Source organism: Streptomyces sp. NPDC014733 (genome assembly GCF_043083385.1).
Classification (GTDB): domain Bacteria; phylum Actinomycetota; class Actinomycetes; order Streptomycetales; family Streptomycetaceae; genus Streptomyces.
Map to the genome: position 1 here is coordinate 115,344 of NZ_JBIBYO010000014.1, position 55,089 is coordinate 170,432.

The 55,089-nt window shown below is 71.2% G+C and carries 46 protein-coding genes (1 of these 46 cut by a window edge); 33 read left to right on the top strand and 13 right to left on the bottom strand.

Features of this window, described 5'->3' with window-relative positions:
• From dxr to ACF1BH_RS26320, 6 genes are all read left to right on the top strand, one after another.
• Nucleotides 1-455, top strand: the final stretch of a protein-coding gene (gene dxr, locus ACF1BH_RS26295) for a 1-deoxy-D-xylulose-5-phosphate reductoisomerase (protein ID WP_391646244.1). The gene continues 820 nt to the left of window position 1, outside the view; the window shows 455 of its 1,275 coding nt (coding positions 821-1,275); the start codon falls outside the window, past its left edge; the stop codon is at nucleotides 453-455.
• A complete protein-coding gene (locus ACF1BH_RS26300; protein ID WP_391646246.1) occupies nucleotides 452-1,756 on the top strand; it encodes a M50 family metallopeptidase in 1,305 nt (434 codons plus the stop codon). Before dxr ends, ACF1BH_RS26300 begins: the two co-directional genes overlap by 4 nt.
• A 187-nt stretch (nucleotides 1,757-1,943) precedes the next feature.
• Nucleotides 1,944-3,101, top strand: coding sequence for a flavodoxin-dependent (E)-4-hydroxy-3-methylbut-2-enyl-diphosphate synthase (gene ispG / locus ACF1BH_RS26305; RefSeq protein WP_391646248.1), 1,158 nt, complete (start codon nucleotides 1,944-1,946; stop codon nucleotides 3,099-3,101).
• A gap of 173 nt (nucleotides 3,102-3,274) precedes the next feature.
• Nucleotides 3,275-4,120 carry a GNAT family N-acetyltransferase gene (locus ACF1BH_RS26310; protein WP_391646250.1) on the top strand — a complete coding sequence of 282 codons (846 nt, stop codon included), beginning with the start codon at nucleotides 3,275-3,277 and terminating at the stop codon, nucleotides 4,118-4,120.
• A gap of 390 nt (nucleotides 4,121-4,510) precedes the next feature.
• Complete coding sequence (locus ACF1BH_RS26315) at nucleotides 4,511-5,047, top strand: GNAT family N-acetyltransferase (RefSeq protein WP_391646252.1); 537 nt, start codon at nucleotides 4,511-4,513, stop codon at nucleotides 5,045-5,047.
• 388 nt (nucleotides 5,048-5,435) lie between these two features.
• A complete protein-coding gene (locus ACF1BH_RS26320; RefSeq protein WP_391646254.1) occupies nucleotides 5,436-7,145 on the top strand; it encodes a proline--tRNA ligase in 1,710 nt (569 codons plus the stop codon).
• Nucleotides 7,146-7,573: 428 nt separating this feature from the next.
• Here the strand turns inward: ACF1BH_RS26320 and ACF1BH_RS26325 are convergent, their stop codons facing one another.
• The 3 genes from ACF1BH_RS26325 to ACF1BH_RS26335 all read right to left on the bottom strand — a co-directional run bounded on the left by ACF1BH_RS26325 (nucleotide 7,574) and on the right by ACF1BH_RS26335 (nucleotide 9,836).
• Complete coding sequence (locus ACF1BH_RS26325) at nucleotides 7,574-8,488, bottom strand: aminoglycoside phosphotransferase family protein (protein WP_391646256.1); 915 nt, start codon at nucleotides 8,486-8,488, stop codon at nucleotides 7,574-7,576.
• A 61-nt stretch (nucleotides 8,489-8,549) separates the two neighbouring features.
• Nucleotides 8,550-9,047 carry a ferritin-like domain-containing protein gene (locus ACF1BH_RS26330; protein WP_391646258.1) on the bottom strand — a complete coding sequence of 166 codons (498 nt, stop codon included), beginning with the start codon at nucleotides 9,045-9,047 and terminating at the stop codon, nucleotides 8,550-8,552.
• 153 nt (nucleotides 9,048-9,200) lie between these two features.
• Nucleotides 9,201-9,836 carry a hypothetical protein gene (locus tag ACF1BH_RS26335; RefSeq protein WP_391646260.1) on the bottom strand — a complete coding sequence of 212 codons (636 nt, stop codon included), beginning with the start codon at nucleotides 9,834-9,836 and terminating at the stop codon, nucleotides 9,201-9,203.
• Nucleotides 9,837-9,977: 141 nt separating this feature from the next.
• Between ACF1BH_RS26335 and rimP the strand changes: the two genes are divergently transcribed.
• The 8 genes from rimP to ACF1BH_RS26375 all read left to right on the top strand — a co-directional run bounded on the left by rimP (nucleotide 9,978) and on the right by ACF1BH_RS26375 (nucleotide 18,617).
• Entirely contained in the window at nucleotides 9,978-10,520 is a 543-nt protein-coding gene (gene rimP / locus ACF1BH_RS26340) for a ribosome maturation factor RimP (protein WP_391646262.1), read from the top strand.
• 2 nt (nucleotides 10,521-10,522) lie between these two features.
• Nucleotides 10,523-11,515, top strand: coding sequence for a transcription termination factor NusA (gene nusA / locus ACF1BH_RS26345; protein ID WP_030288048.1), 993 nt, complete (start codon nucleotides 10,523-10,525; stop codon nucleotides 11,513-11,515).
• A gap of 131 nt (nucleotides 11,516-11,646) precedes the next feature.
• Nucleotides 11,647-11,937 carry a YlxR family protein gene (locus tag ACF1BH_RS26350; RefSeq protein WP_345080054.1) on the top strand — a complete coding sequence of 97 codons (291 nt, stop codon included), beginning with the start codon at nucleotides 11,647-11,649 and terminating at the stop codon, nucleotides 11,935-11,937.
• 156 nt (nucleotides 11,938-12,093) lie between these two features.
• Nucleotides 12,094-15,141, top strand: coding sequence for a translation initiation factor IF-2 (gene infB / locus ACF1BH_RS26355; RefSeq protein ID WP_391646264.1), 3,048 nt, complete (start codon nucleotides 12,094-12,096; stop codon nucleotides 15,139-15,141).
• Between the two features lie 173 nt (nucleotides 15,142-15,314).
• The gene (locus ACF1BH_RS26360) at nucleotides 15,315-15,614 is read left to right on the top strand and encodes a DUF503 domain-containing protein (protein WP_143944399.1); all 300 of its coding nucleotides are present in this window, start codon (nucleotides 15,315-15,317) and stop codon (nucleotides 15,612-15,614) included.
• Nucleotides 15,615-15,675: 61 nt separating this feature from the next.
• Nucleotides 15,676-16,131, top strand: coding sequence for a 30S ribosome-binding factor RbfA (gene rbfA, locus ACF1BH_RS26365; protein ID WP_030288054.1), 456 nt, complete (start codon nucleotides 15,676-15,678; stop codon nucleotides 16,129-16,131).
• Nucleotides 16,128-17,054: a tRNA pseudouridine(55) synthase TruB gene (truB, locus tag ACF1BH_RS26370; protein WP_391646267.1), complete on the top strand. Its 927-nt coding sequence runs from the start codon at nucleotides 16,128-16,130 to the stop codon at nucleotides 17,052-17,054. Before rbfA ends, truB begins: the two co-directional genes overlap by 4 nt.
• A gap of 615 nt (nucleotides 17,055-17,669) precedes the next feature.
• Nucleotides 17,670-18,617, top strand: coding sequence for a bifunctional riboflavin kinase/FAD synthetase (locus ACF1BH_RS26375; protein WP_391646269.1), 948 nt, complete (start codon nucleotides 17,670-17,672; stop codon nucleotides 18,615-18,617).
• A gap of 266 nt (nucleotides 18,618-18,883) precedes the next feature.
• Here ACF1BH_RS26375 and ACF1BH_RS26380 read toward each other — a convergent pair whose 3' ends face one another.
• The 3 genes from ACF1BH_RS26380 to eccE all read right to left on the bottom strand — a co-directional run bounded on the left by ACF1BH_RS26380 (nucleotide 18,884) and on the right by eccE (nucleotide 24,066).
• On the bottom strand, nucleotides 18,884-21,553 hold the full coding sequence (locus ACF1BH_RS26380; protein ID WP_391646271.1) for an SCO5717 family growth-regulating ATPase: 2,670 nt from the start codon (nucleotides 21,551-21,553) through the stop codon (nucleotides 18,884-18,886).
• A 297-nt stretch (nucleotides 21,554-21,850) separates the two neighbouring features.
• Nucleotides 21,851-22,699 carry a hypothetical protein gene (locus ACF1BH_RS26385; protein WP_391646273.1) on the bottom strand — a complete coding sequence of 283 codons (849 nt, stop codon included), beginning with the start codon at nucleotides 22,697-22,699 and terminating at the stop codon, nucleotides 21,851-21,853.
• Nucleotides 22,699-24,066 (bottom strand): type VII secretion protein EccE, encoded by a 1,368-nt coding sequence (eccE, locus tag ACF1BH_RS26390; protein WP_391646275.1) that lies wholly within the window; start codon nucleotides 24,064-24,066, stop codon nucleotides 22,699-22,701. Before eccE ends, ACF1BH_RS26385 begins: the two co-directional genes overlap by 1 nt.
• A gap of 185 nt (nucleotides 24,067-24,251) precedes the next feature.
• Here eccE and eccB point away from each other — a divergent pair, with 185 nt between their 5' ends.
• The 7 genes from eccB to mycP (ACF1BH_RS26425) all read left to right on the top strand — a co-directional run bounded on the left by eccB (nucleotide 24,252) and on the right by mycP (ACF1BH_RS26425) (nucleotide 31,731).
• Nucleotides 24,252-25,937, top strand: coding sequence for a type VII secretion protein EccB (eccB, locus tag ACF1BH_RS26395; RefSeq protein ID WP_391646277.1), 1,686 nt, complete (start codon nucleotides 24,252-24,254; stop codon nucleotides 25,935-25,937).
• A 381-nt stretch (nucleotides 25,938-26,318) separates the two neighbouring features.
• Nucleotides 26,319-26,645 carry a WXG100 family type VII secretion target gene (locus ACF1BH_RS26400; protein ID WP_391646279.1) on the top strand — a complete coding sequence of 109 codons (327 nt, stop codon included), beginning with the start codon at nucleotides 26,319-26,321 and terminating at the stop codon, nucleotides 26,643-26,645.
• Nucleotides 26,646-26,762: 117 nt separating this feature from the next.
• The gene (locus ACF1BH_RS26405; RefSeq protein ID WP_391646281.1) at nucleotides 26,763-27,056 is read left to right on the top strand and encodes a WXG100 family type VII secretion target; all 294 of its coding nucleotides are present in this window, start codon (nucleotides 26,763-26,765) and stop codon (nucleotides 27,054-27,056) included.
• Between the two features lie 276 nt (nucleotides 27,057-27,332).
• Entirely contained in the window at nucleotides 27,333-28,526 is a 1,194-nt protein-coding gene (mycP, locus tag ACF1BH_RS26410) for a type VII secretion-associated serine protease mycosin (RefSeq protein ID WP_391646283.1), read from the top strand.
• Nucleotides 28,526-28,855 carry a hypothetical protein gene (locus tag ACF1BH_RS26415; RefSeq protein ID WP_391646285.1) on the top strand — a complete coding sequence of 110 codons (330 nt, stop codon included), beginning with the start codon at nucleotides 28,526-28,528 and terminating at the stop codon, nucleotides 28,853-28,855. The genes mycP (ACF1BH_RS26410) and ACF1BH_RS26415 overlap by 1 nt, the downstream gene beginning before the upstream one ends.
• A gap of 2 nt (nucleotides 28,856-28,857) precedes the next feature.
• Entirely contained in the window at nucleotides 28,858-30,345 is a 1,488-nt protein-coding gene (locus ACF1BH_RS26420; protein WP_391646287.1) for a hypothetical protein, read from the top strand.
• Nucleotides 30,346-30,432: 87 nt separating this feature from the next.
• Entirely contained in the window at nucleotides 30,433-31,731 is a 1,299-nt protein-coding gene (mycP, locus tag ACF1BH_RS26425; protein WP_391646289.1) for a type VII secretion-associated serine protease mycosin, read from the top strand.
• A gap of 166 nt (nucleotides 31,732-31,897) precedes the next feature.
• On the opposite strand, the gene ACF1BH_RS26430 is transcribed toward mycP (ACF1BH_RS26425), so the two are convergent.
• Together ACF1BH_RS26430 and ACF1BH_RS26435 are read right to left on the bottom strand one after the other, a co-directional pair.
• Complete coding sequence (locus ACF1BH_RS26430) at nucleotides 31,898-32,962, bottom strand: PE-PGRS family protein (protein ID WP_391646291.1); 1,065 nt, start codon at nucleotides 32,960-32,962, stop codon at nucleotides 31,898-31,900.
• A 139-nt stretch (nucleotides 32,963-33,101) separates the two neighbouring features.
• Nucleotides 33,102-33,431, bottom strand: coding sequence for a hypothetical protein (locus tag ACF1BH_RS26435; protein ID WP_391646293.1), 330 nt, complete (start codon nucleotides 33,429-33,431; stop codon nucleotides 33,102-33,104).
• 369 nt (nucleotides 33,432-33,800) lie between these two features.
• On the opposite strand from ACF1BH_RS26435, the gene ACF1BH_RS26440 reads away from it, so the two are divergent.
• Entirely contained in the window at nucleotides 33,801-34,103 is a 303-nt protein-coding gene (locus ACF1BH_RS26440) for a hypothetical protein (protein WP_391646295.1), read from the top strand.
• A gap of 189 nt (nucleotides 34,104-34,292) precedes the next feature.
• On the opposite strand, the gene ACF1BH_RS26445 is transcribed toward ACF1BH_RS26440, so the two are convergent.
• Both ACF1BH_RS26445 and ACF1BH_RS26450 read right to left on the bottom strand, forming a co-directional pair.
• On the bottom strand, nucleotides 34,293-36,299 hold the full coding sequence (locus ACF1BH_RS26445) for an ATP-binding protein (RefSeq protein ID WP_391646297.1): 2,007 nt from the start codon (nucleotides 36,297-36,299) through the stop codon (nucleotides 34,293-34,295).
• Between the two features lie 439 nt (nucleotides 36,300-36,738).
• A complete protein-coding gene (locus ACF1BH_RS26450) occupies nucleotides 36,739-37,146 on the bottom strand; it encodes a hypothetical protein (RefSeq protein ID WP_391646299.1) in 408 nt (135 codons plus the stop codon).
• A gap of 235 nt (nucleotides 37,147-37,381) precedes the next feature.
• Between ACF1BH_RS26450 and ACF1BH_RS26455 the strand changes: the two genes are divergently transcribed.
• Both ACF1BH_RS26455 and ACF1BH_RS26460 read left to right on the top strand, forming a co-directional pair.
• Nucleotides 37,382-37,690: a hypothetical protein gene (locus ACF1BH_RS26455; RefSeq protein ID WP_391646301.1), complete on the top strand. Its 309-nt coding sequence runs from the start codon at nucleotides 37,382-37,384 to the stop codon at nucleotides 37,688-37,690.
• Nucleotides 37,687-38,469, top strand: coding sequence for a WXG100 family type VII secretion target (locus ACF1BH_RS26460; protein ID WP_391646303.1), 783 nt, complete (start codon nucleotides 37,687-37,689; stop codon nucleotides 38,467-38,469). Before ACF1BH_RS26455 ends, ACF1BH_RS26460 begins: the two co-directional genes overlap by 4 nt.
• Nucleotides 38,470-38,605: 136 nt before the next feature.
• Here ACF1BH_RS26460 and eccCa read toward each other — a convergent pair whose 3' ends face one another.
• A complete protein-coding gene (gene eccCa, locus ACF1BH_RS26465; RefSeq protein ID WP_391646305.1) occupies nucleotides 38,606-42,562 on the bottom strand; it encodes a type VII secretion protein EccCa in 3,957 nt (1,318 codons plus the stop codon).
• Nucleotides 42,563-42,839: 277 nt separating this feature from the next.
• On the opposite strand from eccCa, the gene eccD reads away from it, so the two are divergent.
• The 6 genes from eccD to ACF1BH_RS26495 all read left to right on the top strand — a co-directional run bounded on the left by eccD (nucleotide 42,840) and on the right by ACF1BH_RS26495 (nucleotide 49,906).
• A complete protein-coding gene (gene eccD / locus ACF1BH_RS26470; RefSeq protein WP_391646307.1) occupies nucleotides 42,840-44,300 on the top strand; it encodes a type VII secretion integral membrane protein EccD in 1,461 nt (486 codons plus the stop codon).
• Nucleotides 44,301-44,454: 154 nt separating this feature from the next.
• Nucleotides 44,455-44,742, top strand: a complete 288-nt coding sequence (gene rpsO, locus ACF1BH_RS26475) for a 30S ribosomal protein S15 (RefSeq protein ID WP_030288085.1) — start codon at nucleotides 44,455-44,457, stop codon at nucleotides 44,740-44,742.
• A gap of 292 nt (nucleotides 44,743-45,034) precedes the next feature.
• Nucleotides 45,035-47,251 carry a polyribonucleotide nucleotidyltransferase gene (locus ACF1BH_RS26480; protein WP_391646327.1) on the top strand — a complete coding sequence of 739 codons (2,217 nt, stop codon included), beginning with the start codon at nucleotides 45,035-45,037 and terminating at the stop codon, nucleotides 47,249-47,251.
• Nucleotides 47,251-48,642 carry a M16 family metallopeptidase gene (locus tag ACF1BH_RS26485; protein WP_391646329.1) on the top strand — a complete coding sequence of 464 codons (1,392 nt, stop codon included), beginning with the start codon at nucleotides 47,251-47,253 and terminating at the stop codon, nucleotides 48,640-48,642. The genes ACF1BH_RS26480 and ACF1BH_RS26485 overlap by 1 nt, the downstream gene beginning before the upstream one ends.
• Nucleotides 48,643-48,677: 35 nt before the next feature.
• Nucleotides 48,678-49,430 (top strand): 4-hydroxy-tetrahydrodipicolinate reductase, encoded by a 753-nt coding sequence (gene dapB / locus ACF1BH_RS26490; RefSeq protein WP_391646309.1) that lies wholly within the window; start codon nucleotides 48,678-48,680, stop codon nucleotides 49,428-49,430.
• Nucleotides 49,431-49,435: 5 nt separating this feature from the next.
• Nucleotides 49,436-49,906 (top strand): hypothetical protein, encoded by a 471-nt coding sequence (locus ACF1BH_RS26495; protein ID WP_391646311.1) that lies wholly within the window; start codon nucleotides 49,436-49,438, stop codon nucleotides 49,904-49,906.
• Between the two features lie 107 nt (nucleotides 49,907-50,013).
• On the opposite strand, the gene ACF1BH_RS26500 is transcribed toward ACF1BH_RS26495, so the two are convergent.
• Together ACF1BH_RS26500 and ACF1BH_RS26505 are read right to left on the bottom strand one after the other, a co-directional pair.
• Nucleotides 50,014-50,565 carry a hypothetical protein gene (locus ACF1BH_RS26500; protein WP_391646313.1) on the bottom strand — a complete coding sequence of 184 codons (552 nt, stop codon included), beginning with the start codon at nucleotides 50,563-50,565 and terminating at the stop codon, nucleotides 50,014-50,016.
• Between the two features lie 110 nt (nucleotides 50,566-50,675).
• Nucleotides 50,676-50,915, bottom strand: coding sequence for a hypothetical protein (locus ACF1BH_RS26505; RefSeq protein ID WP_391646315.1), 240 nt, complete (start codon nucleotides 50,913-50,915; stop codon nucleotides 50,676-50,678).
• A gap of 314 nt (nucleotides 50,916-51,229) precedes the next feature.
• On the opposite strand from ACF1BH_RS26505, the gene thyX reads away from it, so the two are divergent.
• From thyX to ACF1BH_RS26520, 3 genes are all read left to right on the top strand, one after another.
• The gene (thyX, locus tag ACF1BH_RS26510; RefSeq protein WP_391646331.1) at nucleotides 51,230-51,922 is read left to right on the top strand and encodes an FAD-dependent thymidylate synthase; all 693 of its coding nucleotides are present in this window, start codon (nucleotides 51,230-51,232) and stop codon (nucleotides 51,920-51,922) included.
• A gap of 194 nt (nucleotides 51,923-52,116) precedes the next feature.
• On the top strand, nucleotides 52,117-53,016 hold the full coding sequence (gene dapA / locus ACF1BH_RS26515; RefSeq protein WP_391646317.1) for a 4-hydroxy-tetrahydrodipicolinate synthase: 900 nt from the start codon (nucleotides 52,117-52,119) through the stop codon (nucleotides 53,014-53,016).
• Nucleotides 53,017-53,128: 112 nt separating this feature from the next.
• Nucleotides 53,129-54,814: a ribonuclease J gene (locus ACF1BH_RS26520; protein ID WP_391646319.1), complete on the top strand. Its 1,686-nt coding sequence runs from the start codon at nucleotides 53,129-53,131 to the stop codon at nucleotides 54,812-54,814.
• Nucleotides 54,815-55,089 lie beyond the last annotated feature (275 nt).

Sequence of the window (55,089 nt, forward strand, 5' to 3'; positions counted from 1 at the left end):
CGATGGTGGAATTCACCGACGGCTCCACGCTCGCCCAGGCCAGCCCGCCCGACATGCGGATGCCCATCGCGCTCGGCATGGGCTGGCCCGCCCGCGTCCCCGACGCCGCGCCCGGCATCGACTGGACGACGGCCCGGACCTGGGAGTTCTTCCCCCTCGACGAGAAGGCGTTCCCCTCCGTCCCGCTCGCCTGCCACGTCGGCGACCTCGGCGGCACCGCACCCGCCGTCTTCAACGCCGCCAACGAGGAGTGCGTCGACGCCTTCCTCCACAGCGGGCTGCCTTTCACAGGGATTGTGGATACGGTCGCCGAAGTGGTCTCCGCACACGAGATGCCCGGACGGGGAACTTCCCTCACCGTCGCGGACGTACTGGAGGCGGAGACCTGGGCGCGCGCCCGCGCCCGCGAACTGGCCGCCCGGGCGGCTCGTACACCTTCGGAGGCTCGCGCATGACGACCTGGATGACCATCCTCGGCATAGTCGTCTTCGTCGTCGGCCTGCTGTTCTCCATCGCCTGGCACGAGCTCGGCCATCTCTCGACGGCCAAGATGTTCGGCATCCGCGTGCCGCAGTACATGGTGGGCTTCGGGCCGACGCTCTTCTCCCGTAAGAAGGGCGACACCGAGTACGGCATCAAGGCCGTCCCGCTCGGCGGCTACATCCGCATGATCGGGATGTTCCCGCCCGGCGACGACGGGAAGCTCCAGGCCCGTTCCACCTCACCGTGGCGCGGCATGATCGAGGATGCCCGTTCGGCCGCCTTCGAGGAGCTCCAGGAGGGCGACGAGAAGCGGCTCTTCTACACGCGCAAGCCGTGGAAGCGCGTCATCGTGATGTTCGCCGGGCCGTTCATGAACCTGATCCTCGCGGTCGTGATCTTCATGAGCGTGCTGATGGGCTTCGGCATCAACACCCAGACCACCCAGGTCGGCTCGGTCTCCGACTGCGTCATCTCGGCGTCCGCCAAGACGGACAAGTGCCCGGCCGGCGCCAAGGACTCCCCGGCCAAGGCCGCGGGCCTGCGCGCCGGTGACAAGATCGTCAGCTTCAACGGCCGGGCCATCCCCGACTGGGACACCCTCCAGGGCCGGATCCGTGACACCACCGGGCCCGCCACGCTCGTCGTCGAACGCGACGGCGCCCGCCGCACCCTGCACGCCGACCTCATCGAGAACAAGGTCGCCAAGACCGACGGCCACGGCGGCTACGTCGACGGCCAGTTCGTCACCGCCGGATTCCTGGGCTTCACCCCGGCCAGCGGCGTCGTCCAGCAGTCCTTCGGCCAGTCCGTCGACCGCATGGGCAACATGGTCCAGCAGGGCGTCACCTCCCTGATCAACCTCCCCGGCAAGGTCCCCGACCTGTGGAACGCCGCCTTCAACGGCGCGGAACGCAAGCCGGACTCCCCGATGGGCGTGGTCGGCGCCGCGCGCGTCGGCGGCGAGGTCTTCTCCCTCCACATCCCCCCGGAGCAGCGCGTCGCGACGATGCTCCTCCTGGTGGCGGGCTTCAACCTCTCCCTCTTCCTGTTCAACATGCTGCCGCTGCTCCCCCTGGACGGCGGGCACATCGCCGGCGCCCTGTGGGAGTCGCTCCGCCGCGCCTTCGCGAAGGTCGTCCGCCGCCCGGACCCGGGCCCGTTCGACGTCGCCAAGCTGATGCCGGTCGCGTATGTCGTCGCAGGCGTGTTCATCTGCTTCACCCTGCTCGTCCTCGTCGCCGACGTCGTCAACCCGGTCACCCTCACCGGATAGCCCGGAAGCAGCAGGTCACACACGTGGACGGCCGGACGTCCCGCGGAGCGCCGCGGGCTTCCGGCCGTCGTCGTACGGCGCCGACGCGCGGCCACGATGTGCTTCGGGGAACCCCGGTGCCGTAATCTCGGAGGCCGGAGCCCGCCGACTTCGGGACCTAGATCCACACCTTGGGGTTGCTCGCCAGATGACTGCCATTTCGCTGGGAATGCCGGACGTACCGACCAAGCTTGCCGACCGCAGGGTCAGCCGCAAGATCCACGTCGGACCGGTCGCCGTGGGCGGAGACGCACCGGTTTCGGTGCAGTCGATGACGACCACCCGCACCTCCGACATCGGCGCCACCCTCCAGCAGATCGCCGAGCTGACCGCCTCCGGCTGCCAGATCGTCCGCGTCGCCTGCCCGACCCAGGACGACGCCGACGCGCTGCCCGTCATCGCGAAGAAGTCCCAGATCCCGGTGATCGCGGACATCCACTTCCAGCCCAAGTACGTCTTCGCCGCGATCGACGCCGGCTGCGCCGCGGTCCGCGTCAACCCCGGCAACATCAAGAAGTTCGACGACCAGGTCAAGGAGATCGCGAAGGCGGCCGGCGACGCGGGCACCCCCATCCGCATCGGCGTCAACGCCGGTTCGCTCGACGCCCGCCTGCTCGCCAAGTACGGCAAGGCCACCCCCGAGGCGCTCGTCGAGTCCGCGCTGTGGGAGGCGTCCCTCTTCGAGGAGCACGGCTTCCGCGACATCAAGATCTCGGTCAAGCACAACGACCCGGTCGTGATGGTCAACGCCTACCGTCAGCTCGCCGCGCAGTGCGACTACCCGCTCCACCTCGGCGTCACCGAGGCGGGCCCCGCCTTCCAGGGCACCATCAAGTCCGCGGTCGCGTTCGGCGCGCTGCTCTCCGAGGGCATCGGCGACACCATCCGCGTCTCGCTCTCCGCGCCGCCCGCCGAGGAGGTCAAGGTCGGCATCTCCATCCTGGAGTCCCTGAACCTCCGCCAGCGCCGCCTGGAGATCGTCTCCTGCCCGTCCTGCGGCCGCGCCCAGGTCGACGTGTACAAGCTCGCCGACCAGGTCACCGCCGGCCTGGAGGGCATGGAGGTGCCGCTGCGCGTCGCCGTCATGGGCTGCGTCGTCAACGGCCCGGGTGAGGCTCGCGAGGCCGACCTCGGCGTCGCCTCCGGCAACGGCAAGGGCCAGATCTTCGTCAAGGGCGAGGTCATCAAGACCGTCCCCGAGTCGAAGATCGTCGAGACCCTCATCGAAGAGGCGATGAAGATCGCCGAGCAGATGGAGAAGGACGGCGTCACCTCCGGCGAGCCGGTCGTCACCGCCGCCGGCTGACCGCCCCGTCAGCCGCCGCACGGCGCCCCTCGCGACGAGCCCCGCCGCCCCGTTCCCCGGGGCGGCGGGGCTCACACGTAGCGCCATAGGTGGTGTCACACGGCGGGAGGTACAGTGCGAGAACCTGCTCCTGCCTGGCCTCCCAGGCCCGCACCGGTGAGGCTTTCCGACACGTGCTGACGACCACCACCCTCAAGGTCCTGGAGCCAGGGGAGCTCGACGCCGCCCTGGAGGTCCTGGACCGCGACCCGGTCGCCAACGCCTTCGTCGCCGCCCGGGTCCAGGTGGCAGGGCTCGACCCCTGGCGGCTCGGCGGTGAGATGTGGGGCTGGTACTCCGGCGGCCGCCTGGAGTCCCTCTGCTACGCCGGGGCCAACCTCGTCCCCATCTGTGCCACCCCCGAGGCCATCCGCGGCTTCGCCGAACGCGCCCGCCGGCAGGGCCGCCGCTGCTCCTCCCTCGTCGGCCCGGCCGAGGCCACCGCGGCCCTGTGGTCGCTGCTGGAGCCCGCATGGGGCCCCGCCCGCGAGGTCCGCGCCCACCAGCCCCTCATGGTCACCACCGCCCCGTCCGCGGAGATCGCCCCCGACCCGTACGTCCGGCGCATCCGCAAGAACGAGATGGAACTGATCATGCCCGCCTGCGTGGCCATGTTCACCGAGGAGGTCGGCATCTCCCCGATGGCCGGCGACGGCGGACTCCTCTACCAGGCACGCGTCGCCGAACTCGTCGGCGCCGGCCGCTCCTTCGCCCGCGTCGAGAACGGCAAGGTCCTCTTCAAGGCCGAGATCGGCGCCGCCACGCCCCGCGCCTGCCAGATCCAGGGCGTCTGGGTCGACCCCGAACACCGCGGCAAGGGCCTCTCCGAGACCGGCATGGCCGCCGTCCTGCGCTACGCCCTCGCCGATGTCGCCCCCGTCGTCAGCCTCTACGTCAACGACTTCAACACGGCAGCGCGCGCGGCGTACCGCCGGGTGGGGTTCGAAGAGGTCGGGGCGTTCATGAGCGTGCTGTTCTGAGCCGGCCTGTGGTGAGCTGGGCTGTGGTGCGGTGACGTGAGCGGGCCTGACCTTGCCCGGTCCGGCCCGCCGTGGCCCGTGGCCTGCGGGGGCGTTGCGCCGTGCGTGGCCCTCGGGGCCCGGCCCGGCGCGCAGCGGGCGCCAGGTCCCGGTCGCGTCGTCGGCGCATGCCCCGTGCCGCATGGTGCCGCCCTGCCTCCGCCGCACCATGCCCCGCCCCGTCCCGCTCGCACCGGTGGAGCCCGCGGCGTCACGCCCGCCGGCTCCGTCCGCACCGTAACGCGCGCCGTGCGGGTGCCCCGTCCCGCTCCGCCCGCCCCGTCGTCGCCGCACGCCGGTGACGGTGCTGGACCGTGCTGTCCGAGGCATACGCCTTGTACGCTCCCGACCATGGATGACATCGCGGTCGGCCCCCTCGATCTCGCCGCCCGTGTGGACGACGCGCTGGCGGTGCAGGCCCTCGCCTTCGGGCTGACCGACGGCGAGATGGCCATCCGCCGCCCCATCGTGCTCCGGCACCTCCAGTGCCCCGGGGCCCGCGCGCTGGGCGCCACCACCCCCGCCGGCCGCCTCGTCGGCTTCATCTACGGCATGCCCAACGACCGCGCCCACTGGTGGTCCGGCGTCGTCGAGCCCTACCTGCGCGCCCAGCAGCTCGACCACTGGCTCGACGACTCCTTCGTCATCACCGAACTCCACGTCCACCCCGCCCACCAGCACCGCGGCATCGGCCGCCGGCTGATCACGGAGCTGACGGACGGCACCACGCGGCCCCGCAGCATCCTCTCGGCCCTCGACACGGAGAGCCCCGCCCGCGCGCTCTACCACTCCCTCGGCTACCAGGACCTCGCCCGCCGCGTCCTGTTCCCCAGCGCCCCCACGCCGTACGCCGTCATGGGCGCCCCGCTGCCGCTGCGCCGACGCTGACGCCGGCTCCGCGGTACGGCCGGACGGAGCGTGGGGCGCGGGCGCGGGGCGCGGGCGTGGGGCATGGGCACGGGGCGGCGGTGCTCCGGAGAGGCCGCGAGCAGCCGCGCCCCATGCGGCTGCCCCATGCCCCATGCGTGCCGCCCCCTGCCGTACGCGCCGGGCCCTGTGCGTCGCGCCCCATGCGGGCCTTGTTGCTCCCCGCGCCGTGCCCCGTACGGGGTGTCCCCGGCGCCCACCGCGGGCGCCGTGCAGGCGCTCCGTGCGCGGGGCGCCGGGCTCCGCGGGGTGCACCGTGCCCCGCGCGGGGCGGGCAACCCATTTCCGTGCGCCCTGCCCCGGCGGCTAATCTCCAAGGAGTCACCTTTCTTACGCAGGAGAAATTCCCATGGCCCACGCCGCTCAGGTCCAGCGCATGTCCCGATTGATGATCAAGACGCTGCGCGACGACCCGGCCGACGCCGAGACCGCCAGCCACAAGCTGCTGGTACGCGCCGGGTACGTCCGCCGTACGTCCGCGGGCATCTGGACCTGGCTCCCGCTGGGCAAGAAGGTCCTGGAGAACGTCTCCCGCATCGTCCGCGAGGAGATGGACGCCATCGGCGGCCAGGAAGTCCTGCTCCCCGCCCTGCTCCCCAAGGAGCCGTACGAGGCGAGCGGCCGCTGGGAGGAGTACGGCGACCTCCTCTTCCGTCTCAAGGACCGCAAGGGCTCCGACTACCTCCTCGGCCCCACCCACGAGGAGATCTTCACCCTCACGGTGAAGGACCAGTGCACGTCCTACAAGGACCTGCCGGTGATCCTCTACCAGATCCAGACCAAGTACCGCGACGAGGCCCGCCCCCGCTCCGGCGTGCTCCGGGGCCGCGAGTTCCAGATGAAGGACTCGTACAGCTTCGACACCACCGACGAGGGTCTGGCAGCCTCCTACGCCCTGCACCGTGAGGCGTACACCAAGATCTTCGAGCGCCTCGGTCTGGACTACCGCATCGTCTCCGCGGTCTCCGGCGCCATGGGCGGCTCCGCCTCCGAGGAGTTCCTCGCCCCCGCCGCGGCCGGTGAGGACACCTTCGTGGACTGCCCGTCCTGCGACTACGCCGCGAACACCGAGGCCGTCACGGTCAAGGTCGCCCCGGTCGAGGGCGCCGACCACGGCCCCGTCGAGGAGTTGGACACCCCCGACACCCCGACCATTGAGGCCCTCGCCGCGCACCTGGACGTCCCGGCGTCGGCGACGCTGAAGAACCTCCTGGTGAAGGTCGACGGCGAGATCGTCGCGGTCGGCGTCCCCGGTGACCGCGAGGTCGACCTCGGCAAGCTCGGCGAGCACCTCGCGCCCGCCACCGTCGAGCTGGTCACCGCCGAGGACTTCGTCGACCGCCCCGACCTGGTCCGCGGCTACGTCGGCCCGCAGGGCCTGGCCGGCACCGCGTTCCGCTACCTCGCCGACCCGCGGGTCGCGAGCGGCACCGCCTGGATCACCGGCGCCAACAAGCAGGGCATGCACGCGAAGAACGTCGTCGCCGGCCGCGACTTCGAGGTCGACCAGTACCTCGACGTGGTCGTCGTCGAGCCCGGCGACCCCTGCCCCAAGTGCGGCACCGGCCTGCGCATCGACCGCGCCATCGAGATCGGCCACATCTTCCAGCTCGGCCGCAAGTACGCGGACGCCTTCGAGCTGGACGTGCTCGGCCAGAACGGCAAGCCCGCGCGCGTCACCATGGGCTCGTACGGCATCGGCGTCTCCCGCGCCGTGGCGGCGCTCGCCGAGCAGAGCCACGACGGGTCCGGCCTGTGCTGGCCCCGCGAGGTCGCCCCGGCCGATGTGCACGTCGTCGCCGCCGGCAAGGCCAAGCAGACCGAACTCGCCCTGGAGATCGGCGAGAAGCTCGGCGCCGCGGGTCTGCGCGTGCTGGTCGACGACCGCCCCGGTGTGTCGCCCGGCGTGAAGTTCACCGACGCCGAGCTGATCGGCGTCCCGACCATCGTGGTCGCCGGCCGCCGTGCGGGCGAAGGCGTCGTCGAGGTCAAGGACCGCCGCACGGGCGAGCGCGAGGAGCTCTCCGTCGAGGACGCGGTCGCACGACTCAGCGCCTGATACGGGCCAAGGGGCCGACCGGGGCGAGGGTGCCTCGGCCGGCCCTTTGGCATACCCGGGGCGGCCGCGGACGGCGTGAGGGGAGCCGTGCCCGCTCTGTGCCTGGGGCGGCTGCGGCGGGGTGCGCGGGGCGGCCCGCCCCGTGCGGCTCCGCGCCGGGGCCCCATGCGCGCGTCCCACAAGGTGGGCCCCATGCGGGACGGAGCCGCATCACCACGCATGGGGCGGCGCGGCCTCATGCCTCGCCCCATGCGGGACGGAGCCGCACCACGCGCATGGGGCCCAGCAGCCTCCTGCAGACACGGGGCCCGAGCGGCCTCAAGCAGAGACGAGCCGCCGCCCCCTGCGGTGCCCCACGAGCCGCAGGGGGGCGGGGCAAGCCGCGTGGGGCCCGGCGGTGTGGTCGGGGAGTGCGCCCCGTGCCCCGTTCAGAGCCAGGTGGCGAATTCCAGGAGGAGTTCGCCGTGGCGGCGGTCGCCCGATGCGGCTTCGCGGACTCCGGCGGCCACCGCGCGGTAGAGCGTCCAGTCGCGCAGCCGGTCCCGGTCGACCTCCAGGGACTCGGCGAGCTTCGCCACCCGGCGACGGGTCGCGGCCGCCGCGCCCGAACCGGCAGCCAGGTCCTCGAAGCGGTCCGTGACCAGCGCCGCGAGATCGTAGGCCCGCTCTCCGATCACCGGGACGGGGCCCACCGCCAGCCACGGCGCACGTTCCCCGGCCAGGACCTTGCCCTGACGGAACGCGCCGTGCAGCACGAACTCCTCGGTGGCCGAGTCCGGCAGCGCACGGCGCAGCTCCGCCGCCTGCTCCACGAGCGGAGCGGCCGCCGGCGTCAGTGCGCCCGCCGTGCGCAGCGCCTCCACCGACTCCTCCGTACGGCCCGAGAGCGTCTCGAAACCGTGGTCTCCACCGGGCGGCGCCACCCAGAGACGGCGTACCGTTCCTGCAGCCTCCAGCAGCGCCTTCGCCGACGGCAGCGACCGCAGCGAGACCGCGCCGTGCAGACGTTCCAGCAGCAGCGCACCGCTCGCCTCGTCCGCCCGCAGCAGCCGGACCGCGCCCCAGCCGTCCCACAGCCGCAGCACCGCGGCCTCCTGCGCGTGCGAGCGGCCCGGGACGGGGAACTTGAGCGCCGCCGGGGTCCCGTCCTGCTGCCGGACGAGCGCGACCAGGCTGCTGCGGCCCCCGGGTGCGTCCACCCGCTCCAGCGTCAGCCCCCAGGCGTCGAGCCGCTCCTGAACCGCCGACGGCAGTGCGGCCAGCCAGGCGCGCACGGGTGCGGCCGGGGCGCTGCCGAGGGAGTTCACCAGCCGCCGCGGTGGTTCGACGGGTGCCGTTGCCATGCCTTGCCGTCCCTTTCCGGGATCATGGGCCGCCCGGCCCGCCAGGGCCCGCGGCCGGTCGTCAGAGCGCGTTCGCCGAGGCGCTCGCGGAGGGGGACGGGGCGCTGTCCGCCGCCCGTTCCACGAGCCCAGGGAAGGCTACGCCGCTGCCGCGCCAGCGCACCGCACGCACCGCCGCCTCCCGCAGCGCGGCGGCCGCGTCCGCCCGGCGCTTCTCGTCCCCCGAGCGGACCAGCCCCGCGTAGACGGCGGCGAGCCGGTCCTCCAGCTCGGCGGCGAGCCGGATCGCGGCGGCGGCGTCCGGCACCGGGAAGGGCAGCTCGTACGCGGCGGCCGCCGCCGCGGGGGTGCCGCCGAGGTCGCGCACCGTGCGGTGCAGCACGTCGCGGCGCGCACGGTGCGCGTCGTAGGCCTCACGGGCCTCCTTGCGGCGGTCGTCGGTGATCCGTCCGCCGACCACGCCGTAGCCGTAGACGGCGGCGTGTTCGGCGGCCAGGGCGCTCTGCACGGCGGACAACTGGGTGGGGCGGGCATCGGCGGGGTGCGGGGAGGGCGTCACGGGGCGGGCCTGTTCCTTCGGTGGGCGGGGGGAGTGTGCCGGGACGGGGCGCGGTGCGGTCCGCACGGGGCGCCGACCCCGTGCGGACCGGGGCACGCCCCACGCGTACGGAGCGCCCGTCCGGACCGGGTGGTCCGGTGCGTACCGGCCGTCTCACCCGGCGGCGGTCAGCAGATAGGCATGGGCGGCGCCGGCGGCGGCCACCGAGGCGAGCAGGCGGGCCAGGTCGGGCGGAGCGGTGCGCAGCGTGCGGGTGCGGGCGTCGGCCAGACGGCGCTCGGCGTCGGCCAGCGCGCCGCGCGCCGCCTTCTCGTCACCGGGCACCTCGGAGCCGGACGGCGCGGGCCCCTCGTCGGCCTTCTTCGACGCCGCGGCCTTCTGCGGCGCCCCGGGCTCCGGCGATGCGCCGGACTCCTGTGAGGCGTCCGGCTTCCCGGAGGCGCCGGACGCCGACGGCCCGGCCGAGCCCGTCGGACCGCCACCGGGGGAGGAGGCGCCGCCGGCCGGCCGGGCGCCGAACGCCTCGGCGTGGCGCGCCACTTCGGCGCGGAGCGGCCCCAGGCGCGGCCCCAGGGCGGGATGGGCCGCGAGGGTCGCGTCGTAACGGGCCAGCAGGCGCGTGCTGTCGCCCGCCGCCGCGGCCCGCAGCCGCTCGGTGGCCGCGGCCTGCCGCGCACGGGGCGTCCCGGAATCGTCGGAGCAGCCGCTCAGCAGGGGGGCGGCGCCCAGCACGGCGCCGGCCAGCAGGGTCGTTCTGCGCGTCAGCGCCACGTTCGGCACGTTCCACATCCCGGGTCTTCTGTAGTGATCACCGCTGGCGAGCGTATCCGCGACCGGCCACCGAATCGTCAGTACCCCGCCGGAACAGATAGGCTTTGACCCGACACGCGACCTACCCACAACAGCACACGCGGCCGAGGAGTCACCCGGATGAGCACCACCCAGAGCGAGAGGCTGCGCGGGCTGCTTGAACCGCTCGTCGCCGCGCGAGAGCTGGATCTGGAAGAGATCGACGTGACCCCCGCGGGCAAACGGCGGGTGCTGCGGGTCGTGGTGGATTCCGACGCGGGCGTTCAGCTCGACGAGTGCGCCGAGCTCAGCCGCGAGGTCTCGCAGGCGCTGGACGACTCCGACGTCATGGGCGGCGCCCCGTACACCCTTGAAGTGACCTCGCCCGGCGCCGACCGGCCGCTGACCGAGCTGCGGCACTACCGCCGCGCCGTCGGCCGGCTGATCAAGGCGCAGCTGCGCGAGGGCGGCGAGCTGGTGGCCCGTATCCGGACGGTGGACGAGGACGGCCTCGACCTGGAGGTCCCGGGCGTCAAGGGCCGCAAACCGACTCAGCGCCGCCTCGCCTTCGACGAGGTCGCCAAGGCGCGGGTCGAGCTGGAGTTCAACCGTAAGAGCGAGTCGTCCGGTCAGCGCGGTGCGCAGGACGACGAGAAGATCGACGAGAGTCAGGAGGAGGCGTAGCCGTGGATATCGACATGAGTGCCCTGCGGGGTTTGGTGCGGGAGAAGGAGATCTCGTTCGACCTGCTGGTCGAGGCGATCGAGTCGGCCCTCCTCATCGCCTACCACCGCACCGACGGCAGCCGCCGTCAGGCGCGGGTGCAGCTGGACCGCGGCACCGGCCATGTGACGGTGTGGGCGAAGGAAGACGCGGCGGACCTGGAGCCGGGCGAGGAGCCCCGCGAGTTCGACGACACCCCGTCCGGCTTCGGCCGGATCGCGGCGACCACCGCCAAGCAGGTCATCCTGCAGCGGCTGCGGGACGCCGAGGAGGAGATCACCTTCGGCGAGTTCGCCGGGCGTGAGGGCGACGTCATCACCGGCGTCGTCCAGCAGGGCAAGGACCCCAAGAACGTCCTCGTGGACGTCGGTCCGATGGAGGCCATGCTCCCCGTACAGGAGCAGGTCCCCGGCGAGGACTACTCGCACGGCACCCGGCTGCGGTCGTACGTCGTCCGGGTCGCCAAGGGCGTCCGCGGCCCGTCCGTGACGCTGTCGCGTACCCACCCCAACCTGGTGAAGAAGCTCTTCGCCATGGAGGTGCCGGAGATCGCCGACGGTTCCGTCGAGATCGCCGCCATCGCGCGTGAGGCCGGGCACCGTACGAAGATCGCGGTGCGCTCCACGCGCTCCGGGCTCAACGCCAAGGGCGCCTGCATCGGCCCCATGGGCGGCCGGGTGCGCGCGGTTATGGCCGAGCTGCACGGTGAGAAGATCGACATCGTGGACTGGTCCGACGACCCGGCCGAGCTGGTGGCGCACGCGCTGTCGCCGGCGCGGGTCAGCAAGGTCGAGGTCGTCGACCTCGCCGCGCGTTCCGCCCGGGTCACCGTCCCCGACTACCAGCTGTCGCTGGCCATCGGCAAGGAAGGGCAGAACGCCCGCCTCGCCGCCCGGCTGACGGGCTGGCGCATCGACATCCGCCCGGACACCGAGCAGCAGGCCCCCCGGGACTGAGCCGCACGGCACGCCCCCGCGCACCGTTCGTGAAATTGGGTGGTGCCGCGGGGGCCGACCGGGAATTCTGAGCAGTCGTCCGGCCTTTACCCCATCGGGGTGAGGTCGGCGCGGGGAGGTAGACTTAAGCAGTGTCTGGCCGGACGCATGCCCGCGCATGCCCTGAGCGAACCTGTGTGGGATGCCGGGAGCGAGCGGCCAAGGGCGATTTGCTGCGCATCGTGGCGATCGAGGGTGAGTGCGCCCCCGATCCTCGCGGTACGCTGCCCGGCCGGGGTGCTCATGTGCACCCGACACGGGTCTGTCTCGACCTGGCGGTCCGCCGCCGGGCGTTCAACCGGGCCTTCCGGGGCCCGGGGCCGTTCGATGCAGCGGCCTTGCGGCAGTACATCGAAGGCGTCGAACAGCGGCCCGGGCAATAACGCACGAATGCACAGCGCACGGAAAACCCCGTGCGGTCAGGTACCTCGCGAGTCGGAAGTAGGTCGAGATTGCGATGAGCACTCGATGAGTACGCGATGAGTACGCCCATGAAGTAGCGACGGTCCGGTGGACAACCCGGACCTAGAAGGAGCGAAGTGGCTAAGGTCCGGGTATACGAACTCGCCAAGGAGTTCGGAGTCGAGAGCAAGGTCGTCATGGCCAAGCTCCAAGAACTTGGCGAATTCGTCCGATCGGCATCCTCGACGATCGAGGCGCCGGTTGTTCGCAAGTTGACCGACGCTTTCCAGGCGGGTGGCGGCAGCGGCCGCGCCGCCGGTAAGCCCGCGGCGCCGCGCAAGGCTGCGCCCGCAAAGCCGTCCACGCCCTCTCCGGCGCAGGCGGCCCGTCCGGCTGCCCCGAAGCCGGGCGCCCCCAAGCCTGGTGCGCCCAAGCCGGGCCCCGCGGCCCCGGCCGCGCCCGAGGCGCCCAAGAGCAGCGCGCCCACCCCGGCGCCGCGCCCGGCGCCGGCCCGTCCGGCTCCCAAGCCCGCTCCGGCCGCCCCCGCGCAGCCCGAGTTCCAGGCTCCGCCGTCCGCGCCCGCCGCACAGTCCGGCCCGCGCCCCGGCGCCACCCCCGGCCCCCGTCCGGCGCGCCCCGCGCCGCAGGGCGGCCAGGGTGGTCAGGGCCGCGGCAACGCCCCGCGTCCCGGTGGCGAGCGCGCCCCGCGTCCCGGCGGCGGCCGTCCGTCCGGCCCGCGTCCGGGCAACAACCCCTTCACCTCCGGTGGCTCCACGGGCATGGCCCGTCCGCAGGCCCCCCGTCCCGGCGGCGCGCCGCGCCCCGGCGGCCAGGGTGGTCCCGGTGGTCCCCGTCCGCAGGGCGGCGGCCAGGGCGGTCCCCGTCCCCAGGGGCAGGGCGGCGCCCGTCCGACCCCCGGTGGCATGCCCCGTCCGCAGGGTGCGGCCCCCGGTGGCGCCCCGCGTCCCGGCGGCGGTAACCGCCCGAACCCGGGCATGATGCCGCAGCGTCCGGCTGCCGGCCCGCGTCCGGGCCCCGGCGGTCGTGGCCCCGGCGGTGCCGGTCGTCCCGGTGGCGGCGGCGGTCGTCCGGGTGGCGGCGGTGGCTTCGCCGGCCGTCCCGGTGGTGGCGGCGGCGGTCGTCCGGGTGGCGGCGGCGGTTTCGCCGGCCGTCCCGGTGGCGGTGGCCCCGGTGGCGGCGGCTTCGGCGGTCGTCCCGGTTTCGGTGGCCGTCCCGGCGGTCCCGGTGGCCGCGGTGGCACGCAGGGTGCGTTCGGTCGCCCCGGCGGTCCCGCGCGTCGCGGTCGTAAGTCGAAGCGGCAGCGCCGTCAGGAGTACGAGGCCATGCAGGCCCCGTCGGTGGGCGGCATCATGCTGCCGCGCGGCAACGGCGCGAAGGTCCGCCTCTCGCGTGGTGCCTCGCTGACCGACTTCGCCGAGAAGATCAACGCGAACCCGGCCTCGCTGGTCCAGGTCATGCTGAACCTCGGCGAGATGGTGACCGCGACCCAGTCCGTCTCCGACGAGACGCTGGAGCTGCTCGCCGGCGAGATGAACTACGTCGTCGAGATCGTCAGCCCGGAGGAGGAGGACCGCGAGCTGCTCGAGTCCTTCGACATCGAGTTCGGCGAGGACGAGGGCGGCGAGGAGATGCTCGTCGCGCGTCCGCCGGTCGTGACCGTCATGGGTCACGTCGACCACGGTAAGACCCGACTGCTGGACGCGATCCGCAAGACGAACGTCATCGCGGGCGAGGCCGGCGGCATCACGCAGCACATCGGTGCGTACCAGGTCTCCACCGAGGTCAACGACGAAGAGCGCCGCATCACCTTCATCGACACCCCCGGTCACGAGGCGTTCACCGCCATGCGTGCCCGTGGTGCCAAGTCGACCGACATCGCGATCCTCGTGGTGGCGGCCAACGACGGTGTCATGCCGCAGACGATCGAGGCCCTGAACCACGCCAAGGCGGCCGACGTGCCGATCGTGGTCGCGGTCAACAAGATCGACGTCGAGGGCGCCGACCCGACCAAGGTGCGCGGTCAGCTCACCGAGTTCGGTCTGGTGGCCGAGGAGTACGGCGGCGACACCATGTTCGTCGACATCTCCGCGCGCCAGGGCACCAACATCGAGCAGCTGCTCGAGGCCGTGGTCCTGACCGCGGACGCCTCGCTCGACCTGCGTGCCAACGCGGAGCAGGACGCCCAGGGCATCGCGATCGAGGCCCACCTCGACCGTGGCCGCGGCGCCGTGGCGACCGTCCTGGTCCAGCGCGGCACCCTGCGCGTCGGCGAGACCATGGTCGTCGGTGACGCCTACGGCCGCGTCCGCGCGATGCTCGACGACAAGGGCAACAACGTCGAGGAAGCGGGTCCGTCGACCCCCGTCCTGGTCCTGGGTCTCACCAACGTCCCCGGCGCCGGCGACAACTTCCTCGTCGTCGACGAGGACCGTACGGCCCGCCAGATCGCCGAGAAGCGCGCGGCGCGCGAGCGCAACGCCGCCTTCGCCAAGCGCACCCGCCGGGTGTCCCTCGAGGACCTCGACAAGGTGCTCAAGGCCGGCGAGGTGCAGCAGCTCAACCTCATCATCAAGGGCGACGCGTCCGGTTCGGTCGAGGCTCTCGAGTCCTCGCTGCTCCAGCTCGACGTCGGCGAAGAGGTCGACATCCGGGTGCTGCACCGCGGCGTCGGTGCGGTCACGGAGTCCGACATCAACCTGGCGTCCGGCTCCGACGCGATCGTCATCGGCTTCAACGTGCGCGCCGAAGGCCGTGCCACGCAGATGGCCGACCGCGAGGGCGTCGACGTCCGGTACTACTCGGTCATCTACCAGGCGATCGAGGAGATCGAGGCGGCCCTCAAGGGCATGCTCAAGCCGGAGTACGAGGAGGTCGAGCTCGGTACCGCGGAGATCCGCGAGATCTTCCGCTCGTCCAAGCTCGGCAACATCGCGGGTGTCCTCATCCGCTCCGGCGAGGTCAAGCGCAACACCAAGGCGCGCCTCATCCGCGACGGCAAGGTGGTCGCGGAGGACCTCACCATCCAGGGTCTGCGCCGCTTCAAGGACGACGTCACCGAGATTCGCGAAGGTTTCGAGGGCGGTATCAACCTCGGCAACTACAACGACATCAAGATCGACGACGTCATCGCGACGTACGAGATGCGCGAGAAGCCGCGCGGCTGATCACGTAGCGCACTGTCCGCGCGGAGCCCGGCCCCCTTCGGGGCGGCCGGGCGGCGGGCGGACCCGGGGCCGGTCGGCGGAGCGTTATTTCCGTCGATCGGCCCCGGCCGTTGCGTGTACGGTGCGAGGGACTCGCGATTCCGAGGCCCCACGGGTGGCTCTACCCGTCGTACATGTACGTAGGGACACTGTCCTTCGACCTGCTTCTCGGCGACGTACGGTCGCTCAAGGAGAAGCGCTCCGTCGTCCGCCCGATCGTCGCCGAGCTGCACCGCAAGTACGCGGTGAGCGTCGCGGAGGTCGGGGACCAGGATCTGCACCGCCGGGCCACCATCGGCCTCGCGGTGGTCTCCGGGGACGCGGGGCATGTCACCGAGGTGATGGACCGCTGCGAGCGCCTGGTCGCCGCACGGCCCGAAGTGGAGCTGCTGTCGGTCCGCCGACGGCTGCACGGCGACGACGACTGGTCATGACGGCCGGGCGGACGGACGCCGGTGGAAGCACAATTGTGGAAGATACGAAGGAGACGGACCAGTGGCCGACAATGCGCGGGCGAAGAAGCTGGCGGACCTCATCCGGGAGGTGGTCGCCCAGAAGCTGCAGCGTGGCATCAAGGACCCGCGGCTCGGCACGCACGTGACCATCACGGACACCCGGGTCACCGGCGACCTGCGGGAGGCGACGGTCTTCTACACGGTGTACGGCGACGACGAGGACCGGGCCAGCGCCGCCGCGGGCCTGGAGAGCGCCAAGGGCATCCTGCGCTCGGCGGTCGGTGCCGCGGCCGGGACGAAGTTCACGCCGACGCTGACGTTCGTCGCGGACGCCCTGCCGGAGAACGCCAAGACGATCGAGGACCTGCTCGACAAGGCACGGGCCTCGGACGCCAAGGTGCGGGAGGTGTCGTCGGGCGCGCAGTACGCCGGCGAGGCGGACCCGTACCGCAAGCCGGGCGACGACGAGGACGACGAGGGCGCAGCCGCAGAATGAAGCGTAAGAACACCGGGCCGGACGGTCTTGTCATCGTCGACAAGCCGTCCGGCTTCACGTCGCACGACGTCGTGGCGAAGATGCGGGGCATGGCCCGGACGCGCCGGGTCGGCCACGCCGGGACCCTCGACCCGATGGCGACGGGCGTCCTCGTCCTCGGCATCGAGCGGGCCACCAAACTGCTGGGCCACCTCGCGCTGACGGAGAAGGAGTACGTCGGCACGGTGCGGCTCGGCCAGACCACTGTCACCGACGACGCGGAGGGCGAGATCACCGCGTCCAAGGCGGCGCACGGCCTGGCGCGGGAGGACATCGACGCGGGCGTCGCGGAGCTGTCCGGCGCGATCATGCAGGTGCCGTCGAAGGTCAGTGCCATCAAGATCGACGGCAAGCGGTCGTACTCGCGGGTGCGGAACGGCGAGGACGTCGAGATCCCGGCCCGGCCGGTCACCGTCTCGTCGTTCGTCGTCCACTCCGTGCACGAGGCCGAGGCGGAGGACGGCACCCCGGTGACCGACCTGCTGGTCTCGGTCACCTGCTCCTCGGGAACGTACATCCGCGCCCTCGCCCGGGACCTGGGCGCGGGGCTGGGCGTCGGCGGGCATCTGACCGCGCTGCGGCGCACCCGGGTCGGGCCGTACAAGCTCGACCGGGCGCGGACCCTGGAGCAGCTGCAGGGCGCGGTGGACGACACCGAGGGCGCCGGGCTGCCGGTGATGCCGATCGGTGAGGCGGCGGCTGCCGCCTTCACCCGCTGGGACGTCACCGCGGCGCAGTCCCGGCTGCTGATGAACGGCGCTCGGATCCCGATGCCGCTGTTCGAGACCGAGGGCCCGGTCGCGGCCTTCGACCCGGACGGCACCTTCCTCGCCCTGGTGGAGAACCAGGGCGGCCGGGCCAAGAGCCTGGCGGTGTTCGCCTAGGGCGGACGAGAACCGTACGGGGTCTGTGCAGCCCGGTACGGGGGCGATCGGGGAGCCGGTCCGAGGCATTGGCTTCGGGCCGGCTCTTCGGGTTGGGGGAGGGGAACGGGGCGTGGGGCTCGGGACGTGGGGCGCGCGCCTCATGCGGTGCGCGCGGTGCGGGGGAGGGGGCACGGTGGGCCGTGCGGTGCGCGCCGTGCGGTGCGCGGCGGGCCGGTCGGCACGGCTCGTGGCGTTGCTCCGGCTCCGCCCCGTGCGGTGCGCGCCGTGCGGTGTGCGGCGGGCCGGTCCGCCCCGGCCTGTGGCGTCGCTCCGCTCCGCCCCATGCGGTGCGCGCCGTGCAGTTCTTCCGTCCCGCCCCATGCGCCGCCTCTGGCTGCCCCGTGCGAGGCCCCGGGGCAGCCCGCCCGCGCCCCGTGCGGTGGGCCCCATGCCCCTCGTACGGGATGTCCCCTACGGGTGTGCCCCAGGGGCTCGGGGCGCGCGCCCCTGGGGCTTCGGGCCGGTGAGGCCACCCTTCTCGGGTGGCGGGGGGCCCGGCATGGCAGTCTTAGACCTGCGTCATGCCGAATTGACGCAGTGGACGGACAAGAGTTCGGGCGAGGAGCGGGCACAGTGCAGCGCTGGCGTGGCTTGGAGGACATTCCCGAGGGCTGGGGGCGCAGCGTCGTCACCATCGGCTCGTACGACGGAGTGCACCGCGGCCACCAATTGATCATCGGTGAGACCGTCGCGCGCGCCCGGGAGCTGGGCATCCCCGCGGTGGTCGTCACCTTCGACCCGCACCCCAGCGAGGTCGTCCGCCCCGGCACCCATCCGCCGCTGCTCGCCCCGCACCACCGGCGCGCGGAGCTGATGGGGGAGCTGGGCGTCGACGCCGTTCTGGTGCTGCCGTTCACCCGGGAGTTCTCGCAGCTGGCGCCCGCCGATTTCGTGGCGAAGGTGCTGGCCGACAAGTTGCACGCACGGATTGTCGTCGAGGGCCCCAACTTCCGCTTCGGACACAAGGCGAAGGGCACCGTCGAGACCCTCGCCGAGCTGGGCGTGGCCCACGGCTTCACGGTCGAGGTCGTCGATCTCGTGGAGCGGGGCTCGGCGGGCGGCGGGGTGCCGTTCTCGTCCACGCTGACCCGCCGGCTGGTCGCCGAGGGCGACGTCGCGGGTGCGGCGGAGGTCCTGGGGCGGCCGCACCGCGTCGAGGGCGTCGTCGTCCGCGGTGCGCAGCGCGGACGCGAACTGGGCTTCCCCACCGCCAACGTGGAGACGCTGCCGCACACCGCGATCCCGGCCGACGGGGTGTACGCGGGGCTGCTGCACGTCGAGGGCGAGGCGATGCCCGCGGCCGTATCGGTGGGCACCAACCCGCAGTTCGACGGGAAGACCCGCACCGTCGAGGCGTACGCGATCGACCGGGTGGGGCTGGACCTGTACGGGCTGCACGTCGCGGTGGACTTCCTCGCGTACATCCGGGGCCAGGAGAAGTTCGCCACGCTCGACGCGCTGCTGGAGCGGATGGCGATCGATGTGAAGCAGGCACGTGAACTGATCGCCGCGGCGGGCTGAGCCCGGCGCCGCGGGACCGCGCCACACGGAGGGCGCCCGGGGGAGTCCCCGGGCGCCCTCCGTCGTCCGCGCCATGCGTGGCGCGGCGCCCCATGCGCCATGCCCCATGCGTGCGCCGCACCCCGCCCCATGCGCGGGCCACACGGCATGCCCTGTGCCCCACGCGCGCGCCGCACCCCGCCCCGTACGCGGCGCCGTGCACAGACGGACGGGGCCCGGCACCGTGAAGTGCCGGGCCCCGTCCGTGTGGTGCGACGCCTACCGCGTCACTGCGGGGGCTGCTGCCACCCCTGCTGATCGGGCTGCGGTGCGTCCGGGGCGGGCTGCTGCCAGTGGGCGGGCGGCTGCTGCGGCTGCTGGGTCCAGCCGCCCTGCTGCGGCGGGTAACCGGCCGGCGGCTGCGCCTGGGGCTGCTGCTGCGGCGACTGGCCCTGCTGCGGGTACTGCTGCTGCCCGTACGGGGCCTGGGCGTACGGATCCTGGCCCATCTGCTGGCCCTGCTGCGGGTACATCCCCTGGGCCTGCTGGGCGCGCGAGAAGTCCTCGGCGACCAGCGCGGACAGGTTGAAGTACGCCTCGCGGGTCTTGGGCCGCATCATGTCGAGGTCGACCTCGGCGCCGGCGGCCAGATGCTCGTCGAACGGGACCACGACCACCCCTCGGCAACGCGTCTCGAAGTGCGACACGATGTCGTCGATCTTGATCATCTTGCCGGTCTCGCGGACCCCGGAGATCACCGTGATGCCGCGCTGCACCAGGTCGGCGTAGCCGTGCGCGGAGAGCCAGTCCAGTGTGGTGCTGGCGCTGCTCGCTCCGTCGACGGACGGGGTGGAGATGATGATCAGCTGGTCGGCGAGGTCCAGGACGCCGCGCATGGCGCTGTAGAGCAGGCCCGTACCGGAGTCGGTGAGGATGACCGGGTACTGACGGCCCAGGACGTCGATCGCGCGGCGGTAGTCGTCGTCGTTGAACGTCGTGGAGACCGCGGGGTCGACGTCGTTGGCGAGGATCTCCAGACCGGACGGCGCCTGCGAGGTGAACCGGCGGATGTCCATGTAGCTGTGCAGATGCGGGATGGCGTGCACGAGGTCACGGATGGTCGCGCCGGTCTCGCGGCGCACACGGCGGCCGAGGGTGCCGGCGTCCGGGTTCGCGTCGATCGCCAGGATCTTGTCCTGCCGCTCGGAGGCGAGCGTGGCGCCGAGCGCGGTGGTGGTCGTCGTCTTGCCGACGCCGCCCTTGAGGCTGATCACCGCGATCCGGTAGCAGGACGTCACCGGCGTACGGATCAGCTCCAGCTTGCGCTGCCGCTCCGCCTCCTCCTTCTTCGCGCCCAGCTTGAACTTGGACGGCTGCGCGTTGGCGCCCGGCTTGCGCCGCTTGGGCTGGTTGCGCAGCAGCCGGTCGGAGGTCAGCTCGACCGCGGCGCTGTAGCCCAGCGGCGCACCCGGAGTGGCCCGCTGCTGCGGCTGCTGCTGACCCGGCTGGGAGTACGAGGCGTAGTTCGCGCCGCCCGCCTGCTGGCCCGGCAGCGGCTGGTGCGGAACCTGCCCCTGCTGCGCGGCCTGCTGTGCCGCCTGTGCCTGCTGGGCGGCCTGGGCCTGTTGGGCCTGCTGCGCGGCCTGCGCCTGCGGGTCGTAGCCGGTCTGCGCGGGCTGCCCCTGCTGGGGGTAGCCGGCCTGTGCCTGCTGCGCGGCCTGCTGGGCCTGCGGGTCGTAGGCGGCCTGCTGCGGGTACGTCTGCGGCGACTGCTGCGGGTACCCCTGCGCGGGCTGCGGATAGCCGTACGCCGACTGCTGGGCGGGAGCCTGCTGCTGGGGCTGCTGCGGGTAGCCGTACGCGGGCTGCGGATAGCCGTACGCGCCCGGCTGCTGCTGGGGCGCCTGCTGCGGGTAGCCGCCCTGCTGGGGGTAGCCCTGCGGCGGCACGCCCTGCTGCTGCGGGAAACCGGCCTGGGGCTGCGGCTGCTGCGGGGCCTGGGGCTGCTGCGGGGGCAACTCCTGCCCCGGCTGCGGCTGTTGGACCTGCTGTGGCGCCTGGGCCTGCTGGGCCTGCGCGGTGCGCGGGTCGGCGGGCTGGTACTCCGGCGGCAGCGGGGGCAGCCCGCCCTGCGCGGCGGGGTCCGGCTGCGCGGGCCACGGGGCGCCCTGCGGCGGCACGCCCGGCTGCGCCCCGCCCTGCGGCGGCACGTCTTGCGGGGCACCCTGCTGGGGGGCCTGGGGCGGGGCCTGCTGCGGCTGCGCGGCGGCCTGTTCCGGTGCGGGCGGTGCGGCCGGTGCCTGCTCGGGCTGTGCGGCCTGCGGTGCCTGGAGCGGTACCGGCTGCGCGGCGGCCTGCGGACCCGGCTGCTCGGGCGCCGGCGGGGCGGGCGCGGCGGGCGGAGCCTGTGGCTCGGGAGCCTGGCCGGCATCGGACAGCGGGGTTTCGGCCACGGGCGCCTCCGGCGCGGCCGGTGCCGGCTCCTCCGCCGGGGTGTCGTCCTCGTCGTCCCACAGCGAGGCCGACGGGTCGGCGCCCGTACCGGAGCGGACGTTGCCGCCGCCGGGAGCCGGGGCGTCGTCGGCGGCAGGAGCAGCCTCCGCCCGGGGCGCGGCCGGGGGCTCCGGGGCGTCCGCGGACTCCTGCGGGCGCAGCATCGGGAAACCGGGCGGCGCGGCATCGGCGGGCGGCGGCACCGGGGCGCCGGGGCCACCCTGCGGCGCGCCGGCCGGCGGACCCGCAACACCCGGGCCGGACAGCGGCTGCCCGGTGGGCGGCGGGGGAGAGGCGGGGGACGGGGCGGGCGCCATGGGCGTGCCCGCGCCGCCGCTGGTGTCGGAGCTCGCGTACCAGGCCGGAGCCGCGAAATCGATCTTGAATTCGCCCGTCAGGTCGAACTCGGACTGCTCGTCGTCAGGGTCGTTCCCGTCCGGGCGGAAAGCCTCCCGCTCGTTCACTGTGCCTCCTGGTGTACTGCAACGCACCTGAACGGCAGGACCGGATACAGGCGGATCGATCGGATGTCACGGAATTCGGAACACCCCGCCCGGGGTTGCGCCAACACTGCTCTCTCCATCCCCGTATCGGCTGCCGTCCGGTGTGCTCCTGCGGCGACATACAGCCTAATCAAGAGTCGGGCCCGAACGGCAGTCGACGTCATGTCGTCTTCTGCCCCCGCGGTACACCTACGGGCGCACCCGAGGATGCGCCCGTAGGGAAAGCCCCGCTCCGCGGGCGCGGGGCGCCCGGCGCCGTCAGTCCATCCGGCGTGGTCCGCCGAGCAGGTTGGTCTCCGCCTCGGTGGGCTGCGTCATCACGAACTGGTGGCTGTCGCGGGTGCACCAGAGCATCGCGTTGTCGCTCAGCGTCGGCAGCACCGCGCCGACCTGCTCCGGCAGCCGCATCACGCGCGTGACGACCTCCGCCTCCTCCGGCGACAGCCGCTGCAGACCGACCAGATCCGCCCGGCCCAGCATCTGCGGCGAGCGCGGCCCGAGGAACGGCAGCACCGTGAGCACCGACTGCCAAGGGCTCGGCGCCAACTGATTGCGCGGGGGGCGCGCGCCCATGTCCCGCACCACCAGCACGGGGCTGGAGACCGACGGCCCCTGGGGCGCGATCTGACGCACCTCGTGCACCGACACGCACTGCTGACCGCCACCCGCGGCCTGCGCCATCTGGCCCCAGGCCGGCGGGCGCGCCGTCTCGACCGCCACGCGCGCGCCGGTGGCGACCGTACGCAGCGCCAGTACCTGGGCCATCCACATGCTGCCGACCAGCACGATGTCCAGCGGCGCGGGGCGCAGCAGGCTCAGCACGGCGGGCTGGTTCTGCGGGTCGATGCCGATGATGACGCCGTCGTCGCCGGCCGGCAGGGTCAGCGACGCCAGCGACTCGGCCGTCAGCACGTGCGGGCTACGGCGCGGACCGCGCAGCCCGAAGCCCGGCTGCGGCTCCGGCCCCGACTGCGCCGACCGCTGCTCGTCCGGACGCGGCTGGTGCGAGGGGCGGCGCCCCTGCCCGGCGTCCGGCGCGCCGATGGGCGGATTGCGCCAGCCCGTCCCGGAGTTGTTCACACGCGGCTGATACGTGGGAGAGGTCATCAGCGGGTACCTCCGAGGGGGAGCGTGGCGAGCAGGCCGGGCAACTGCTCCCGGTCGAGCCGGACGAGACCGACCTTCGCCGAACCGGAACGCCGTTCCAACTCCCGCTGTGCCGCGTCGAGTTCGTTCTCGCTGCGGGTCGACAGCCGGACGTAGCCCGAGATCGCGGGCGCCCGCCCGCTGCCGTGCGTCGCGGTCAGCGCGAAGGTGCTCGCCATCGCCGGGGTGCTGGTCAGCAGCTGGGTGACGGCGGCCAGCGGCGCGCCGCCCGGGCCGAGCTGGGGCCAGCGCCCGATCCAGTACGTGGTGTGCCAGCGGTCGTCGCAGCGCCACGCCCGCGTCGTCTCCTGGGTACGGCGCCCGGAGCGGCTGTCGCGCCCCATGGCGCCGTTGGCGGCCCGCGGGCTCACGCACACCGCGGTGCCGACCGCGGCCACGACCTCCCGCTCGGCGAGCACGCGCGCCCGGACGCCGTGCGAGGTCAGCCGGCTCACCAGCTGGTCGGCGGCGCGCAGCAGCGACCGCTTGGCGCCGTCCATGCCGCCGCCGCGGGCCTCGATCGCCTCCGCGCACAGCTCCGGGTCGAGCTTGAGCGCGATCCACGTCAACTGCACCGCGGGGGTCTGTGACTGCGCCTGCAGCGGTGCGTACGAGCGGGCGGCGACGGCCTGTTCGGGCAGGTGCGGCGCCGGCGCCGGCTGGGTGTACTGCACGTACTGCACGGATTCGAGGTGGATGTCCTCGACGTCGAGCGCGGTGTGGAGCACGTCGAGCGGCAGCATCCGGCTGCCGCTGACGGGCCGCAGCGGTTCGTCCCGGGGTTCGACCTGCACCAGCGCGGTCAGGAAGGTGCCGTCCCCGACGAAGCCGACGGCGCGCTGCTCGGCGTCGGTGTACTCGTACGTGCGCAGCGCCGGATCGCACTCGACGACCGGGGCGAAGGCCGGTTCGACGCCCTGCGTCGCCACGGTGCTCGCCGCCTTGCCGCGGCGCTTCATCGCCCGCACGGTCGTGATCCATTCGGGGAGCGGGATCCGGCGGCGGCGGCCGAGCGCGAAGATGACGAGGACGGCGGCGAGCACGACCGCGACGGTCAGCGCGATCACGTTCACGGACGCGCCGACCAGGACCAGTGCGGCGGCGATCTCGATGATGGCCAGCTGCTGGACGCGAACGGGGCCGATGCTGCCGATCTGCGGACGCAGCCGCGGGGCCACCGGCCCGCCCGGCGAACTCCGGTCCCCTTCTCTGCCGTTGGCCGGATCCGATCCGTCCTGACCGCCGATTCCCGCGGTGCGCGGTGCCGTGGAAGGCTGTTGCTGCTGTTGCCGCCCATTGCGGCGTCGAGCCCTGGTGGCGCTGGACATCCCCCGGCCTGCTCCTCTACTGGTGGTGTGGCCTCGCGGCGCATCAATCGCCGTTGAGACTGGTGCGTTGGAAGGTGGCACCCGTACCGTACGGGTCGATCGACACACGGCATAGTAGAGGGCGCTACGGCTTGAGTGCCGGGGGTGGTCGATGTGGATCCGACACGCGGGGAGAGAAAGCAACAATGGCATCACGTCGGGACGAGCTCAATGCGTATTCATTCGCGCGGAAGCGTACGAATGCCGCATTTCTGAAGCCACTGCCGAGCGGTTCGATCGAGAGTGCGCCGCGCCCTCTGAAGGCTGTGCTGCCGAGCGTCCTGCTGGGCGTCGTGATCCTTGTCGGCTTCGGTGCCTGCGGCATCGTCAAGCCGGTCGCGCCCGAGGGCTGGGACAAGGTCGGGGAAAACGTCATCGTGGGGGCCGATTCGACGACCCGTTACGTCGTTCTCTCCAGCGACGGCAATCAGGGTAAGAAGGAGAAGCTCCTCCATCCCGTCCTGAATCTCGCCTCCGCGAAACTCCTTCTCGACCCCGATAAGTACAAAGTCGTGAATGTGAAGGAATCCGAGCTGGACGGAAAGATCGCACACGGTCCCGCCGTCGGAATTCCGTTCGCCCCCGACCGCCTCCCCAATGCCACGGACGCCGGAAAGGCGAAGACCTGGGCCGTCTGCGACCGTCCGGGCAGCGGTATCAACAGCAAGGCCCAGCAGGCCGTTTTCGTCCTCGGGGGCAAGGACAAGGACCTCGTCGAGGACAAGGGGCGCCTCGACATGCACCAGGTGCTCTTCGTGCGCGACCCGCAGAAGAAGCTCTGGCTCGTGGACCACAACGGCTTCAAGTTCGAACTCGACGCCACGTGGGGCGGGCGCGTCGCGGCCCCGGGAGGACAGGGCGCGGAGGACCTCAACGTGCTTCTGCGCCGTGTGCTCTTCAAGGAGGCGGAGCCGCAGGACGTGACGCAGCAGTGGATGGACACCCTCATCAAGAGCCCGGTGCCGATCTACCTGCCGATCGTCAAGGGAGCCGGCACGCCCTCGAACGCCTCGGGCGTCCCGACGCAGCACCGGACCATCGGCACCGTCCTGGAGATCCCCGGCACCGCGGACCAGAGCACGACGGACGGTGAGAAGGCGGGCAAGAAATACGTCGTCACCGCGGGTGGCGTACAGCAGGTGTCGGACTTCGTCGCAGAGCTCCTGCTGAAGGGCCCGAACGCCCTCAAGGTGCACCCCGACGGCTCGGCCATGGAACCCCAGCAGGTCTCCACCTCCAGCATCAACCCGATGAGGGACGACAAGGGGCGGTTCGTCTCGTACCTGGGCAAGGTGGGAAGCACCGACGTGGACATGCCCTGGCCGACCGAGGCGGTCGACATGGCCAACAACTTCGCCCAGGGCTCCCAGACCGGCGGTCTGACCACCCCGACCGAGAACGGCGTCTCCTGCACCGTCTACGACGGCACCACCACCAAGCTCCCCGGCGGCGCCGACAAGGCCCTCGGCTACCCCAACGGCCTGCCCAACATGGGCACCTGGATCGGCAAGGACTACCCGGCGAAGATCGCCAGCGGCGCCTCCTCCTACGTCACCCCCGGCAGCGGCCAGCTCATCCAGCGGGTCCGCACGCCCCAGGAGAAGGACGGCTCGCTCTACCTGATCACCGACACCGGGCTGCGCTACCGGGTGCCCATCAACAACGACAGCTCCAGCAAGGCGGGCAACGCCAACCAGGAGGTCAACCAGGCCGCCCTGCGGCTGGGGTACAAGGGCGTCCACGCCGAGCCCATGCTGATGACCTGGGTGGACCTGCTGTCGGAGGGGCCGGCGCTCAGCGTCGACGCCGCCAGGAAGACCGGCACGTCGTAACGGACGGCGGGCGGCGCGCCCTGCCCGCACCTGCCCCGCGGATTCGACGGGCGGGCCACCGGATTTCGGTGCCCGCCCGGCTTTTCCGGATTTGCTCCACGGATTCCGTTGCCCCTCGGAAGGGGGCCGGGAAAATCTTGATGTGTTTCTCCGTGGGCCGATAGAATCCCATCTGTCCACTTCGCACGACGCATTCTCGAACTGGCCCTACGGGGCGGCCAGTTGGTGTTGTGGTGATCCGGTCACAACGTCGCTCCCTCTGTTGGGGGCGGCTGTATGAAGTGGTTAAAGTGGTCGCTGGCGCCAGCAGGCGGCGCCGACCGCGCAGCACCGTCGCCGGTGCGGTGCGGGTGACGTGCGAGTCTCATGGGGGACGTTGCGATGAGTGGTAGTCAGTTCACAGTTACCGAAGAAGAGATGGTCGCGTTCAGCGGCAAGATCGGATCGGTGAGCCAGACGATCGAGGGCGAGATCCGCCACCTCAACACGGTCGTCGACAACATCACCTCCGGCTGGCGGGGCCAGGCGGCCACTTCGTACAACCAGCTCCAGTCCAAGGTGAACGAAGACGCGACTCGCATCAACCAGCTTCTGAACGAGATCAAGGAAGCGATCGACGGCACGACGAAGAACTACGCGGCCTCGGAAGAAGCGCAGAACGCGTCGATGTCCCACGTGGCCTCCGCCTCGGACTCCCCCTTCGGGTGAGGATCGGCGCCGCTGCGGCGGCGCGGTGAGCCAGTGGCCGCGGCACAGCGATCCGGTATCCGGTATCACGCCGCGGCCGCGTGAATCGATCAGTTCAGCACATTCCGAGGAGAGATCATGTCGGGCCACATTCTCGTCAATTCCGAGACGATCGAGCAGGCGTCCCAGGACGTGAAGCGCACCGCCACCCAGATCCGGCAGCAGCTGGACGACCTGGAGGCCGGCGTCAAGCGCATCGCCAGCACCTGGGAAGGCGCGGCGAAGGAGGGCTACCAGGCCCGCCAGCGCGAGTGGGACAAGCGCGCGCACTCCCTGCAGCAGACCCTGGAGGCCATCTCCAAGGCGCTCCACGAGGCGTCCGTGAACTACCGCGACACGGAGCACCGCAACGCCAACATGTGGAACCACTGAGCACCACAGGTGACAGGTGCTTCCGCCGCCGCAGGCGGAACGGCTAACGGCTGAGCAGCCACGAGGCTCGCACAGTGGCAGAAGAGGGCGGGCGCGCTGCACCAGTGCGCCCGCCCTTCTGGCGTCCGGGCCCGCACCGCTCACCGCTCCCGTAGCCAACGGCACCTCCGTACCGCTTCCTCGCCCCGTCCACCACGCATGGAGAGCAGACAACCCGTGGGATCTCGCGCCAACGGTCACCGAGCAGGGCGCCGCCGCCGCGCGGCGGGCGTATTGGTGACATCGGCCTGCACCATCGCCCTTTCCGGTGTCACCGCCCTCCCGGCGGCCGCGGACGAGAACGTTCCGCTGAACAGCGGCGAGTGCAAGTTCAACACCACCGACATCAAAGAGACCCCGTGGTCCCTGCAGCGCCTCATGACGCAGCAGCTGTGGGCGAAGACCCACGGCCAGGGGGTCCGCGTCGCCGTCATCGACACGGGTATCGATGCGGGGAACGACCAGATCAAACCGGCGATCGGGTCCGGCGGCCGGTCCTTCGTCAAGGGCGGCAAGGAGACCGAGGACCGGGTGGGCCACGGCACCAAGGTCGCCGGCATCATCGCCGCCCAGCCGCGTCCCTCGTCCGGCTTCTACGGTCTGGCGCCCAAGGCCAAGGTCATCCCGTTCCAGCAGACCGACCAGGAGAAGCCCGGCACCGCCGACAGCCTCGCCAAGGCCATCGACGCGGCCGTCGCCGAGGGCGTCGACATCATCAACATCTCCCAGGGCACGGATGCGAGCGAGGAACTGCTCCCCACCCTGAAGGCGGCCGTCGCCAAGGCGTCGAAGGCAGGCATTCTCATCGTCGCCTCGGCGGGCAACGACGGCGCCTCCGGCAAGGAGAAGCGCATGTACCCGGCGGCGTTCCAGGAGTTCGACAACGTCCTGGCCGTCGCCGCCTCCGACCGCAACAACGAACGCGCGGCGTTCTCGCAGCCCGGCGACTACGTCGACATCGCGGCGCCCGGCGTCGACATGGTCTCCACGGTGCCGGACGGCGGTAACTGCGTGGACCAGGGCACCAGTTTCGCCGCCCCGTACGCGGCCGGCGCCGCGGCGCTCCTGAAGTCCCTGCACGAGGACTGGACGCCGCAGGAACTGATCTGGCACCTGGAACAGACCGCCGAGCGCGTCAACCGGGGACCGGACCACAACATCGGATGGGGCGTCATCGACCCGGTGGCCGCCCTCAACGACACCACCAGGCCCACCGCTCGCCCCACTCCGGACAAGCCCGCCGCCCAGAACACCGCCAAGGTCCAACCGGCCGCCCTCACCATCGGGGAGAGCCCGGAAGACCGGCGGGCACGGATTTCCCTCTACATTGTGGGCGGAGGACTTCTGGCGGTCGCCGGAGTGGTGGGTTCGTCGATCGCACTCCGGGACTGGCGGCGGAAGAACGGCATGATCACACGGGGAGGACAGTAATGGGCAGTGCCGACGAATATTTCGTCGATCTCGAAGCTCTGGACACGGTCGGTCGCAAACTCAACGGCGTACTGCGCTCGATGGAGGAGACCAAGAGCAAGGCAGGACACAGCACCTACCTGCCGGAAGGCACTCTCGGCACCGGCTTCAGGGAAGAGCGAGAGCTCAGGGAAGCCCATGACGCCATGAAGACGTTCATGGACGATGAGATTCTGAAGAAGCTCGCAGATCTGGTGGACGATCTGAGTCGGAAGACGGCGAAGACGCGGGACGCTTATCACGACCGCGAGTACGACGCCTCCAACGCTCTGAACCCCGGAGGGAAGTAGTCGTGAGCGAGAACAAGGGCGGAGTCACCACCGACAAGGGTTGCTTCTACGCCAAGCACGAAACCAAGTTCTACCAGTACAACATGGACCAGTTGAAGGCCATGGTGGCTGACGCCAAGCCTGGCAAGGTCAAGGAAGTCGCGACCAACTGGAAGTGGATCCACGACTGCCTCGTTGGCGAGGACGGCCGTGGTGGGCTGCGGAAGGAATTCGACGACGCCATCAAAGAAGTTCTGGAAGCCTGGGGTGGTCAGGCTGCAGAGGGATTCCGTCGGACCGCAAAGACGATCAGCGACAACATCGCCAATGCGGGCCCCTGGGCGATCAACATGCACGACGTCATGAATGGCGTCGAAGCGTCGCTGAGCGACTACAAGCAGAAGATCGACGACATGAAGAAGCCGACGGGCACCGAGAGCAATCTCGACGCCGCCGGTAACTACGCCCTGAAGGTGGTCACCTTCGGATCCAAGGGCGGGCGCGACGACTCCAAGGCCAACAGCGAGCTGGAGGCCGGAAAGCCGACCGAGGACGTCCTCAACGGCAACTCCGGTGAGCTCTCGGAGGGCAAGGAGCGCCAGCTCCAGACGGCGATCATCATGGAGTACCTGGGGTCGTCCTACAGGTCGAATGTGGCGGCGATCGGGAAGCCGCCGCCCAGTCGCGTCGGTGAGAAGGAGGTACCCCCTCCGGGCGATACACCGACGCCACCGCCGTTCGTCCCCATTCCGAACAGCGTGATGAATCCGCCGAAGCCTTCGGTGCCGAAGACGGACATTCCGAAGCCTCATGGCGGTGGCTACCAGTCGCCACCCGGCCTTGAGGGGCCGCGTCATGACGGCATCTCCGGCGGGGTGAACAGTCCGATGCCGAAGACGTCCACGATGCCCAGTGTCAACACCGGACTTGACGGCCTCGGGGGCGGAGGGGCCGGAGGCGGGGGGCTCTCGGGCACCGGCGGCGGCCTCGCCGGTGGTGCAGGCATCGGCAGCGGTGCCGGCATCGGCGGTGGGAGCGGTGCCGGCGCCGGCACCGGATCCAGCTCCGCGGGTATGCCCGGTGGCGCCGGAATGATCGGTGGCGGTGTCGCCGGACGCGGCGGTGCCGCAGGCGGTGCGGGAGCCCGTGGTGGCCGCGCCGGTATGCCGGGCATGGGAGGCGCCGCAGGCCGCGGCGCCGGAGGTGCCAAGGGTGGCGCGGCGGCCGGACGCGGCAGCGCGCTGGCCAAGCAGAAGGGCGGCGTGGTCGGCGGCGCCAAGGGCAAGACCGGTGGTGGCGCCCAGGGTGGCTCCGGTCTGCACCGCAGCCGTGGTGGTACGCAGAAGGGCAACCTCGGGGGCCGACGCCCCGCAGGGATGGCCGGCGTTCCCGGCGCGAACGGAGCCAAGGGCCGCGGCAAGAACGAGAACGGCGAGCGTCCCGACTACCTCGTGGAAGACGAGGAGACCTGGACGCCTGAGCGTAATGTGGCTCCGAAGGTCATCGAGTAGAGACTCACCGGCCAGGTAATCGGCGGAGACGAGGGGGCCCGCAGTCTTCGGGCTGCGGGCCCCCTTCTCTAAGGAAGGGTGTACGGCATGAGCTTCACGCGGACGCTGCGGGCGGTGAGCGGCGCTGCAGTGGCTGGAGCGCTGCTTTTCGGCACCGCGCCGGTCGCTTCGGCAGACCAAGTGAGGGAGGACCAATGGGCCCTACGGTCCCTGAGCGCAGATAAGGCCTGGCAGGTTTCTACTGGAAAGGGCGTCACTGTTGCAGTTATCGACAATGGCGTCGATGGGCAACACCCTGACCTCAAGGGCAGTGTCCTGGAGGGGCAGAACTTCAGCACGGGTTCCCCTGCTGATCAGGAGACCGAGAATGATCACGGAACGAGCATGGCCTCCATCATTGCGGGCCATGGGCATGGCCCTGGTGGTTCACAGGGGGTGAAGGGGCTGGCTCCCGATGCCAAGATCCTTGCCATTAAAGACTCGGACTCCGATGAGAGTGAGTACACCGACGGCATTGCAAAGCCCTTGAGGTTTGCGGTTGATCACGGCGCGAAAGTGGTCAACATGTCATTCGCTGGTGCGGGTGCTTTGACGCAAGAAGAGAAGGATGCCGTAGCTTATGCGATGAAGAAAGATGTTCTTCTGGTTGCGGGGTCGGGGAACACGGGATCCGGAAATAGCTACTATCCAGCTGCTGCGCCAGGGGTAATCGCTGTTGGAGCCGTGAGTCAGGACGGCAAGATCTGGGAGAACTCGAACTACGGATCCCACCTCCTCCTTTCGGCCCCCGGGGTGCACATTCGCTCTGCCGCGGCCACCGAGCCCTACCAGTTCACTCGTGGAACCTCCGACGCCACTGCGTATGTTTCCGGCGCCGCCGCCCTCCTCCGTTCCAAGTTCCCCGACCTGACGGCCGGGCAGATCGCGAATCGTCTGGTGAAGACGGCGAAGGCGCCCGCCGGTACGGAGACGCCCGATCCGTACTACGGCTACGGCGTCATCGACCCGTACAAGGCGTTGACCGCCGATATTCCGGCGGGGTCGAAGAACGGGCCGCTCAAGTCGCCCGAGGCGAGTGACGACGGTCTGATGAAGCCGTCGAACCGGTCGGATGCGACGGAGCCGCGGGACACCAGTAACATCCGTGCGGTTTTCGGGATCATCGGATTCTCGCTGATCGTGCTCTTCGTGATTGTCTTCATCATCGTTCTGGTCGTCGTGAAGAAGAAGCGGCGGAATGGTCCTCCGCCTGGTGGGCCCATGGGATTCGGTGGGCCTGGTGGGCCGGGGGTGCCGCCGCAGCAGGGGACGTACCAGCAGCCCGGTGCCTACCAGCAGCAGCCCGGTGGGCAGGGCCCCTACCCGCCGGCGCCTCCCGGCCGGTGAGGTACCGCTGAGGGCATCGCCCCGTTGAAACGTCGTCAGGGCCCGGCAGTTCTTGGACTGCCGGGCCCTGACGGGTGGGTGGGGGATGTGCGGAGCGGGTGACGGCGGGCGGAGATGGCGCGGTGGTGAGTCCGTCACTCCGCTCTTGTCCGTGTGACGGATCGCCTCAGCCGAAAACGGACCGGACGTGTTCCTTGACCGTGTCCGTGTGTTCCTGGTGGCGGGTGGCGGCGCCGCCGGTGTGCCGGTCTGCCTGGCGTTGGGCGTGGTTCAGACCGCGTTCGGTGAGGTCGGTCTGGGCGCGGTCGGTGTAGCTGGTGGGGTCGGCGAGGCCGGCGGCGCCGTCCCGGTAGTTCCCCAGCCGCTCCTTCGCGTCCGTCTGGACGTCGTCGGCGTACTCCTTGGCCTTTTCCTTGCCGATGTCGGCGGTTTCATTCCACCGGATTCCGTCGCGTTCGCCGAAGTGGGCCTCGATGCCCTGCTCGGCGATGTTCTGGCCCATTTCGGTGCCGGCTTCTTTGGCCTTTTCCTTGGCGCCCTCGACGACGGTGTCCTTGGCGAACTCCTTGGCCTGGTTCTTCGCCTCGTCGACGACCTTGTCCTTGACCTCTTCCTTGACGGTCTTCTTGATGTAGTCGGTCGCCAGCTTGCGGGATTCCTTGGAGACCGCCTTCTTCGCCATCTTCTTGATGGCGTCCATGGTGGCGTGCTCCATGGCCTTGGTGGCCGCCTGCACCACTTCGCGCTTGAGCTTGTCGAGGATCTGCCGGACGATCAGGCGCGTCGCCTGGGTGACGCCGGCCGCGCCCAATTCGGAGAGGCCCAGGGTGAACGGTGCCGCGGCCTGTGCGGAGATGAGTTCCACGGCCAGCATCACCAGCTGGACGATGACCGCGACTTTCCCTTCGATGACGGCGAGCGCTGCGGCGTCGAATGCGAGGGCGATGACTTCGGCCGCCGCCGCGGCGTCGCGGAGATAGTGGTCGCCGCTGTTCCCGCCACCGGCGAACGAGCCCCATTCGTCGGCGAAACCCTCGATGGCTTCACCGGAGTTGGCGGACATCACCTCGTTGGCTGCGGACGAGCCCTGGGAAAGGGTCTCGTTGACCTGTTCGGCGAAGGTGCGCCATGCCGCCGCGCAGTCGAAGAGCGCGTCCTCATCGGCCTCGGGCCATTCGTATCCCAGGAGGTCCAGGACCCAGGTGACCTCTTCGGGAAGCGTCAATGACACGGTGTTGTCCCCCGTACGGTGTGGCAGAGAAGTGTGACGTGGCCGCGGTCGGCGGGCCGATTCGCGGTGTGGGAAGAAATGCCGGGGAGGCCCCGGGAACGCGGAGCGTGGGGCCGGAAGGCGTGGGGTGTCGGCCCCGTCAGATCACGGGGCGGCCGACGGCGCTGATCGTGTGGATGCCCTGGTCGTCGGAGGTCGCGTAGGACCGGGCCATCTCGCCGAGCTTCTCGCCGATTCCCTCAAGGCGTTCCCCGAGCGAGTCCATCGATGTGAACATGCCCTTTTTGATCGGGTCGTAGATGGTGTCGAAGATTTCCCCGAAGTCGCACTTCTTCCAGGGGTCGCCGATGCTCTCCAGGTCGTCCTGGAGTTTCTTCGACGCCTTGCTGAAGTCGCTGCCGAGGTGGACGAACGCGGTGCCCTGTGCCTTCAGCACGTCCGGTTCTACGTCAAAAGCCTTGTCTGCCATCGCTGCCCCCGTTGCATGCCCATTTCCGCATGGCAATTTTCACATTCAACACTCTCACTTTAGGTGATCTCCATGGTGTCGCGTCAAATGGGATTGTGTAGGAAATGTGGGAATTGTGGAGCGGTGGCGGGTGGGTTGAGCGGGTGGGATGGATTCCGGTCCGTGGGAGGGGAATCCCGTCGGTGCGTGGGGCGGAGAATTCTCGGCAATGACGGGGGAGGACGAGGAAGGGGAGGGCGCGGAAAGGGAGGGGCGGGAGGCGGTTTCCCCGGTGGAGTGTGGGGTGCGAACCGGGCGTCCGCGGCGGGGTGTTGCCCCGTGGGGAGCGCGGGCCGGGCCGGGGCGGGCGGTCCCGTAGCATCTCGGATCATGGAAGCAGCCAGGGGCGAGGAAGAGCCTCTTTCGGGGGAACGGACGGCGGCGACGCCCCGTCAGGCGCGGCGGATACGGATCGCCCTGGCCTCGGTGATGATGGGCGCGATGGCCGTGGTGCTGGTGGTGCGGCTGGCCAGTCGGACCTCGGTGCTGGTGGTCGGGGTCTACGGCGCGGCGCTGGTGCTGTGCGGCGTGGTGATCGAACTCAGCCGCCACGGGCGTACCCGGCTGGGGAGTTGGCTGCTCGGCATCGGACTGGCCGCCGCCCTCGCCGCGGACTGGCTGCTGCTGCCCTGAGCCGATCACCGCAGGCGCGTCGGGCGTGACCCCGCCACCGCACCGTCCGGACTGAACCACCAGCGGCCCCGCCCCACCCGCAGCCCGAAGCCGTAAGCCACGTAAGCCCCGCCCCGTAAGACCGGCGGCCGGCGCGGGAGAGGAACGCCCCGGGGGGCTGCGCCAGGGGTGCCGGCGAGAGCCCGCTCCCTACCGTCCCCGGGGGCCTCGGGGAGCAGACCCGCCGTCGGCCCCCGACCGCGGCGGGGCGGCAGACATCGCGGCGAGGATCTGTCGGGCCGTGACGCCGCGTTCGGTGGTGAGGAGCAGGACGCCGTCCGGCGACAGATCGGCGCCGAGGACGGGGGAGTCGGCCGGCACCGCCGCCACCACCTCCTGGGTGCGCCGGTCATGGACGCGGACGCCGTCGTCGCCCCGGGTGAGGGTGAACGGTGCGGCGGCATGTTCCTCCGCGGAGGGGTGCACCACCTGCTCGGGCGCCGCGTCGAGCGGGGCGCCGTCCGCCAGGGCGTGGACGACGCACGCGCCGTCGCCCCCGGGCAGCGCGCGGGCGCCCGGCGTCGCGGCCGGGACGCGGCAGACCGCCACCGGGACCGGGACCGGGCCGCCCGGCAGCACACCGGTGGCGACGGCGGTCGCCCCGGCGGGCGGCAGGCTCCACAGGGTGCGCCACGGCAGGGCGAGACCGAGGCCGTGCAGCGCCTGTGCGTACGGCCGCAGCCCGTCCTCGGTGAACGCCGTCTCCAGGAAGGCCGCGCGGAGGGCGGGAGCCGCCCGCGTACGGGTCAGCAGCGGCGCCGTGCGCAGATACGTACGGGCCGGGGCGCCCAGCTCCTGGAGCGGCACGGCCTCGACGGCGGCGCGCAGCGCCACCGGGTCGGCATGGGCGAACAGGCCCGGATCCGTGAGGAGTTGGGGCAGCAGCCCGGCGTCCAGGGTGTGGCCGGCGAGACGGTCGCGGACGTACGGGTCGGCCCGGGACCAGTCCTGGTCGGGCACCGCCTCCAGAAGTCTCATGGCGATCCGGGTCTGTGCGCCCCGGACATCGGGTAGCCGCTCCCGGATCTCCGCGGCGAGCGCGGGGTGGACGAGGCGGATCAGGCTCCGGCCGTCGACGCCGTCCCCCGCGTCGGACGGGGCCTCCACCCGGTCCACGAACGGGGCGGTCAGCAAGGCGCCGTCGGTCAGTTCCCGGCCCAGATCGCGTTCCGCCACCGCACTCGCCAGCGCGCCCCACAGCGGGAGCGGCAGCCCCTCGCCCTCGGCCAGCGCGAGGGGCGCCAGCAGCAGCCGCAGCAGCCGCGGATCCGCGCCCAGCCGCCGGGCGTGCAGATCGACCGCCTGCCCCACGGTGGCGGGCAGCTGCTCCGGGTCCGCCGGGTCGAACCCCTCCGGGGCCAGCAGCGCGGACCGGACGGCCAGTTCCACCGTCAGATGGCTCCCGGCGGCGCGGGCTCCCAGCGCCGCCGCGAGCGCAGCGCGCGGTTGCGGGTCGGTGGTGAACGGCAGGGCGGGCGCCCCCCGGGCCGGGTCGAGCGCCGTCGCGGCGTGCGCCACCAGCCCGTCCGGATCGGCCCACTCCGGTGCGTCCAGGTCGATGATCTGCGCCTGGCCCCGCGGCACCGCCGCGGTCAGCTCGGCAGCGAGTTCGCGCGGGACGACGGCCAGCAGCTGCACGGCGGGGAGGGCGGCGAGAGGGGCGAGGACCTCGCGCACCAGGCGCGCCGGCTCCCCGGCGGCGCGCACGGGGCCCGCCGCGGCGACGTCCGGGACCACCAGCGTCACCGGCTCCTCGCGTGCGCCCAGCTCGGTGACGAGGTCGGCGGGGCGGGTGGCGGCGAGACCGAGGTGATCGGCGGCGGTCCGCAGGAACTGCGCCGCGGTGAGCCCGCCGGGGTCCGGCACGGCGGGCGCGGGGAGGTCCGGCGGTACCGTCGCCGGGTCCAGCTCGTCCACCGGCAGTCCGTTGCGGGACTCGGGGTCGCACAGCATCAGGAAGCCGGTGAGCAGGCGCCCGCGTCCGCTGCCCGGGGCGCCGGTCAGCGCGATCACACGGGGCGCGCCGGGCCAGCTCATCCGCCAGGCGGCGAGTGCGCGGAGCACCGGGGTGCGGCCGCCGACGTACGGATGCGGCGCGTATCCGGGCGCCGTGACGCCGTCCGGCCGCGAGGCGTCGATGACTTCCTCGTCCCCCATGAAATCCCGCCCTTCACCGTCTCGCCGTCGTATTCCGGCTCCATCGGCGATCTTATGATCCGCGCCGCGCCCCCGGAGTCTTCGGGTCCGGGCTGTTCCGGAACCGGTACACGGGGTGCGTCCGGCCGATCGCGGACCGCGTATCGGACGTCCGCTCCACGATCAGGCGGCCGCTTTTCGCGCCAAAAGCCCCGTACTCCCGATTTCCGTACGCCCTTTACCGGACGGAACACGGCGGGCCCGCGGCGGGCGCACCTCTTCGGGGGCTGCCGGGGAGGCGAGTTGCCGCGCGGCATGAAAGCGGTGTGAAGGAACAGGGGAAATCGGGAAAGGGAGGGGAGGAGAGATCGGAAGGAATTGCGGGGTGGAAACGGGAAGGGGGAGGGGAGGAGATCCGCGAGCGGGATCTCCTCCCCTCCCCCTTGTGCCGGCTCCGGTCTCAGCTCCGGTGGGAGGAGCCGCCGCGGCCGCGGCGCGGGCCGGTGACGAGGCCGGAGGACGGGCCGTCACGCTCGGCGCGCTCCTGGTCCGCCTGCTCCTCCTGCTGCTTCTGCCAGGCGGCGAACTTCTCGCGCGACTCCTCGCGTTCCGCCATCGTCTGGTTCTCCGCCGCGCGCCGCATCTCCCCGAGGCGGTCGCCGATCGCGTCCATGTACGACGGCGTCTGGATCGCTTCCTTCATACCGATCCGCCCGGACAGGACCTCCTTGGCCATCTCCTGGAGCGAACCGCCGACGTTCGGGTTGTCCGCCAGGGTCTTCAGCGCCTTGCGCAGCCGGTGTGCCTGCTCCGGATCCTGGGCGACATCCATCAGGTCCTCGTCCTGGATCTGCCGTTCGTTGCTCATGCTGCCCCCTTGAACGTGTGGCACAGCAACCACGTGTGCTGCACCGGCGTCACGAGTCTAATGACGGGCAGGAACAGGACGTCAAGGCGGGTTGTCGCTATTGCCGGAAATTGCGTACCGCGCATTCCGGAGTGAGCCGTCCGGCCGCCGAACGGCCGGGTGGCCGCCCTTTGCCGATGTGCTACATCTGAGACGATGTCCGGCAGGTCACCGCCGTCAAATACGGGGAGAAAAGATGTCCGACGAAGTCCGGACCGATACCGAGCAGTTGCACAAGCTCGGCACGGTCTTCGAAAAACACGCGGACGATCTGGCACGGCAGTTGACGGCATTCCGGCGCCGCGCCGATGCCGCCGCCCTGCGCGACGGTTTCGGTGACGAGGCGGCGGCCCGTTCGCACCGGGAACTGTACGAGCAGGCAGAACGCGCCCTCGGGCAGCTGCGGGAGCGGCTCGCCGAGGTCGGCGACGGCATACGGCAGACCGCCGTCTCGACGCAGGCGGTCGAGGACGGGCTGGACGCGATGATCAGGAGTGTCGGATGACGGGGCAGGGCAATCCGGAGGCGCTGCACGAGGCCGCGGCCGGATGGCGGGAGATGGGCAGCCACCTCGACGGCATGGTCCGCGAGTTGGACACACATGTGGCCCGGGCGGCGGCCGCCGACTGGCAGGGCCCCGCGGGCGAGGCGTTCGCCGCCGACTGGCACCGCCTCAAGAGGTCGGTGGACGAGGCGCTGCCGGTCTTCGAACTGGCCGCCGCCGACCTGGATTCCGCCGCCGCCCGGCCCGCCGCACCGGAGCACGACGGCGCGGCGAAGGACGCCCCGGCGCCCGCCGCCCCGGCCGGCGACTCCGCGGACAGCGGCCGCGATCTGACGTACGGCGTGATGGCCCTCGGGCAGCTGGGCAACGCGCTCGGCGGCTTCGCCCGGGGCAGGAAGGGCGGCGGCGGCCAGAGCGCCCGCCCGCCGCTGAAGGGCGAATGGGCGGTCTCCGACGCGCCCGCGGGCCCCGACCCGTTCGGCCCCGGCGGCCCCCGCCGCGGCGGCGCCGGCGTCGCCAAGGGCGCCCGCACCCCCGACGCCGCCTCCGGCACGGGCGGGACGAAGGGCGCCGCACCGGCGGGCAAGGGCTTCAACGGCGCGGACCCGAAGGGCGCGAAGGGAGCCAAGGACCCGAAGGGCACCAAGGACGCGAAGGACGGACAGGCCGCTGCTCCGGCCGCCGGCCCGGCACCCGCCGCGGCGCCGGGCGCCGAGCCCGCCGCCGCCCCGTCCGACGGCGTCCGCCCCGATGTCGGCCGGCACGGCGCCTTCGGCTGAGCCGTCCCCGGGCCCGGCCGGCCGCAGGAGCCGCCCCCGGGCCCGTACGGAACGGAAACACCTCCCGCACCAACGGCGGTGGGGCGCCCCTCCGAAGAGGGACGCCCCACCGCCGTTGTCGTGCCGAGGCCGCGGATCAGCGGCCGTTCGCCGGCAGCCAGCCCGTCTGGACCAGCTGTGCGCCGCGCTTGCGCGTGACGAACGTGGCCCGGCCGGGCGTCAGGCTCTGGCCCTTGACGTTGCCCATCAGGGGACCCTCGCCCGGGTCGGCCGAGAGGATCAGGCCCTGCGCGCCCAGCTCCTTCGTCCGCTGCATCACCGGCTCGAACGAGGACCGTCCGGCACCCGAGGAGGTACGCGCCAGAATCAGGCGCAGACCCAGGTCACGGGCGAACGGCAGATACTCCAGGAGCGGCTGCAGCGGGTTGCCGCTGCTCGTCGCCACCAGGTCGTAGTCGTCCACGATCACGAACGCGTCCGGCAGGTCGTACCAGCTCCGGTTGCGCAGCTGCTCCGGTGTGACGTCCGGGCCCGGCATCCGGCGGCCCAGCGAACCGGCGAGACCGGAGATGACCTCCTCCAGCTGAGGCCCCGCCGCGCAGTACTTGTACAGATGGCTCTCCGGAACCTCGCCGAGCAGCGCGCGGCGGTAGTCGGAGACCACCATCAGCGCCTTCTCGGACGGGTACCGCTCGGCGATCTGCTTGGTCAGCAGGCGCAGCAGCGACGACTTGCCCGACTCGCTCTCGCCGTAGATGACCAGCAGCGGGTCGGTCTCGAAGTCGACGAAGGCGGGCGACAGCGTCGTCTCGTCGACACCGATGGCGATGCCGTGGTCCGGGTAGTCGCTGCCCTTGGGCAGATCCCGGGCGTACAGCATCGTCGGGAGCATCCGCACCTGCGGGGCGGGCTCGCCCTGCCAGTGCTCCTTGACCGTCTCCACCAGATTCGCCATGCCCTCGCTGAGCGACTCCGGATCGCTGTTGCCGTCCAGCCGCGGCAGCGCGGCCAGGAAGTCCAGCTTCTCCGGCGACAGACCGCGGCCCGGCTTGCCCATCGGCACGTTCTCCGCGCGCTTGCGGTCGAACTCCGACTCCATCGCGTCGCCGAGCCGCAGCTCGACACGGTTGAGGAGCTGGTCGCGCAGGGCCGGACGGACCTCGGTGTAACGCGAACCGGCGACGATCAGGTGGATACCGAAGCCCAGACCGCGACCGGCGATGTCGAGGATGACCGGGTCCAGCTGCTCGTAGTCGGTCTTGAACGTCGACCAGCCGTCGATGACGAGGAAGACGTCGCCCCACTTCTGGTCCGGGAACGCACCCGAGGCACGCCGCTGGCGGTAGGTGCCGATGGAGTCGATGTTGTGCTGCCGGAAGAACTCCTCACGCTCGTTGAGGATCCCGACGACCTCCGCGACCGTACGGCGCACCTTCTCCGCGTCCAGCCGGGAGGCGACCCCGCCGATGTGCGGCAGCCCCTCCATGGCGAGCATGCCGCCGCCACCGAAGTCGAGGCAGTAGAACTGCACCTCGGCCGGGGTGTGGGTGAGCGCGAACGACGCGATGGCCGAACGGATCAGCGTCGACTTGCCGGACTGCGGACCACCGACGACCAGACCGTGACCAGCACCGGCCGAGAAGTCCAGGTACATCACGTCACGCCGCTGCTCGAACGGCTTGTCCACCAGCGCGACCGGCACCACGAGCTTGCCGAGCGCGCTGTACTCCGGCGCGTGCACGCCCCGCTCGGGGGTGACCGCCAGCGCGGGCAGCAGCTGGTTGACGGTCGGCGCCTCCTCCAGCGGCGGCAGCCACACCTGGTGCGCCGGCGGGCCCTGGCCCTGCATCCGGTGGACGATGACGTCCAGCACGGTGTCGGCCAGCGCGTCGTCCTGCTGCGGCGCCTCCGGCTCGATCGGCGTCGGGTCCTCGATGATCTGCTCGGCGACCGGCGCCGCCGTGAACGGCACCGGCAGCCGGTTGGCCCGCCCGCCGCCGCCCCCGCCGCCGGCACCGGGACCGCGGTAGGGGCCCGACACGTACGCGGCCTTGAACTGCACCATCGTCTCGGTGTCGTACTTCAGGATGCCGGAACCGGGAACGTTCGGCAGGTGGTAGGCGTCCGGCACACCGATCGCGGTCCGCGACTCGGCCGCGGAGAACGTCCGCAGACCCAGCCGGTACGACAGGAAGGTGTCCAGACCGCGGAGCTTGCCCTCCTCCAGACGCTGCGAGGCGAGCAGCATGTGCACACCCATCGAACGGCCGATACGGCCGATCTGGATGAACATCTCGATGAAGTCCGGCTTGGCGGCCAGCAGCTCGGAGAACTCGTCGATGATCATCACCAGCGACGGCAGCGGGTCCAGCGGCGCACCCGCGGCACGCGCCTTCTCGTAGTCGGTGATGTTCGCGTAGTTGCCCGCCGAGCGCAGCAGCTCCTGACGGCGCTGGAGTTCGCCGGTGATCGAGTCGCGCATACGGTCGATCAGCGAGACGTCCTCACCGAGGTTGGTGATCACCGCCGCGACGTGCGGCATCTCCGACATACCGGTGAAGGTGGCGCCACCCTTGAAGTCCGCGAGGATGAAGTTCAGCGTCTCGGACGAGTGGGTGACCGCCAGTGCCAGCACCAGGGTGCGCAGCACCTCGGACTTACCGGAACCGGTCGCACCGACACACAGGCCGTGCGGACCCATACCCTCCTGGGACGCCTCCTTGATGTCGAGCATGACGGGCTGGCCGTCCCGGTCGACACCGATCGGCACCCGCAGCCGCTCGTGGAGCGTCCGCGGTCGCCAGGTGCGCTGCACGTCGACGGAGCCGGCGTCGCCGATGTCCATCAGGTCCGTGAAGTCCAGGTTGGACAGCAGCGGTTCCTCGCCGTCCGCGCCGGCACCGGCCCGCAGCGGCGCCAGCTGACGCGCCAGCGCCTCCGCCTCCGGGATCGACAGGGTGTCGCAGACCCCCTCGTACACCGCGCCGTTGGCCGACTCCAGCACCAGCTTGCCCGGCCAGACCTGTACGGCCAGACCGCCGCGGATCTCGTCGAGGTCGCCGGGGACGACCTCGATGATCGTGACGCCCTGGAGCCCCTCCGCACCGGCGATCACCGAGTCGATCGGCACCTCGCCCGCGTCCAGCAGGACCACCAGGTGCGGGGTGTCCGTCACCGGCGTGCCCTGCGGGTTGAAGCGGCCGCGGCCCTCCAGCTCGTCCGCGAGCAGCTCCTCGACCTCGCCGAGGTCACCGACGACCAGCCGGCGACTGCCCGCACCGTCCGTGGTCTTGTCCTGGACGTGCGGCAGCCACTTCGTCCACTCCCACTCCGCCTGCGCACCCGGCGAGGCGACGACCGCGACCATCAGGTCCTCGGGGGAGTGCAGCGTGCACAGCTGCGCCACCATCGCGCGGGTGGCGCCGTAGACGGTGTCCGGGTCGCCGGAGACCGTCAGGTGGTAGAAGGCGCGCAGCGACACCGCGAGCGGGAGGTTCTCCAAGTGCCCGTGCTTGTCGAGGAATTCCTTCATCGCGTGCGCGGTCAGCGGCTCCAGCTCGTCGACCGGCGCGGTCTCCGGCGCCTTCAGCGGGGTCGACAGCTGCTGCGGGCCGAGCCCCAGCCGCACCTGTGCGAAGTCCGGGTCGCTCGCCCGGCGCTCCCAGACCCGCTTGCCCTCCGCGACCACCGACCACAGCTGTCCGGGATCGGGGTGCGTGAACAGCTGCGCATCACGCTGCTTTCGCGCGGTGCGTCGTACCTCTTTTCGCTTCTGCGAAAGGTACTTGAGGTAATCCTGGCGCTCCTGAACCATTTGCCCGGAAGGGCCTTGGCGGGCTTTGACGATCTGTACGATCGCCATTGCCAGGGTGGAAACCACCATCACGCCACCCATGATTTTCATGAACGGCTGGCCGCCCATGAAAAGGAATGCGGCCGATGAGCCCATACCCATCATGGGCATGAACATCATCAGGATGTTCTCCTGTTCCCCTTCCCGGGGGAGTTCGGGAGGCGCCTCCAGCGTCACCTCCTCACCAGGAACTTCAGGTGGCAGCGCGCGGGGCGGGCGCTTGACGATGACAACGCTCACCGAGGCATCAGTCCTTCATGCATCTCGCAGTCTCGGACCGCCCCCGTTGGATTCGACGGTCCCCCCGAGCCAAGTCCTTGGCCCGACGCAGGCGTTGATCCTACTGTTTGGAGTCAAGTCTCGGGGGGAGTGGGGCAAGCGCCGAATCGGGCGGTACGCTGACGCCCCGCGAGCGTGCCGCGACGGCGTGAATAGGGCTCCCACAGGGATCCGTATATGGCTCCACATATACGCCACGCACGCGACAAAACACCCAACGGATAGGGGGAACCGCCAGGTGAGCACGACCACAGGTACCGGCTTCTGCCGGGTCACAGTCGCCGCGCCGGACGCACGGATCGATGTGGCACTGCCGGAGGACGTCGCACTCGTCGACATCTACCCGGAGATCCTGCGCCTGTCGGGGCAGTCCCAGGCGGAGGGCGCCCCCACCGGATATCACCTCGTGCGCCGCGACGGCACCGTCCTCGACGCCGGCCAGTCGCTCGCGCAGCAGCAGATCCTCGACGGCGACCTCCTCCTGCTCAAGCCGTTCGCCGAATCGCTGCCGCTCCCCGTCTTCGACGACGTCTCGGACGCCGTCGCCTCCGCGGTCAAGCAGAACCGCACCCGCTGGAGCGACGACCTCATGCACTACGTCGGCCTCACCGCCGGCGTCCTGCTGCTCACGATGATGGCGTTCGCCCTCTGGTTCTCGAACCCGGTCGACCGTGACATGCACCGGCTGCCCGGCATCATCGCCGGCGTCGTCGGCATCGTGCTGGTCGCCGTCTCCGGTGTCCGCGCCCGCGTCTACGACGACCACGGCTCCTCCATCGCGCTGGGCCTCGCCTCGCTGCCGCATCTGCTGATCGCCGGTTCCGGCATCTTCCCCGTCGACGCGGGCGAGGGCCCCGGGCGCCTCCACCTCCTCGTCGGCTGCGTCGTCGTCCTGATCGCCTCGGTCCTGCTGGTCGTGCTGCTGCCGCAGGGCGACGCCCCCTTCGTCGCCGCCGCCTTCCTCTCGGCGATCGGCACCCTCGCGGTCTTCGCCGCGATCCTCACCGACGCCGCCCCCATCGAGGTCGCCGCCGTCACCGCCGCCGTCTCCATCGCGCTCGTCGCCTGGCTGCCCGGCCTCTCGGCCCGCTTCGCCCGCCTGCCCATCGGCTACAAGTCGCCCGACCAGATCGCCAAGGGCTACGACGCCGACCGCGACTCCGAGGCCGTCGACTACGTCAAGATCGGCAACCAGGCCCGCCGCGGCCACGAACTGCTGCTCGGCCTCGTCGCCGGCTGCTCCGCCCTGGTCGTCGGCTCCGCCGGTGTCGTCCTCGGCTTCTCCGACAACATGTGGGCCCAGCTGATGGCGCTGGCCGCGGGCATCACGATCATGCTCCGCGCCCGGCTCTTCGACTACACCGCGCAGATCGCCTGCATGGTCGTCGCCGGCATCCTCACGATCGTGCTGCTCATCCTGGGCATCGCGCTCCACCCGCCGGTCGACGCCCTCGTCGAGCTGGCCCGCTTCGGTGACTCCGGCCCGCTCAACATCCGCACCGTCTGGTTCTCCGCCAGCATCGCCGCCGGTGCCGCCCTGCTCGTCGGCGTCGGGCTCGTCGTCCCCCGTAAGGGTGTCACCCCCTTCTGGGGCCGGATCTTCGACCTCTTCGACAGCCTGGTCCTGCTCTCCCTGGTGCCGCTCTGCCTCGCGGTCCTGGACGTCTACGCCAGGGTGCGCGGCCTGACCGGCAACTGACCGGCGCCCCGCACCTCACGACGGCCCCCCGGCCCGCCCGGGGGGCCGTCGCCGTCGGCTGGTACGCTGTGTGACGGTCCGCCGTGAGTCTTGAAGATTCCCTGTGAAGCAAATCCAGGGACGCTCCCGGACCGATCACCCAGAGGAGTATCGCGTGTCGCTCGACGCCGCCACGAAGAAGCAGATCATGTCCGAGTTCGCCACGAAGGAAGGCGACACCGGCTCCCCCGAGGTCCAGGTGGCCCTGCTCTCCCGCCGCATCTCGGACCTGACCGAGCACCTCAAGACCCACAAGCACGACCACCACTCCCGCCGTGGTCTGCTGCTGCTCGTCGGCCAGCGCCGCCGTCTGCTGCAGTACCTGGCGAAGAAGGACATCACGCGCTTCCGTGCGCTGGTCGAGCGCCTGGGCATCCGCCGCGGCGCGGCGGGCGCCAAGTAAGACGCCGTGAAGGGAGCGGTTCCCACCGGGGGCCGCTCCCTTTGCCGTACGCACCGGACACCGGCGTCGCCGCGAGGCGGTCGGAAGCTTTGTAGTCTGGTGTGAGCACAACCGAACGAGGGGGAGCGCCCCCTGGCCGCCGGTCCTCGGTAGTGGCCCCCGGATGTACCCCGCGCGAGACGTCTGCGCGGTCCGCCCCGGGAGCTTCGATCGAAGACCGGCCCGTACCGGCGCTCCCCGACGAAGGTCCGCCGCCACACGGGCGGCGGACGCTGACGAGGAGATTTTCTTGGTGGAGAACGAGACCCACTACGCCGAAGCCGTCATCGACAACGGCACCTTCGGCACCCGCACCATCCGCTTCGAGACGGGCCGCCTGGCCAAGCAGGCCGCCGGCTCCGCCGTCGCGTACCTGGACGACGACACCATGGTGCTGTCGGCCACGTCCGCGTCGAAGAAGCCCAAGGACCAGCTCGACTTCTTCCCCCTGACGGTCGACGTCGAGGAGCGGATGTACGCGGCCGGCAAGATCCCCGGCTCCTTCTTCCGCCGCGAGGGCCGGCCCTCCGAGGACGCGATCCTCACCTGCCGCCTGATCGACCGCCCGCTGCGCCCCTCCTTCAAGAAGGGCCTGCGCAACGAGATCCAGATCGTCGAGACGGTCATGGCGCTCAACCCCGACCACCTCTACGACGTGGTCGCGATCAACGCCGCCTCCTGCTCCACGCAGCTGGCCGGCCTGCCCTTCTCCGGCCCGATCGGCGGCACCCGTGTCGCGCTGATCAACGGCCAGTGGGTCGCCTTCCCGACCCACACCGAGCTGGAGAACGCCGTCTTCGACATGGTCGTCGCCGGCCGTGTGCTGCCCGACGGTGACGTCGCGATCATGATGGTCGAGGCCGAGGCCACCGAGAAGACCGTCCAGCTGGTCAAGGACGGCGCCGAGGCCCCGACCGAAGAGGTCGTCGCCGCCGGTCTCGAGGCCGCCAAGCCCTTCATCAAGGTGCTGTGCAAGGCCCAGTCCGACCTCGCCGCCAAGGCCGCCAAGCCGACCGGCGAGTTCCCCGTCTTCCTCGACTACCAGGACGACGTCCTGGAGGCGCTCACCGCCGCGGTCAAGGACGAGCTGGCCCAGGCGCTGACCATCGCCGGCAAGCAGGAGCGGGAGAACGAGCTCGACCGCGTCAAGGAGATCGCCGCCGAGAAGCTGCTCCCGCAGTTCGAGGGCCGCGAGAAGGAGATCTCCGGTGCCTACCGCGCGCTGACCAAGAAGCTGGTCCGCGAGCGCGTCATCAAGGACAAGGTCCGCATCGACGGCCGTGGCGTCACGGACATCCGTACGCTCGCCGCCGAGGTCGAGGCCATCCCGCGCGTGCACGGCTCGGCGCTGTTCGAGCGTGGCGAGACCCAGATCCTGGGCGTCACCACCCTCAACATGCTCCGCATGGAGCAGCAGCTGGACACCCTCTCCCCGGTGACCCGCAAGCGCTACATGCACAACTACAACTTCCCGCCGTACTCCGTCGGTGAGACCGGCCGCGTGGGCTCGCCCAAGCGCCGCGAGATCGGCCACGGTGCGCTCGCCGAGCGCGCCATCGTGCCGGTCCTGCCGACCCGCGAGGAGTTCCCCTACGCGATCCGCCAGGTCTCCGAGGCGCTGGGCTCCAACGGCTCGACGTCCATGGGCTCGGTCTGCGCCTCCACCATGTCGCTGCTGAACGCCGGTGTGCCCCTCAAGGCCCCGGTCGCCGGTATCGCCATGGGCCTGATCTCCCAGGAGATCGACGGCAAGACCCACTACGTCGCCCTCACCGACATCCTCGGTGCGGAGGACGCCTACGGCGACATGGACTTCAAGGTCGCCGGTACCAAGCAGTTCGTCACCGCCCTGCAGCTCGACACCAAGCTCGACGGCATCCCCGCCTCGGTCCTGGCCGCCGCGCTCAAGCAGGCCCGCGACGCCCGCCTCCACATCCTCGATGTGATGAACGAGGCCATCGACGTCCCGGACGAGATGTCCCCCAACGCCCCGCGGATCATCACCGTCAAGATCCCCGTGGACAAGATCGGTGAGGTCATCGGCCCCAAGGGCAAGATGATCAACCAGATCCAGGAGGACACCGGCGCCGACATCACGATCGAGGACGACGGCACCATCTACATCGGTGCCGCCGACGGCCCGGCCGCCGAGGCCGCCCGCGCCACGATCAACGGCATCGCCAACCCGACCATGCCGGAGGTCGGCGAGCGCTACCTGGGCACCGTCGTGAAGACGACGACCTTCGGTGCGTTCGTCTCCCTGCTCCCGGGCAAGGACGGCCTGCTGCACATCTCGCAGATCCGCAAGCTCGCCGGTGGCAAGCGCGTGGAGAACGTCGAGGACGTGCTCGGTGTCGGCACCAAGGTCCAGGTCGAGATCGCCGAGATCGACCAGCGCGGCAAGCTCTCCCTGATCCCCGTGGTCGAGGACGAGGACGGCGACGACAAGAAGGACGACGCCGCCAAGTGATCCAGCCTTCCCCTCTGGGTGGCTCTCACCGCCCGACGGCCCGCACCTCTTCGGAGGGGCGGGCCGTCGCCCGTACCCAAACACTCCTCAAGGGCGAGGGCGGCGCGGGCACCGTCCGCCGGACCGTCCTCCCCGGCGGTCTGCGGGTGGTCACCGAGACCCTGCCCACCGTCCGCTCGGTCAGCTTCGGCATCTGGGCGCACGTCGGCTCCCGCGACGAGACCCCGTCGCTCAACGGCGCCACCCACTACCTGGAGCACCTGCTCTTCAAGGGCACGGAGCGGCGCAGCGCCCTGGACATCTCCGCAGCCGTCGACGCCGTCGGCGGCGAGATGAACGCCTTCACCGCGAAGGAGTACACCTGCTACTACGCGCGGGTCCTCGACGCGGACCTGCCGCTCGCCATCGACGTCGTCTGCGACATGCTCACCGGCTCGCTGATCGAGGCCGAGGACGTCGAGGCCGAGCGCGGGGTGATCCTCGAAGAGATCGCGATGACCGAGGACGACCCGGGTGACGGCGTCCACGACCTCTTCGCCCACACGATGCTCGGCGACACGCCTCTGGGCCGCCCGGTCCTCGGCACCCCCGACACCGTCAACGCCCTCACCCCCGCGCGGATCCGCCGCTTCTACAAGAAGCACTACGACCCCACGCACCTCGTCGTCACCGCCGCCGGCAACGTCGACCACGCCAAGGTCGTCCGTCTGGTCCGCCGCGCCTTCGAGCGGGCCGGTGCCCTCGACACCGCGGACGCCACCCCGCTCGCCCCGCGTGCGGGCTCCCGCACGCTGCGTGCCGGGGGCCGCGTCGAGCACCTCAACCGCAAGTCCGAGCAGGCCCACGTCATCCTCGGCACCCCGGGGCTGGCCCGCTCCGACGAGCGCCGCTGGGCCCTGAGCGTCCTCAACACCGCTCTCGGCGGCGGCATGAGCTCCCGCCTCTTCCAGGAGGTCCGCGAGAAGCGCGGCCTGGCCTACAGCGTGTACTCGTACACCTCCGGCTACGCCGACTGCGGCCTGTTCGGCGTCTACGCGGGCTGCCGCCCCAACCAGGTGCGCGACGTCCTCGCGATCTGCCGCGACCAACTCGACCAGGTCGCCTCCGAGGGCCTCACCGACGACGAGGTCCGCCGGGCCATCGGCCAGCTGCGCGGCTCCACCGTCCTCGGCTTGGAGGACTCCGGCGCCCTGATGCACCGCATCGGCAAGAGCGAGCTGTGCTGGGGCGCCCAGCTCTCCGTCGACGAGATGCTGGAGCGGATAGCCGCCGTCACCCCCGACGAGGTCCGGGAGGTGGCCCGCGAGGTCCTGGGCGTGCGGCCCTCGCTGTCCGTCATCGGACCGTTGAAGGACCGGCAGGCCGACCGGCTGCACGAAGCCGTCGCCTGACCCGTTCGCCGTACCACCGAAAGAGAGCTGACACGATGAGCAAGCTGCGCGTGGCCGTGATCGGCGCCAAGGGCCGTATCGGCTCGGAAGCCGTCAAGGCCGTCGAGGCCGCCGAGGACATGGAGCTGGTCGCGGCGCTGGGCCGCGGCGACTCCCTGGAGGCGCTGACCGACGCCGGCGCCCAGGTCGCCGTCGAGCTGACCAACCCGGACGCCGTCATGGGCAACCTCGACTTCTGCGTCCGCCACGGCATCCACGGCGTGGTCGGGACGACCGGCTGGACCGACGAGCGCCTCGCGCAGCTGCGCACCGCGCTGGCCGCCTCCCCGGGGACCGGCGTGCTCATCGCGCCGAACTTCTCCGTCGGCGCGGTGCTGACCATGACCTTCGCCCGGCAGGCCGCCAAGTTCTTCGAATCGGCCGAGGTCATCGAGTTGCACCACCCGAACAAGGCGGACGCCCCGTCCGGTACGGCCACCCGCACCGCGCAGCTCGTCGCCGCCGCCCGCGCGGAGGCCGGCTGCGCACCGCAGCCGGACGCCACCAGCACCGCGCTGGACGGCGCCCGCGGCGCCTCGGTCGACGGCGTCCCCGTGCACTCGGTACGGCTGCGCGGGCTCCTCGCCCACCAGGAGGTGCTGTTCGGCGGCGTGGGGGAGACCCTCACCATCCGCCACGACTCGTTGCACCACAGCAGCTTCATGCCGGGCATCCTGCTCGGCGCGCGCCGTGTGGTGTCCACCCCGGGCCTGACGGTGGGCCTGGAACACTTCCTCGACCTGGGCTGAGCGTCATGGGCGGAAAGATCACCTACTTCTTCCTCGCGACCGTGCTGGTGCTGGTCTTCGGCGTGGTCGCGATGGAGGGCGTGCTGCTCCTGCTGACGGGGGAGCCGGCCGCGATGGGCATGGGCGCCATAGCCTTCGTCCTGCCGGTCATCGGCGCGTGGTTCCTCTGGCACAACACCCGCTTCGCCCGCGACGCCCACCGCCTCGGCCGTGAGCTGGCGGCGGAGGAGGGCGAGGGAAGCGCGGCGGGCGTGGCGGACGAGGCGCCCACCCGTTCCCCGGGCGGCCGGATCGACCGGGACGCCGCCGACGCGATCTTCGCCCGGCGGCAGGCCGAGACGGAGGAGGCGCCCGACGACTGGCGGTCCTGGTTCCGCCTCGCCGTCGCCTACCACGACGCCCGCGACACCCCCCGTGCCCGCAAGGCCATGCAGCGCGCCATCGCTCTCCACGACGGGGCCCCGGCCCGTACCTGACCCCTGACCAGGGCATACGGCCGCGGGCCCGCGTGATCACGGCACATACGACGACGGCGCCCGGCCGGGATTCAACTCCCGGCCGGGCGCCGTCGTCATCTGTCTATCTACTTGCGGTACTCCGCGGCCCACGCCTCCAGGACATCGGCCGCCCGCTCGAACGCCTCCGGACGGGAGAGGAAGTCGGCGCCGTGGTCGGTGAGCAGCACCCGCGACGAACCGGACACCCGCCGGTCGACCAGCGCCTGCCCCTGAACCGTCCGGGGCAGCCCCAGCCAGCGCACCGGCTGCTGCACCGTCCGCAGCGCCCCGGTGGCGCCCCATGCCTCGGTGACCGTGGAGAACAGACCGACCCGGCGCAGTCCGTGCGCACTGACCCAGACGCCCACCCGGAGCATCCGCAGTGCCAGACCGATGACGATCAGCGCCAGCACCACACAGGTCACAGCGCCCGGCAGCGAACCGGCGAAGCCGATGATCATGGCGGAGAGCAGCACGAACGACGCCAGCAGCAGGGCCACGGCCGAGATCCCCACCCGCCAGGGGCCGGGCCGGTACGGCCGCCGCCAGCGCTCGGGCGCCTCATGGGGCAGCGGCGGGGCCGCCGTACGGTCGTCGACGTCGAGGTCGCGGTCGGCCGTCAGGAAGGGCAGGGGCACGGCTGATCCTCACTCAGGGCACTGATGGAAGCTGTGACCGGTGAGGCTATCGGCAGTGCGGGGCCGGAACCACCCGAGCCCTTCGGCTCGGGTGGGCTCCGGCCCGCAGGTCAGCGGTGCGCGGCCTCGGACTGATGCGTACTCGCTGCGCCCGGCGCCTCCTGCTGCAGCGCCGGAAGCCCGAACAGCAGGGAGCCGGCCAGGCCCCCCACCACGGTCAGGGTGATCAGCGTGCGGCCCGCCAGCTGGGAGCGCGAGGCGCGTTCCCGGGGCGGGGGAGTGACATTGCTGCGGAACCGGTCTGCCTCGGCGACGAAGGCGAACGGGACGGGCTCACGCCGGCGGAACATCTGGGGCTCTCCTAGGAACCTCGAAGTGGGCACTTTCACAGAGTGAGACGCCTGAGGCGTCCGTTTGGTGCCCGTTTCCAGTAACTTCTGTGAAAAATATCAACGGCCCCGTCCGCCCCGGACACCGGGGTCCCTTTTGCCCGCTAACACCGCATCAGGCGGGATTTCCCGCGCTGTCAGTGGCGGGCCGTAGGCTGGACGCCGCACGGAACGAACGGAAGGAACCACCGGTGTCCCAGACCCCCGCCGCGAGCACGCAGAGCCCTGACGGCCCTGACAGCTCCGACAGCGATCTTGCCCGCTTCCGGAGCGAGGTGACGGTCGAGCTGGTCAAGCACAGCGCCGCGGACAGCGACGTGCTCTGGGCGGCCCGCGTCTCCACCGCCGGTGAGCAGTCCCTCGAAGAGCTGCAGAAGGACCCGGAGCGCTCCAAGGGCCTGATCAACTACCTGATGCGCGACCGGCACGGCAGCCCGTTCGAGCACAACAGCATGACCTTCTTCATCAGCGCCCCGATCTTCGTCTTCCGCGAGTTCATGCGCCACCGCGTCGGCTGGTCGTACAACGAGGAGTCCGGCCGCTACCGCCGCCTGGAGCCCGTCTTCTACGTCCCCGGCGCCGACCGCAAGCTCGTCCAGCAGGGCCGCCCCGGCAAGTACGAGTTCGTCGAGGGCACCCCCGAGCAGCACGAGCTGACCAGCCGCGCCATGGAGGACTCCTACCGCCAGGCGTACGCCGCCTACCAGGAGATGCTGGCCGCGGGCGTCGCCCGCGAGGTCGCCCGCGCGGTCCTGCCCGTCGGCCTCTACTCCTCCATGTACGCCACCTGCAACGCCCGCTCCCTGATGCACTTCCTCGGGCTGCGCACCCAGCACGAGCAGGCGAAGGTGCCGTCCTTCCCGCAGCGCGAGATCGAGATGGTCGGCGAGCAGATGGAGGCCCACTGGGCCCGCCTGATGCCGCTCACGTACGGCGCATTCAACGCCAACGGCCGCATCGCCCCGTAACGCCGCCGACCTGCACCGCGGCACCTCCGGGGCCCCGACCCGGGAGGTGTCCGTATTGCAGCATTTTGAGAACTTCATCTACGCTGAAGAAACGGACCCGGCACTGCTTGAACCCCCGAGCAGGCAGTGCCGGAGTCCACATCCCTGCTCCCCGGCGGCACATCCAGCGGTGAGCTACGAGTAGCGTGGGACCCATGGCTCCGACTTCCACATCGCAGACCCCGTTCGGGCGAGTGCTGACCGCCATGGTCACGCCGTTCACGGCGGATGGCGACCTCGACCTCGACGGCGCGCAGCGGCTCGCCGCCCACCTGGTGGACGCCGGCAACGACGGTCTCGTCGTCAACGGCACCACCGGAGAGTCCCCGACCACCAGCGACGCGGAGAAAGCACAGCTGGTCCGCGCCGTGGTCGACGCCGTCGGTGACCGCGCGTTCGTGGTGGCCGGAGCCGGTACCAACGACACCCGGCACAGCATGGAGCTGGCCCGCGCCGCACAGGACGCCGGCGCCCACGGCCTGCTCGCGGTGACGCCGTACTACAGCAAGCCGCCGCAGGAAGGCCTCCTGCGGCACTTCACGGCCATCGCCGACACCACCGACCTGCCGGTGATGCTGTACGACATCCCGGGTCGCAGCGGCGTCCCGATCAACACCGAAACGATTGTCCGGCTGGCGGAGCACCCCCGGATCGTCGCCAACAAGGACGCCAAGGGCGACCTCGGCCGCGCGAGCTGGGCCATCGCCCGCTCCGGCCTCGCCTGGTACAGCGGCGACGACATGCTCAACCTCCCGCTGCTCTCCGTCGGTGCCGTCGGCTTCGTCTCCGTCGTCGGCCATGTCGTCACCCCCGAGCTGCGCGCCCTGCTGGACGCCCACCTCGCCGGCGACGTCGCCAAGGCCACGGAGATCCACCAGAAGCTGCTGCCGGTCTTCACCGGCATGTTCCGCACCCAGGGCGTCATCACCACCAAGGCGGCCCTCGGCCTGCAGGGCCTGCCCGGCGGGCCGCTGCGCCTGCCGCTGGTGGAGTTGGCCCCCGAGGAGACGGAGCAGCTGACGCGGGACCTCGCCGCCGGCGGGGTACAACTCTGAGCACAGACTTCACAACTGAAAACGGCCCTTAACCGCCCCACAGCAAGTGCACGAATGTCATGCGCGCCACGTGCCCCGACGGCAGCGTGGCGCGCGTGGTGAGGAGAGTCTTTTGAGTCATCCGCATCCCGAACTCGGCCGTCCCCCGAAGCTCCCCAAGGGCGGCCTGCGGGTTACGCCCCTCGGCGGTCTGGGAGAGATCGGCCGCAACATGACGGTCTTCGAGTACGGAGGCCGGCTGCTGATCGTCGACTGCGGAGTGCTCTTCCCCGAGGAGGAGCAGCCCGGAATCGACCTGATCCTGCCGGACTTCACGTCCATCAGGGACCGGCTCGACGACATCGACGGCATCGTGCTCACGCACGGCCACGAGGACCACATCGGCGGTGTCCCCTACCTCCTGCGGGAGAAGCCGGACATCCCGCTGATCGGCTCCAAGCTGACCCTCGCGCTCATCGAGGCGAAGCTCCAGGAGCACCGCATCCGTCCGTACACCCTGGAGGTCAAGGAAGGCCAGCGGGAGCGGATCGGTGCGTTCGACTGCGAGTTCGTCGCGGTCAACCACTCCATCCCGGACGCCCTCGCGGTCGCCATCCGCACCCCCGCGGGCATGGCGGTGCACACCGGCGACTTCAAGATGGACCAGCTGCCGCTGGACCGCCGGCTGACCGACCTGCCGGCGTTCGCCCGGCTCGGCGAGGAGGGCATCGATCTGCTCCTCACCGACTCGACCAACGCGGAGGTCCCCGGCTTCGTACCGCCGGAGCGGGACATCTCCAACGTTCTGCGCACGGTCTTCGCCAATGCGCAGAAGCGCATCATCGTGGCGAGCTTCGCCAGCCACGTCCACCGCATCCAGCAGATCCTCGACGCCGCCCACGAGTACGGCCGCCGGGTCGCCTTCGTCGGCCGCTCGATGGTCCGCAACATGGGCATCGCCCGCGAGCTGGGCTACCTCAAGGTCCCCGCGGGCCTGGTCGTGGACGTCAAGACGCTCGACGACCTGCCGGACGACGAGGTCGTGCTGGTCTGCACCGGTTCCCAGGGCGAGCCGATGGCGGCGCTGTCCCGGATGGCCAACCGCGACCACCAGATCCGGATCGTCCCCGGCGACACCGTGATCCTCGCGTCCTCCCTCATCCCGGGCAACGAGAACGCGGTCTACCGCGTGATCAACGGCCTGACCCGCTGGGGCGCCGACGTCGTCCACAAGGGCAACGCCAAGGTCCATGTCTCGGGCCACGCCTCGGCCGGCGAGCTGCTGTACTTCTACAACATCTGCAAGCCGAAGAACCTCATGCCGGTGCACGGCGAATGGCGCCATCTGCGCGCCAACGCCGAGCTGGGCGCGCTGACCGGCGTCCCCAAGGACCGGATCGTGATCGCCGAGGACGGCGTCGTGGTCGACCTGGTCAACGGCGTCGCGAAGATCGTCGGCAAGGTGCAGGCGGGATACGTGTACGTCGACGGCCTCTCGGTCGGCGACGTCACCGAGACCCACCTCAAGGACCGCCGCATCCTCGGCGACGAGGGCATCATCTCGGTCTTCGTGGTGGTGGACAGCAGCACCGGCAAGATCGTCGGTGGCCCGCACCTCCAGGCCCGGGGCTCCGGCATCGAGGATTCGGCGTTCTCCTCGGTCATCCCGAAGATCGACGAGGCTCTCGCCAGGTCGGCCCAGGACGGCGTCGTGGAGCCGCACCAGCTCCAGCAGCTGATCCGTCGCACGATCGGCAAGTGGGTGTCGGACAACTACCGTCGCCGCCCGATGATCCTTCCCGTGGTCGTCGAGGTCTGACAGGTACGGCCGCCGACAGGCACGCCCGAGGAGCGGGGCGCCCAGATTTGCATCTGGGCGCCCCGCTCCAGTAGGTTTACGGCTCCGCCTGAACGGGAACCACCGCACGCCTGCGCGTACGGGAGCCCCCGTGAACCAGGCGGAATTCCGGCCCGGAGAAATCTGATAAAGTCGGAATACGCCGAAAGGCAAACCCCTCCGACGGGTAATCGGAAACGAATTCGGACCGGAAACGGCGAGAAACGGATCTGATAGAGTCGGAAAGGCCGGAAAGC

Excerpts from the sequence above, each read along its gene's own strand:
- ACF1BH_RS26300 (WP_391646246.1), top strand. The coding sequence starts at position 452 with ATGACGACCTGGATGACCATCCTCGGCATAGTCGTCTTCGTCGTCGGC.
- ispG (WP_391646248.1), top strand. The coding sequence starts at position 1,944 with ATGACTGCCATTTCGCTGGGAATGCCGGACGTACCGACCAAGCTTGCC.
- ACF1BH_RS26315 (WP_391646252.1), top strand. The coding sequence starts at position 4,511 with ATGGATGACATCGCGGTCGGCCCCCTCGATCTCGCCGCCCGTGTGGAC.
- ACF1BH_RS26320 (WP_391646254.1), top strand. The coding sequence starts at position 5,436 with ATGGCCCACGCCGCTCAGGTCCAGCGCATGTCCCGATTGATGATCAAG.
- ACF1BH_RS26325 (WP_391646256.1), bottom strand. The coding sequence starts at position 8,488 with ATGGCAACGGCACCCGTCGAACCACCGCGGCGGCTGGTGAACTCCCTC.
- ACF1BH_RS26335 (WP_391646260.1), bottom strand. The coding sequence starts at position 9,836 with ATGTGGAACGTGCCGAACGTGGCGCTGACGCGCAGAACGACCCTGCTG.
- rimP (WP_391646262.1), top strand. The coding sequence starts at position 9,978 with ATGAGCACCACCCAGAGCGAGAGGCTGCGCGGGCTGCTTGAACCGCTC.
- ACF1BH_RS26360 (WP_143944399.1), top strand. The coding sequence starts at position 15,315 with ATGTACGTAGGGACACTGTCCTTCGACCTGCTTCTCGGCGACGTACGG.
- truB (WP_391646267.1), top strand. The coding sequence starts at position 16,128 with ATGAAGCGTAAGAACACCGGGCCGGACGGTCTTGTCATCGTCGACAAG.
- ACF1BH_RS26385 (WP_391646273.1), bottom strand. The coding sequence starts at position 22,699 with ATGACCTCTCCCACGTATCAGCCGCGTGTGAACAACTCCGGGACGGGC.
- eccE (WP_391646275.1), bottom strand. The coding sequence starts at position 24,066 with ATGTCCAGCGCCACCAGGGCTCGACGCCGCAATGGGCGGCAACAGCAG.
- eccB (WP_391646277.1), top strand. The coding sequence starts at position 24,252 with ATGGCATCACGTCGGGACGAGCTCAATGCGTATTCATTCGCGCGGAAG.
- ACF1BH_RS26400 (WP_391646279.1), top strand. The coding sequence starts at position 26,319 with ATGAGTGGTAGTCAGTTCACAGTTACCGAAGAAGAGATGGTCGCGTTC.
- ACF1BH_RS26405 (WP_391646281.1), top strand. The coding sequence starts at position 26,763 with ATGTCGGGCCACATTCTCGTCAATTCCGAGACGATCGAGCAGGCGTCC.
- ACF1BH_RS26415 (WP_391646285.1), top strand. The coding sequence starts at position 28,526 with ATGGGCAGTGCCGACGAATATTTCGTCGATCTCGAAGCTCTGGACACG.
- mycP (WP_391646289.1), top strand. The coding sequence starts at position 30,433 with ATGAGCTTCACGCGGACGCTGCGGGCGGTGAGCGGCGCTGCAGTGGCT.
- ACF1BH_RS26435 (WP_391646293.1), bottom strand. The coding sequence starts at position 33,431 with ATGGCAGACAAGGCTTTTGACGTAGAACCGGACGTGCTGAAGGCACAG.
- ACF1BH_RS26440 (WP_391646295.1), top strand. The coding sequence starts at position 33,801 with ATGGAAGCAGCCAGGGGCGAGGAAGAGCCTCTTTCGGGGGAACGGACG.
- ACF1BH_RS26445 (WP_391646297.1), bottom strand. The coding sequence starts at position 36,299 with ATGGGGGACGAGGAAGTCATCGACGCCTCGCGGCCGGACGGCGTCACG.
- ACF1BH_RS26450 (WP_391646299.1), bottom strand. The coding sequence starts at position 37,146 with ATGAGCAACGAACGGCAGATCCAGGACGAGGACCTGATGGATGTCGCC.
- ACF1BH_RS26455 (WP_391646301.1), top strand. The coding sequence starts at position 37,382 with ATGTCCGACGAAGTCCGGACCGATACCGAGCAGTTGCACAAGCTCGGC.
- ACF1BH_RS26460 (WP_391646303.1), top strand. The coding sequence starts at position 37,687 with ATGACGGGGCAGGGCAATCCGGAGGCGCTGCACGAGGCCGCGGCCGGA.
- dapB (WP_391646309.1), top strand. The coding sequence starts at position 48,678 with ATGAGCAAGCTGCGCGTGGCCGTGATCGGCGCCAAGGGCCGTATCGGC.
- ACF1BH_RS26495 (WP_391646311.1), top strand. The coding sequence starts at position 49,436 with ATGGGCGGAAAGATCACCTACTTCTTCCTCGCGACCGTGCTGGTGCTG.
- ACF1BH_RS26505 (WP_391646315.1), bottom strand. The coding sequence starts at position 50,915 with ATGTTCCGCCGGCGTGAGCCCGTCCCGTTCGCCTTCGTCGCCGAGGCA.
- dapA (WP_391646317.1), top strand. The coding sequence starts at position 52,117 with ATGGCTCCGACTTCCACATCGCAGACCCCGTTCGGGCGAGTGCTGACC.